Source organism: Shimia sp. W99, from assembly GCF_053851455.3.
Genome location: NZ_JBSQBU020000001.1, coordinates 3,227,501 through 3,284,405, shown reverse-complemented (window position 1 = coordinate 3,284,405; position 56,905 = coordinate 3,227,501). Strand labels below are relative to the sequence as shown.

The 56,905-nt window shown below is 59.5% G+C and carries 52 protein-coding genes, 2 tRNA genes and 2 rRNA genes (2 of these 56 cut by a window edge); 30 read left to right on the top strand and 26 right to left on the bottom strand.

The features are described from left to right. The 5 genes from ACS3QZ_RS15975 to ACS3QZ_RS15955 form a co-directional block, all read right to left on the bottom strand. Positions 1 to 295, bottom strand: partial view of an Hsp20 family protein gene (locus ACS3QZ_RS15975; RefSeq protein WP_456038731.1) — the 5' portion only. 179 nt of this gene lie to the left of the window's left edge; only the first 295 of its 474 coding nucleotides appear in the window; the start codon lies at positions 293 to 295; the stop codon falls past the left edge of the window. Between the two features lie 120 nt (positions 296 to 415). Next, on the bottom strand, positions 416 to 1,219 hold the full coding sequence (locus ACS3QZ_RS15970; RefSeq protein WP_456038730.1) for a trypsin-like serine peptidase: 804 nt from the start codon (positions 1,217 to 1,219) through the stop codon (positions 416 to 418). 93 nt (positions 1,220 to 1,312) lie between these two features. After that, positions 1,313 to 2,635, bottom strand: coding sequence for a glycolate oxidase subunit GlcF (gene glcF, locus ACS3QZ_RS15965; protein WP_456038729.1), 1,323 nt, complete (start codon positions 2,633 to 2,635; stop codon positions 1,313 to 1,315). 5 nt (positions 2,636 to 2,640) lie between these two features. Further along, positions 2,641 to 3,771, bottom strand: a complete 1,131-nt coding sequence (locus ACS3QZ_RS15960) for an FAD-binding protein (protein WP_456038728.1) — start codon at positions 3,769 to 3,771, stop codon at positions 2,641 to 2,643. Between the two features lie 63 nt (positions 3,772 to 3,834). Then, positions 3,835 to 5,274, bottom strand: coding sequence for an FAD-linked oxidase C-terminal domain-containing protein (locus ACS3QZ_RS15955; protein WP_456038727.1), 1,440 nt, complete (start codon positions 5,272 to 5,274; stop codon positions 3,835 to 3,837). Positions 5,275 to 5,358: 84 nt separating this feature from the next. Between ACS3QZ_RS15955 and ACS3QZ_RS15950 the strand changes: the two genes are divergently transcribed. After that, a complete protein-coding gene (locus tag ACS3QZ_RS15950) occupies positions 5,359 to 6,054 on the top strand; it encodes a DUF599 domain-containing protein (RefSeq protein WP_456038726.1) in 696 nt (231 codons plus the stop codon). A 152-nt stretch (positions 6,055 to 6,206) separates the two neighbouring features. Here ACS3QZ_RS15950 and rlmH read toward each other — a convergent pair whose 3' ends face one another. From rlmH to ACS3QZ_RS15935, 3 genes are all read right to left on the bottom strand, one after another. Continuing rightward, positions 6,207 to 6,677 (bottom strand): 23S rRNA (pseudouridine(1915)-N(3))-methyltransferase RlmH, encoded by a 471-nt coding sequence (rlmH, locus tag ACS3QZ_RS15945; protein WP_456039355.1) that lies wholly within the window; start codon positions 6,675 to 6,677, stop codon positions 6,207 to 6,209. Positions 6,678 to 6,722: 45 nt separating this feature from the next. Beyond that, the gene (gene rsfS, locus ACS3QZ_RS15940; protein ID WP_093093882.1) at positions 6,723 to 7,076 is read right to left on the bottom strand and encodes a ribosome silencing factor; all 354 of its coding nucleotides are present in this window, start codon (positions 7,074 to 7,076) and stop codon (positions 6,723 to 6,725) included. Positions 7,077 to 7,419: 343 nt separating this feature from the next. Beyond that, positions 7,420 to 8,853: a mechanosensitive ion channel family protein gene (locus tag ACS3QZ_RS15935; RefSeq protein ID WP_456038725.1), complete on the bottom strand. Its 1,434-nt coding sequence runs from the start codon at positions 8,851 to 8,853 to the stop codon at positions 7,420 to 7,422. On the opposite strand from ACS3QZ_RS15935, the gene ACS3QZ_RS15930 reads away from it, so the two are divergent. The 7 genes from ACS3QZ_RS15930 to ACS3QZ_RS15900 all read left to right on the top strand — a co-directional run bounded on the left by ACS3QZ_RS15930 (position 8,852) and on the right by ACS3QZ_RS15900 (position 14,678). Then, on the top strand, positions 8,852 to 9,028 hold the full coding sequence (locus ACS3QZ_RS15930) for a hypothetical protein (protein WP_165610040.1): 177 nt from the start codon (positions 8,852 to 8,854) through the stop codon (positions 9,026 to 9,028). The two genes, ACS3QZ_RS15935 and ACS3QZ_RS15930, sit on opposite strands and share 2 nt — an antisense overlap. Positions 9,029 to 9,102: 74 nt before the next feature. Continuing rightward, positions 9,103 to 10,509 carry a 3-isopropylmalate dehydratase large subunit gene (gene leuC / locus ACS3QZ_RS15925; protein WP_456038724.1) on the top strand — a complete coding sequence of 469 codons (1,407 nt, stop codon included), beginning with the start codon at positions 9,103 to 9,105 and terminating at the stop codon, positions 10,507 to 10,509. Beyond that, the gene (locus ACS3QZ_RS15920; protein ID WP_456038723.1) at positions 10,509 to 10,940 is read left to right on the top strand and encodes a hypothetical protein; all 432 of its coding nucleotides are present in this window, start codon (positions 10,509 to 10,511) and stop codon (positions 10,938 to 10,940) included. Before leuC ends, ACS3QZ_RS15920 begins: the two co-directional genes overlap by 1 nt. Before the next feature lie 4 nt (positions 10,941 to 10,944). Then, complete coding sequence (gene leuD / locus ACS3QZ_RS15915) at positions 10,945 to 11,550, top strand: 3-isopropylmalate dehydratase small subunit (RefSeq protein WP_456038722.1); 606 nt, start codon at positions 10,945 to 10,947, stop codon at positions 11,548 to 11,550. 34 nt (positions 11,551 to 11,584) lie between these two features. After that, the gene (locus ACS3QZ_RS15910; RefSeq protein ID WP_456038721.1) at positions 11,585 to 12,421 is read left to right on the top strand and encodes a hypothetical protein; all 837 of its coding nucleotides are present in this window, start codon (positions 11,585 to 11,587) and stop codon (positions 12,419 to 12,421) included. A 407-nt stretch (positions 12,422 to 12,828) separates the two neighbouring features. After that, entirely contained in the window at positions 12,829 to 13,662 is an 834-nt protein-coding gene (locus ACS3QZ_RS15905) for a hypothetical protein (protein WP_456038720.1), read from the top strand. 98 nt (positions 13,663 to 13,760) lie between these two features. Further along, entirely contained in the window at positions 13,761 to 14,678 is a 918-nt protein-coding gene (locus ACS3QZ_RS15900; RefSeq protein WP_456039354.1) for an endonuclease/exonuclease/phosphatase family protein, read from the top strand. Here ACS3QZ_RS15900 and ACS3QZ_RS15895 read toward each other — a convergent pair. Beyond that, complete coding sequence (locus tag ACS3QZ_RS15895; RefSeq protein WP_456038719.1) at positions 14,645 to 15,559, bottom strand: Rossmann-fold NAD(P)-binding domain-containing protein; 915 nt, start codon at positions 15,557 to 15,559, stop codon at positions 14,645 to 14,647. The genes ACS3QZ_RS15900 and ACS3QZ_RS15895 overlap by 34 nt on opposite strands. Positions 15,560 to 15,654: 95 nt before the next feature. Here ACS3QZ_RS15895 and ACS3QZ_RS15890 point away from each other — a divergent pair, with 95 nt between their 5' ends. From ACS3QZ_RS15890 to ACS3QZ_RS15875, 4 genes are all read left to right on the top strand, one after another. Beyond that, positions 15,655 to 16,551: a LysR family transcriptional regulator gene (locus tag ACS3QZ_RS15890; RefSeq protein WP_456038718.1), complete on the top strand. Its 897-nt coding sequence runs from the start codon at positions 15,655 to 15,657 to the stop codon at positions 16,549 to 16,551. Between the two features lie 60 nt (positions 16,552 to 16,611). After that, positions 16,612 to 17,715, top strand: coding sequence for a 3-isopropylmalate dehydrogenase (gene leuB / locus ACS3QZ_RS15885; protein WP_456038717.1), 1,104 nt, complete (start codon positions 16,612 to 16,614; stop codon positions 17,713 to 17,715). Between the two features lie 111 nt (positions 17,716 to 17,826). Next, positions 17,827 to 18,771, top strand: coding sequence for a DMT family transporter (locus ACS3QZ_RS15880; protein ID WP_456038716.1), 945 nt, complete (start codon positions 17,827 to 17,829; stop codon positions 18,769 to 18,771). 58 nt (positions 18,772 to 18,829) lie between these two features. Continuing rightward, positions 18,830 to 18,906 (top strand) — tRNA-Pro (locus ACS3QZ_RS15875). A 473-nt stretch (positions 18,907 to 19,379) separates the two neighbouring features. On the opposite strand, the gene ACS3QZ_RS15870 is transcribed toward ACS3QZ_RS15875, so the two are convergent. The 5 genes from ACS3QZ_RS15870 to ACS3QZ_RS15850 are packed head-to-tail and all read right to left on the bottom strand — an operon-like array spanning position 19,380 to position 24,081. Beyond that, positions 19,380 to 20,126 carry a TSUP family transporter gene (locus ACS3QZ_RS15870; RefSeq protein ID WP_456038715.1) on the bottom strand — a complete coding sequence of 249 codons (747 nt, stop codon included), beginning with the start codon at positions 20,124 to 20,126 and terminating at the stop codon, positions 19,380 to 19,382. 12 nt (positions 20,127 to 20,138) lie between these two features. Further along, positions 20,139 to 21,554 carry an aldehyde dehydrogenase family protein gene (locus ACS3QZ_RS15865; RefSeq protein ID WP_456038714.1) on the bottom strand — a complete coding sequence of 472 codons (1,416 nt, stop codon included), beginning with the start codon at positions 21,552 to 21,554 and terminating at the stop codon, positions 20,139 to 20,141. 1 nt (position 21,555) lies between these two features. After that, positions 21,556 to 22,896 carry a hypothetical protein gene (locus ACS3QZ_RS15860; RefSeq protein WP_456038713.1) on the bottom strand — a complete coding sequence of 447 codons (1,341 nt, stop codon included), beginning with the start codon at positions 22,894 to 22,896 and terminating at the stop codon, positions 21,556 to 21,558. Further along, positions 22,893 to 23,129: a hypothetical protein gene (locus ACS3QZ_RS15855; protein WP_093093424.1), complete on the bottom strand. Its 237-nt coding sequence runs from the start codon at positions 23,127 to 23,129 to the stop codon at positions 22,893 to 22,895. Before ACS3QZ_RS15855 ends, ACS3QZ_RS15860 begins: the two co-directional genes overlap by 4 nt. 19 nt (positions 23,130 to 23,148) lie before the next feature. Continuing rightward, entirely contained in the window at positions 23,149 to 24,081 is a 933-nt protein-coding gene (locus tag ACS3QZ_RS15850; RefSeq protein WP_456038712.1) for a nuclear transport factor 2 family protein, read from the bottom strand. Between the two features lie 50 nt (positions 24,082 to 24,131). Here ACS3QZ_RS15850 and ACS3QZ_RS15845 point away from each other — a divergent pair, with 50 nt between their 5' ends. The 4 genes from ACS3QZ_RS15845 to ACS3QZ_RS15830 all read left to right on the top strand — a co-directional run bounded on the left by ACS3QZ_RS15845 (position 24,132) and on the right by ACS3QZ_RS15830 (position 27,620). Next, complete coding sequence (locus ACS3QZ_RS15845; protein ID WP_456038711.1) at positions 24,132 to 25,115, top strand: TRAP transporter substrate-binding protein; 984 nt, start codon at positions 24,132 to 24,134, stop codon at positions 25,113 to 25,115. Positions 25,116 to 25,122: 7 nt separating this feature from the next. After that, complete coding sequence (locus ACS3QZ_RS15840; RefSeq protein ID WP_456038710.1) at positions 25,123 to 25,614, top strand: TRAP transporter small permease; 492 nt, start codon at positions 25,123 to 25,125, stop codon at positions 25,612 to 25,614. Positions 25,615 to 25,618: 4 nt separating this feature from the next. Continuing rightward, complete coding sequence (locus ACS3QZ_RS15835) at positions 25,619 to 26,878, top strand: TRAP transporter large permease (RefSeq protein WP_456038709.1); 1,260 nt, start codon at positions 25,619 to 25,621, stop codon at positions 26,876 to 26,878. A gap of 79 nt (positions 26,879 to 26,957) precedes the next feature. Then, positions 26,958 to 27,620, top strand: coding sequence for a TetR/AcrR family transcriptional regulator (locus tag ACS3QZ_RS15830; protein WP_093093414.1), 663 nt, complete (start codon positions 26,958 to 26,960; stop codon positions 27,618 to 27,620). 98 nt (positions 27,621 to 27,718) lie between these two features. Here the strand turns inward: ACS3QZ_RS15830 and ACS3QZ_RS15825 are convergent, their stop codons facing one another. Then, positions 27,719 to 29,428 carry a sulfatase-like hydrolase/transferase gene (locus ACS3QZ_RS15825; RefSeq protein ID WP_456038708.1) on the bottom strand — a complete coding sequence of 570 codons (1,710 nt, stop codon included), beginning with the start codon at positions 29,426 to 29,428 and terminating at the stop codon, positions 27,719 to 27,721. Next, complete coding sequence (locus ACS3QZ_RS15820) at positions 29,425 to 29,775, bottom strand: hypothetical protein (protein WP_456038707.1); 351 nt, start codon at positions 29,773 to 29,775, stop codon at positions 29,425 to 29,427. Before ACS3QZ_RS15820 ends, ACS3QZ_RS15825 begins: the two co-directional genes overlap by 4 nt. A gap of 131 nt (positions 29,776 to 29,906) precedes the next feature. On the opposite strand from ACS3QZ_RS15820, the gene ACS3QZ_RS15815 reads away from it, so the two are divergent. Next, positions 29,907 to 31,232 carry a tetratricopeptide repeat protein gene (locus ACS3QZ_RS15815; protein ID WP_456038706.1) on the top strand — a complete coding sequence of 442 codons (1,326 nt, stop codon included), beginning with the start codon at positions 29,907 to 29,909 and terminating at the stop codon, positions 31,230 to 31,232. A gap of 289 nt (positions 31,233 to 31,521) precedes the next feature. Here the strand turns inward: ACS3QZ_RS15815 and ACS3QZ_RS15810 are convergent, their stop codons facing one another. Continuing rightward, a complete protein-coding gene (locus tag ACS3QZ_RS15810) occupies positions 31,522 to 31,710 on the bottom strand; it encodes a hypothetical protein (RefSeq protein ID WP_456038705.1) in 189 nt (62 codons plus the stop codon). 414 nt (positions 31,711 to 32,124) lie between these two features. On the opposite strand from ACS3QZ_RS15810, the gene ACS3QZ_RS15805 reads away from it, so the two are divergent. After that, the gene (locus tag ACS3QZ_RS15805; RefSeq protein WP_456038704.1) at positions 32,125 to 32,958 is read left to right on the top strand and encodes a bifunctional allantoicase/(S)-ureidoglycine aminohydrolase; all 834 of its coding nucleotides are present in this window, start codon (positions 32,125 to 32,127) and stop codon (positions 32,956 to 32,958) included. On the opposite strand, the gene bhcR is transcribed toward ACS3QZ_RS15805, so the two are convergent. Next, positions 32,950 to 33,795 carry an HTH-type transcriptional regulator BhcR gene (bhcR, locus tag ACS3QZ_RS15800; protein WP_456038703.1) on the bottom strand — a complete coding sequence of 282 codons (846 nt, stop codon included), beginning with the start codon at positions 33,793 to 33,795 and terminating at the stop codon, positions 32,950 to 32,952. The genes ACS3QZ_RS15805 and bhcR overlap by 9 nt on opposite strands. Before the next feature lie 169 nt (positions 33,796 to 33,964). Between bhcR and bhcA the strand changes: the two genes are divergently transcribed. From bhcA to guaD, 9 genes are all read left to right on the top strand, one after another. Beyond that, entirely contained in the window at positions 33,965 to 35,155 is a 1,191-nt protein-coding gene (gene bhcA, locus ACS3QZ_RS15795; protein WP_456038702.1) for an L-aspartate--glyoxylate aminotransferase BhcA, read from the top strand. Beyond that, the gene (bhcB, locus tag ACS3QZ_RS15790) at positions 35,155 to 36,126 is read left to right on the top strand and encodes a beta-hydroxyaspartate dehydratase BhcB (RefSeq protein WP_456038701.1); all 972 of its coding nucleotides are present in this window, start codon (positions 35,155 to 35,157) and stop codon (positions 36,124 to 36,126) included. Before bhcA ends, bhcB begins: the two co-directional genes overlap by 1 nt. A 72-nt stretch (positions 36,127 to 36,198) precedes the next feature. Beyond that, the gene (bhcC, locus tag ACS3QZ_RS15785; RefSeq protein WP_456038700.1) at positions 36,199 to 37,362 is read left to right on the top strand and encodes a 3-hydroxy-D-aspartate aldolase BhcC; all 1,164 of its coding nucleotides are present in this window, start codon (positions 36,199 to 36,201) and stop codon (positions 37,360 to 37,362) included. A gap of 108 nt (positions 37,363 to 37,470) precedes the next feature. After that, a complete protein-coding gene (bhcD, locus tag ACS3QZ_RS15780) occupies positions 37,471 to 38,436 on the top strand; it encodes an iminosuccinate reductase BhcD (RefSeq protein WP_456038699.1) in 966 nt (321 codons plus the stop codon). Between the two features lie 237 nt (positions 38,437 to 38,673). Continuing rightward, entirely contained in the window at positions 38,674 to 40,137 is a 1,464-nt protein-coding gene (gene xdhA / locus ACS3QZ_RS15775) for a xanthine dehydrogenase small subunit (protein ID WP_456038698.1), read from the top strand. A gap of 11 nt (positions 40,138 to 40,148) precedes the next feature. Further along, a complete protein-coding gene (gene xdhB / locus ACS3QZ_RS15770; RefSeq protein ID WP_456038697.1) occupies positions 40,149 to 42,473 on the top strand; it encodes a xanthine dehydrogenase molybdopterin binding subunit in 2,325 nt (774 codons plus the stop codon). Between the two features lie 4 nt (positions 42,474 to 42,477). Next, on the top strand, positions 42,478 to 43,329 hold the full coding sequence (gene xdhC / locus ACS3QZ_RS15765) for a xanthine dehydrogenase accessory protein XdhC (RefSeq protein ID WP_456038696.1): 852 nt from the start codon (positions 42,478 to 42,480) through the stop codon (positions 43,327 to 43,329). 67 nt (positions 43,330 to 43,396) lie between these two features. After that, positions 43,397 to 44,980 (top strand): xanthine/uracil/vitamin C permease, encoded by a 1,584-nt coding sequence (locus ACS3QZ_RS15760; protein WP_456038695.1) that lies wholly within the window; start codon positions 43,397 to 43,399, stop codon positions 44,978 to 44,980. 101 nt (positions 44,981 to 45,081) lie between these two features. After that, positions 45,082 to 46,437, top strand: coding sequence for a guanine deaminase (gene guaD / locus ACS3QZ_RS15755; protein WP_456038694.1), 1,356 nt, complete (start codon positions 45,082 to 45,084; stop codon positions 46,435 to 46,437). A gap of 39 nt (positions 46,438 to 46,476) precedes the next feature. On the opposite strand, the gene ACS3QZ_RS15750 is transcribed toward guaD, so the two are convergent. The 4 genes from ACS3QZ_RS15750 to puuE form a co-directional block, all read right to left on the bottom strand. Next, positions 46,477 to 47,235, bottom strand: a complete 759-nt coding sequence (locus ACS3QZ_RS15750) for a sulfite exporter TauE/SafE family protein (protein WP_456038693.1) — start codon at positions 47,233 to 47,235, stop codon at positions 46,477 to 46,479. A gap of 93 nt (positions 47,236 to 47,328) precedes the next feature. After that, entirely contained in the window at positions 47,329 to 48,753 is a 1,425-nt protein-coding gene (locus ACS3QZ_RS15745; protein WP_456038692.1) for a uracil-xanthine permease family protein, read from the bottom strand. 60 nt (positions 48,754 to 48,813) lie between these two features. Continuing rightward, a complete protein-coding gene (locus ACS3QZ_RS15740) occupies positions 48,814 to 49,302 on the bottom strand; it encodes an ureidoglycolate lyase (protein ID WP_456038691.1) in 489 nt (162 codons plus the stop codon). Beyond that, positions 49,299 to 50,711 carry an allantoinase PuuE gene (gene puuE, locus ACS3QZ_RS15735; RefSeq protein WP_456038690.1) on the bottom strand — a complete coding sequence of 471 codons (1,413 nt, stop codon included), beginning with the start codon at positions 50,709 to 50,711 and terminating at the stop codon, positions 49,299 to 49,301. The genes ACS3QZ_RS15740 and puuE overlap by 4 nt, the downstream gene beginning before the upstream one ends. A 147-nt stretch (positions 50,712 to 50,858) precedes the next feature. Here puuE and uraH point away from each other — a divergent pair, with 147 nt between their 5' ends. Further along, entirely contained in the window at positions 50,859 to 51,212 is a 354-nt protein-coding gene (uraH, locus tag ACS3QZ_RS15730; protein WP_456038689.1) for a hydroxyisourate hydrolase, read from the top strand. Here uraH and ACS3QZ_RS15725 read toward each other — a convergent pair. Then, entirely contained in the window at positions 51,209 to 52,129 is a 921-nt protein-coding gene (locus ACS3QZ_RS15725; RefSeq protein ID WP_456038688.1) for a LysR family transcriptional regulator, read from the bottom strand. The two genes, uraH and ACS3QZ_RS15725, sit on opposite strands and share 4 nt — an antisense overlap. Before the next feature lie 100 nt (positions 52,130 to 52,229). Here ACS3QZ_RS15725 and ACS3QZ_RS15720 point away from each other — a divergent pair, with 100 nt between their 5' ends. Beyond that, positions 52,230 to 53,462 (top strand): urate hydroxylase PuuD, encoded by a 1,233-nt coding sequence (locus ACS3QZ_RS15720; RefSeq protein ID WP_456038687.1) that lies wholly within the window; start codon positions 52,230 to 52,232, stop codon positions 53,460 to 53,462. 613 nt (positions 53,463 to 54,075) lie between these two features. Beyond that, positions 54,076 to 55,235, top strand: a protein-coding gene (locus ACS3QZ_RS15715; protein WP_456038686.1) for an IS3 family transposase whose coding sequence is annotated in 2 segments (ribosomal slippage) — positions 54,076 to 54,325 and positions 54,325 to 55,235 — 1,161 coding nt in all. Because the reading frame shifts where the segments join, the coding sequence is not laid out codon by codon here. Positions 55,236 to 55,313: 78 nt separating this feature from the next. Here ACS3QZ_RS15715 and ACS3QZ_RS15710 read toward each other — a convergent pair. From ACS3QZ_RS15710 to ACS3QZ_RS15700, 3 genes are all read right to left on the bottom strand, one after another. Next, positions 55,314 to 55,390, bottom strand: a tRNA-Met gene (locus tag ACS3QZ_RS15710). A gap of 94 nt (positions 55,391 to 55,484) precedes the next feature. Beyond that, positions 55,485 to 55,599, bottom strand: a 5S ribosomal RNA gene (rrf, locus tag ACS3QZ_RS15705). A gap of 102 nt (positions 55,600 to 55,701) precedes the next feature. After that, positions 55,702 to 56,905: ribosomal RNA gene (locus ACS3QZ_RS15700) — 23S ribosomal RNA — on the bottom strand; it runs 1,625 nt beyond the window's last position.

Genomic DNA, 56,905 nt, shown 5'->3' with positions numbered 1-56,905 from the left:
GCTCGAATGCGCGGGTGGCGATGCCGCGATGCAGATATGTTTTTTCCTCGGCATCTTCCGATTTGCGCGCGGTCACGACAAGTGCGTTTTCCTTGACTTCGATGCCAAGGTCCTCGGCGGCAAAACCGGCTACCGCAATCGAGATGCGATAGGCATCTTCTGCGGTTTTTTCGATGTTATATGGGGGGTAGCTCGACTGTCCGACTTCGTTGGACAGAACACGGTCCATCATGTTGGCAAGTTGGTCAAAACCAACGGTCGAACGGTAAAGCGGTGCAAAATCAAAACTGCGCATGGGTTATCCTCCATCATGAGCGATACCAGTTGTCAGCCTTCCATTTCGGACAGGCCAGTTCAGCGGAACCCGGTCATCGGCGTTCCGATACCACATGATTTGGGATGCAAATTTTGGGTTTCAACCCCCGTTGGCACGCACGAATTTGGCACCGGTGCTCTGGCGCCCCTCTTGCACTGACATGCTGCGCACCTTGGGGCCAGAGGCATTGTTCAGCTCGGCCATCAACAGTTCAAGAGGACCGTCGAGTCCCATGCCCAGAGACACCTTGGCGCCATCCATCTCTGCCTTTGCCGAAACCACCGAGGCAATGCGGGTTTCACCGTTCTCAAAGGCAAAGACCGGCGCACCGCTACTGCCGAAATCGACATTGCAGGACATGACGTAGACCCCCTGCTGGTGGCCCAGCACGCGGCACATTTCCTGAAACGAAGGGGCCTCTTCGCGGCCCACCGCATAGGAGACCACACCGATCTTGGTGCCCTTTCGAATGCGTCCTGCCGTCTCAAAGGGCTTGATCGTCGTGTTGCGGATCGGGTGGTGGAGTTTCAACACAGCGAGGTCGTTGATGACTCTTTTGGCCCCACCTGCGCGGTCAAAGTTGTATTCCGGATGAACCACGGCCCGACGCACACTGCGATAGGCTTCGGCTCGCCCGTTGCGCCAGCCGGCCCGAAACTCGATCTGTTCTGTATCAATACGCTTGCCCGTAGAGCGATCATACAGGCAATGCGCAGCAGTCAACACAAGGTCCGGAGCAATCAGGGCGCCGGTGCAAAAACCCCGACCCCCAATTTCCAGCCGCCCGACCGCACCCCAGCCCTTGCTGTCCTCGCCCGTGTTCAGGCTGCGCAGGGAAGTGTCCTGTGCCCAGGCAATATTTGCCAGAAACAGCGTGACAATGAAGGTCAGAATGCGGGCCAAAGCGCGTCCTCCGGTAGGCTCTTCCCCAAGCACCTAGCACCCGGTCTGGGCGGAAATGGGGCAGCAGCGTGGCCTGCTTTGGCCCCAGTCCGGTTACCGCAAGATCGGTATCTCCGGCACCCGCTTGCCCTCGGCTGTCAGCGCCGGGGGTTGCGGGCCGCCTGTGGCCCAGTCCAGAAGTTCGACCGTATGCACGATCGGCACGTCTGTTCCCCCGCCGATCTGCATCATGCAACCAATGTTGCCCGCCGCGATGATATCGGGGTTCTTGGCCTCCAGCGTGCGCACCTTTCGGGCCTTGAGTTGTTTGGAAATTTCGGGCTGCATGAGGTTGTACGTCCCCGCCGACCCGCAGCAAAGATGGCTGTCGGCAGGCTCGACCACGGTGTACCCGGCGCGTTTGAGAAGATCCTTGGGAAAGGTCTTGATCTGCTGACCATGCTGCAGAGAACAGGCAGCGTGATAGGCCACCACGGTTTCCTTGTCCCCGCTTTCGGGCATATCCAGAGTCATCAGTAATTCCGAGACATCCATAGCGATATCGCTTACCCGTCTGGCATCCGTCGCCAGCGCCTCATTTCGGAACATGAAGCCGTAATCCTTGACCGTGGTGCCACAGCCGCTGGTGTTGATCACGATGGCATCAAGCCCCGCGCCATCCATCTCGCGACACCATGCACGGATGTTCCTGGCCGCGGTCGCATGGCTCTCTTCCGTCTTGCCCATGTGGTGCGTGAGGGCCCCACAGCACCCGGCCCCCTCGGCCACCACGACTTCACAGCCCAGCCGCGTCAGAAGCCGGATCGTGGCGTCGTTGATATCCGTATTGAGCGCCTTCTGCGCGCAGCCCGTCATCAGTGCAACGCGCTTTTTACGCGTCTGTTCGGGCGCAAAGCTTTGCGGATCGTCATTTCGGCTCACCGGCGGGATATGCTTCGGCGCCATTTCCAGCATTGCCTTGAGCCGAGCATCCGGCATCAGAAAGGCAAAGGGGCGCCCGATCTTGGCCCCCAGAAGGGCCAGACGGAACCGTGTCGGATAGGGCAGGATACGTGCGAGCGTCCAGCGCAGCATCCGGTCCATGAACGGGCGTTTGTACTTACCTTCGATATACTCGCGCGCATGGTCCACAAGATGCATGTAATGCACCCCCGAAGGGCAGGTCGTCATACAGGCCAGACAGGACAGGCAGCGGTCGATATGCATTACCGTCTTGGGGTCGGGATCACGCTCGTTTTCGAGCATATCCTTGATCTGGTAGATCCGCCCACGCGGGCTGTCCAACTCGTCGCCCAGCACCTGGTAGGTGGGGCAAGTGGCCGTGCAAAACCCACAATGCACGCAGGCGCGCAGAATTTCGTTGGCGCGCTGGATGCCGGGATCCTTGAGCTGGTCTTCGGTAAAGGTCGTCTGCATCTGGCTTACCCCATGAGTCCCGGATTGAGGATGCCGCGCGGATCGAACCGGGCGCGCAACCCTTTGGAAAGTGCGGCGACCGGCGAGGATTCCGGGTGGAAGACCGGCACATCCGCCCGAACTGTGTCTGAAGCTCGGACGAGGGTCGCGTGTCCCCCCAGCCCTTCCAATTTCAACCGAAAATCAATGTCCTCCGGAACAAGAGACCACACCAAACCTCCGCCCCAATCAACGACGTGCTGAAAATCCCACTTCCCGGTCACTTTGATCATGTCACTTGGTTTGACCGACCAGCGCCAGACGTTGCCCGGTTTACCGGCAAAGGGTTCAACGTCGCGTACTGCCTGCCAAAGCTTTGCGTTCTCATCGGAGTCCACTACTATTTTTTCAGGTTCCACCGATACTAACTCTTGCAACCTGCCAAGCCGATAATTGACGGATTCCTCCAAGCCCTCCACACGGACAAACGTCCAGGATTTCTCGTCCGGGCTGCCCCAACCCTCTGGCAATCTCGCGGCGCCTGTCACGTCAAACGGTGAGCCCAAAGCGTCTGCAAAAACTTTTTGCGCAGCAATCCACCCCAAACCCCGCCAGGCCAATGTGCCAACGCATTCCGGGATCGCCTGCACTTTCAACGACACCTCGCTCAGCACACCCAGCGTGCCCCACGACCCGGCCATCAACTTCACGAGGTCATAGCCGGTCACGTTTTTCATCACCCGTCCGCCATTCTTGAGGATTTGCCCAGTGCCGTCGATGAACCTAACTCCCAGCGCTGAATCCCTGCAGGCCCCCGCCTGGATACGGCGCGGCCCAGAGACATTGGCTGCCACGACACCGCCGATCGTTGGTGTGCCTTGTGTACCCAGCAGAACGCGGTGGTCCATCGGCTCGAACCCCAGCCGCTGACCTTCCGCCGCCAACGCCGCTTCGATCTCCTCAAGGGGCGTACCGGCCCTGGCCACCAACGTCAGAGCGCCCGGCTCGTAAAGCGTTATCCCGGACAGGCCCGCCGCACTCAGCACATCGCCATCAACCGGTGCACCAATGTCGCGCGTGCCGCCACCCACAATCCGCAAAGGCCCTTTGGCCGCTGCTACCATCTCGGCCAGCTCGGCCTCACTCTCAGGTTTCATCATCTTCTCAATGGTCCAAAATACCTTGGGGGAGTCGCGTTTACGCGACGGGGGCAAAGCCCCCTATTCCGCTGCAATCCGGCGTGTGTTGCTTGCGGCCAAGGGGAACACCTTGGCCGGGTTCAGCAACCATTTGGGATCAAATACATCCTTGACCGCCATCTGGATTTCCAGATCGCCCGGTTCATATTGCGTCACCATCAAGTCGCGCTTTTCGATCCCCACACCATGCTCACCTGTCAGGCAACCGCCGACCTCAACACAAAGCTTCAGGATCTCGGCGCCGAAAGCCTCGCATTTCTCAAGGTCGCCCGGCTTGTTGGCGTCAAACAGGATCAGCGGGTGCATGTTGCCGTCTCCGGCGTGGAAGACGTTGCCGACGTCGAGACCAAACTCCTTGGACATCTCGCCAATCCGGCGCAGCACCAGGGGAAGTTGGCTCACCGGGATGGTGCCGTCCAAACACATGTAATCATTGATTTGTCCCATCGCGCCAAAGGCGGATTTACGGCCCAGCCAGATCTTGGCACTTTCCTCTGCCGACCCACTTTCGCGAAGCTCAACCGGATTGTGGGTGCGGGCAATCGCGATGATGCGCTCAAGCTGCGCTTCGATTTCTTCTTCGCTGCCCTCAACCTCGACAATCAGAAGTGCTTCGCAATCAGGATAGCCCGCCCCGGCAAAGGCCTCGGTGGCGCGAATACAGGGGCGGTCCATGAATTCGATGGCGACAGGCAGGATACCAGCCTTGATGATGTCGCTGACGCAGTGACCTGCGACCTCATTGCTATCAAACCCCATGAGCACTGGGCGCGCACCTTCTGGCTTGCGCAGAATTCGCAGGGTGGCTTCGGTCACGACGCCCAACTGGCCTTCGGAGCCGCAGATGAGGCCCAGAAGATCAAGTCCGGCCGCGTCCAGATGTGCGCCGCCGATCTCGACAACTTCGCCATCCATCATGACCATTTTCACGCCCAGAAGGTTGTTCGTGGTGACACCGTATTTGAGGCAATGCGCGCCGCCAGAATTCATAGCAATATTGCCCGCGATGGCGCAGGCGAGCTGGCTCGAAGGGTCGGGGGCGTAGAAGAAATCTTCCTCCTCGACCGCGCCGGATACGCTCAGGTTCGTGCGCCCTGTCTGCACCCGAATGAAGCGATTTTCATAATCCGTTTCAAGGACTTCGTTCATTCTGGCCACCCCGAGGATAATCGCGTCCTCGGTCGGCATGGCGCCTCCGGCAAGCGATGTTCCTGCGCCGCGGGGCACCACGGGAACACCTTCCTCGTGGCAGATCTTCAGAACCGCCGACACCTCTTCGGTGCTCGCGGGCAGAACGGCGGCCAGCGGTGGGCAGCGGTAGGCGGTGAGCGCATCACACTCATAGGCACGCGTTTCGACCGGGTCGTCGATCACCGCGTCGGCCGGAAGAACGCTGCGCAGGCGGGCCACGATCTGGGCCTTGCGCGACAGGATGGCCGGGTTGGGGGCTGGCATGTCCATAAACTTACCTCGCTTTAATTGGTAAGTTTTTATAACCAATTTTAGACGCTGGCAAGTCCCAATATGTCGCGCTAGGGTTCGGGTATGACTTGGACCGAACGTTTTGCGCTTTTTTCCACGCTGGATATCGTTGCTTTTGCTGCGCTGTTCGTGGCTTGGACCAGTATAGGGTATTTCATTGAAAATTCCCCAACGCGCCGCCCCTCGGTCTCGCGGTTGATGGAGCATTACAGGCGCGAGTGGATGGCGGCGTTTCTGGATCGGAACCCGAGGGTTTTTGATGCACAGATTCTTGGTAACTTGCGGCAGGGTACGGCTTTTTTTGCCTCGGCAACGATGATTGCCATCGGCGGCGGGCTGGCATTGATCGGCAATGCCGATCAGCTTGCCGGCGTGGCGCGGGATTTCACGCTTCAGGCGCAGCCGATCCTGCTGGAATTCAAGATCGTCGTCATGCTGATCTTCGTCGCCAACGCTTTTCTCAAGTTCGTCTGGGCGCACCGGCTTTTTGGATACTGCTCGGTCGTTATGTCATCCGTCCCGAATAATGCAAGCGATCCCAAGGCGTTACCACGCGCCAACATTGCCGCCGAGATCAACATCACCGCCTCGCGCAGCTTCAACCGGGCAATGCGGTCTGTCTATTTCGGACTGGCGGCTTCGGCGTGGTTGTTTGGCGCGGCGGCCCTGATGACCGGGACGGCGATCACGGTATTCGTGCTCTGGCGACGGGAGTTTGCGTCGCAATCACGCGAAGCCCTGCTGCGGGAAGTCGACTGAGGCACGCAATGGTTAACAACGGCTGACCCCATCGAATCGCGTGTCGGTATTACGTCGGTATTTCATCGGTATCGCGTCGGTATGGAAAACGTCCCGCCCAAATAACGCCCCGGTGACAGGAACGCACTTAACCTTTTGATAAGGGAAATTGGTCAGGTGCGATGATAGGGGGCGCCGGCAAGGATTGAGGCCGCGCGGTAGAGCTGCTCGCCCAGCATCACGCGGGCGAGCATATGTGGCCAAACCATCTTACCAAAACTGAGCTTGGCATCGGCCTGAGCCCGCAAGGCGGGATCAATGCCATCCGCGCCCCCGATGACAAAGGCCAGATCCCCGCGCCCCTCGTCACGCCAGCCTGCCAGCATGTTGGCAAAATCGGGCGAGGACATCAGCTTGCCGCGCTCATCCAGCGCGCAGATCACCGCGCCGCGCGGGATCACCCCCGAGAGGAGACCTGCCTCGGCAGACATCCCGCCGCCCTTGCGGTCTTCGACCTCGTGCACGGCAACGGGGCCAAGGCCCAGCGCCCGGCCGGTCCGGTCAAATCGTGTCAGGTAATCGTCAAGCAACTCGCGCTCGGGGCCGGACCGCAGCCGACCAACGGCGCAGATATGCACCTTCAGTGCCATACTCTCTCCCGCGCGCGGTTGCGCCTTGATGTCAGCCGATCAGGCGGTGCCTGCCGGAAGCCACATCTTTTCGAGCTGGTAAAACTCGCGCACTTCGGGACGGAAGACATGCACGATCACGTCGCCGGTGTCGATCAACACCCAGTCGCCGGTCTCTTTGCCTTCGACCTTGGCCCCACGGCCAAACTCGGCCTTGAGCCGTTCCACCAGCTTTTCAGAGATAGCGGCCACCTGGCGGGACGAACGTCCGGAACAGACCACCATGTAATCCCCGATCGACGACTTGCCGCGCAGATCAATCTGCACGATGTCTTCGGCCTTGTCTTCTTCGAGAGAGGTAAGGATACGCGCAAGCAGTTGCTCGCTTGTCGTATCGGACTGGGCGGTCGTCATGGCCGCGCCTTCTTCAGCAGCATTTGCCACATCCGTATTCAGAGACAGATTCCTGCCCTCCTTGCAACGCACCGCAATGCCCCGGTGCCGGGCGTATTTTCAAGATAGCACCGTCAATAGCACTTCTCAATGAAAGGCAAGAGGCTGCGAGCCGATTGTTGCCAAAAGACGCAGGGTTTGCGGCGCGATGGATCACCAGACGGGCCAGCGGCGGACCGGGGCGCGCCGCTGCACCGCAAGATCGGTAGCGTTTTATCTCGAGGAATACATGCGTGATTTGAGCGGCATGCCCCCCTTGAGAAAACGGCGGCCCATGGGGCCGGTCCGCCGTTGGCCCGGTGCCCTACGGGCTTGTTTCCGGGCCAGTGGCGTTTTCCTCCCCCAGCATCCGCACTTCGCGCTGCGGGAAGGGAATGGAAATGCCGTTTTCCTGAAACGCATCCCACAGGGCCAGGTACACGTTACCGCGGATATTGGTCAGCCCGCCGGTCGGGTCCTCGATCCAGAAACGCAGGATGTAATCCACGCTGCTGTCGCCAAAGCCGACAATGTGGCAAACCGGCGTCTTGGGAAAGCTCAGAACCCGGTCGACCCCTTTGGCAGCTTCGATGGCAATCTTGCGCACCGCGTGAGGGTCATCGTCATAGGCGGTCCCGAAATAAATATCGAGCCGCACATAGGTGTCGGAATGGGACCAGTTCACCACCTGCCCGGTGATCAGGTCTTCGTTCGGGATCAGGTATTCCTTGCCGTCGCGCGTTACCACGCTGACGTAGCGGGCCGAGAGCGAATTGATCCAGCCGAAGGTTTCCCCCAGAGAGATCACGTCGCCGGGTTTGATCGACTTGTCCAAAAGGATGATGACGCCCGAGACAAGGTTGGACACCACCTTTTGCAGGCCGAAACCGATGCCGACACCAATCGCACCCGAGAGAAACGCCAGCCCGCGCAGGTCAAAGCCGATAGTGCGCAGGCCGATGAAGAAGGCCGCGCCGTAGAGTAGCACCTGCAGGAACTTGACAAAAAGCACCTGCATCGAGGGCGAGATATCTTCGTTGGAGCGGATGCGGTTGGCGGTCTGGCGCGACAGGAACCGCACCAGTGCAAAGGTCAGCCCGAGGATCAGCGCCGCCTGAATCACCATCCAGAGCGTGAGGCGGGAATCACCTATCTCAATGGCGATGCTGTCCATGAGCTGCATCGCCTCTTGCGAGAGGCCAAGGATGACAATCGTGATCCACGCCCAGGCGCCGTAGCGCAAGAAGCTGCGCAAGGCGGAGTTTTGAACGAGACGCACGACCAGCACCACGACAAGCCAGGCCGTCCCGAGATTGGCCAGCACCGCCAACAGGTAAGATCGGCTTGGCCATGTCAGTTCGCGCATGACCAGCACCGTGAGCCAGGTGATCGCAACGAACACCACCAGCGGCAGGCGCCGATAGATCATCATCGCGTATCGGTAGCGCCACTTGGCCCAGCCTTCGCGGGTCTTGAGCCAGTCATAGAGCCGGGGCTGCAGGGTGCGGGCAATCAGGAAGGAAAGCGCGACGAGACCGAGCGCGATGGCCACCTGATAGGCATTCCATGGGCGTAGCAGGTCTTCGAGAAAACCTCTCACCTGGTCCCAGATACCCAGCACGATCTGCGTGGTTTCAGTGTCAGGGGCCGGCGTATCAACCTCGCGCGCGGCCCCGGCGGTGCGGTTGAGCGCATCCGCCTGTGCGTCGGCTGTGGTGGTTTCGGTGCCGGTTGCGATTTCTTCTTCCATTGAACCCATGTTGCACGGCTTGGGCGGGCTGGGCAATGATCTTGCAACGCTGCAAGCCGCGCTTGAAGGAATCTCGCAGGCGGTGTATGGCGGGGCCATGAAACGCATCTATGACATTGACGACCGCGCCTTTTTGCCCTGGCGCTTTTTTGGTCAGTCGAAATCCGTCATCGCCGCTCTATGAGCGCGCGGCGCGCCTTTTCGCGTGCCATACCTGCGAAGCCATATCAGCCAATGTAAAAGAAATGGAGAGGACCGATGTCCCCCAAAACACTCTATGACAAGATCTGGGATGCCCATGTTGCCCACGAGGCCGAGGACGGCACCTGCCTGCTTTATATCGACCGTCACCTTGTTCACGAAGTGACCAGCCCGCAGGCCTTTGAAGGGCTGCGCATGGCGGGCCGCAAGGTGCGCGCCCCGGAAAAGACCATTGCCGTGCCGGACCATAACGTGCCGACCACCGCGGGCCGTGAAGACCCCAGCCAGATGACCGAGGAAAGCCGCATTCAGGTTGAGGCGCTGGACAAGAACGCCAAGGAGTTCGGAGTGCATTATTACCCCGTTTCGGACGTGCGTCAGGGCATCGTGCACATCGTTGGTCCGGAACAGGGCTGGACCCTGCCCGGTATGACCGTGGTGTGCGGCGACTCGCATACGGCCACCCACGGCGCATTTGGCGCGCTGGCCCACGGGATCGGCACGTCGGAAGTGGAGCACGTGCTGGCCACCCAGACTCTGATCCAGAAGAAATCGAAGAACATGAAGGTCGAGATCACCGGCAAGCTGAAGCCGGGCGTGACCGCCAAGGACATCACGCTGGCCGTGATTGGCGAGACCGGGACCGCCGGCGGCACCGGTTATGTGATCGAGTATTGCGGTGAAGCGATCCGCGATCTCAGCATGGAAGGCCGCATGACCGTCTGTAACATGGCCATTGAAGGCGGCGCCCGCGCCGGTCTGATCGCACCGGACGAGACCACGTTCGAATACGTCAAGGGCCGTCCGCACAGCCCAAAGGGCGCGGCGTTCGAACAGGCTCTGGAATACTGGAAAACGCTCTACACGGATGAAGGCGCGCATTTTGACAAGGTCGTGACCATCGCCGCCGAAGACATCGAGCCGGTCGTCACATGGGGTACCAGCCCCGAGGACGTTCTGCCGATCACCGGCGTGGTACCGAACCCCGAGGACTTTACCGGCGGCAAGATCGAAGCGGCGCGCCGCTCGATCGAGTACATGGGCCTGACTCCGGGTCAGAAGCTCAACGAGATCGAGATCGACACAGTGTTCATCGGGTCCTGCACCAACGGCCGGATCGAGGACATGCGTGCCGTGGCCGAAGTGGTCAAAGGCAAGAAGATTAAGGACGGCATGCGCGCCATGATCGTGCCCGGTTCGGGCCTTGTCCGCGCACAGGCCGAGGAAGAAGGTCTGGCTGACATCTTCAAGGCGGCCGGTTTCGAATGGCGCCTTGCGGGATGCTCGATGTGTCTGGCGATGAACCCCGATCAGCTCAGCGAGAACGAGCGCTGCGCCTCGACCTCGAACCGGAACTTCGAAGGGCGTCAGGGCTACAAGGGCCGCACGCACCTCGTGTCCCCGGCAATGGCCGCAGCGGCTGCGCTGACCGGCAAGCTGACGGATGTGCGTGAGTTGATCTGATGAGACTTTTCTCTTTCGCACTTGCTCCTTTGCTGTGCGGGCTGGCGACCACCAGCTTTGCACAGCAAGAGACCGTTGAAGACGCGAGGCTTACCTATGCGTATTTCACATGTTCGGTGTTCGCGGGCATGGCGGCAAAAAAAGAGAAGGAACAACACTATCTAGAATTAGGCATGGCAGCCGGCAGACGGTTTTTTAAAGCCAAAGAAAACGGATTGGTATCTGAAAGTATCGCGAAACGGCTTCCAGTAGCGGTTTCCTGGAACATGGATGAAGGCTCGACCGATTTTTCTCTAGGAAAGATCTACTCAACTGCCAATCAGTCTGTGAGAGATGACTTTGGTCCTTTTCCTACAGACGCCGCCGGAAGAATGCTTGCCTACACAGAAATGGTTGCAAGAAACTGCGACCTACTCAGAGGAGACGAATAGTCCCATGGAAAAGTTTGAAAAACTCCACGGTATCGCGGCGCCTATGCCGCTTGTGAATATCGACACCGACATGATCATCCCCAAGGTGTTCCTGAAGTCGATCCAGCGTACAGGGTTCGGCAAGAACCTGTTTGACGAGATGCGCTTTAACCGTGACGGCACAGAGATCCCTGATTTCGTGCTCAACAAGCCGCAGTATCGCAATGCCGAGATCCTGATCGCGGGCGACAATTTTGGCTGTGGGTCGAGCCGCGAGCACGCGCCATGGGCGATTGCCGATTTTGGCATCAAGTGCATCGTGTCGACCTCATTTGCGGATATCTTCTTCAACAACTCGTTCAAGAACGGCATCCTGCCGATCGTGCTGCCGCAAGAGCAGGTCGATATCCTGATGAAAGACGCGGAAAAGGGCGAAAACGCCCGCATGACCGTCGATCTGGAAGCACAGGAAATCACCACCTCGGACGGCGAGGTGATCCCGTTCGACGTGGACCCGTTCAAGAAGCATTGCCTGCTCAACGGACTGGACGATATCGGCCTGACCATGGAGAAGGCCGCATCCATCGACGCCTTTGAAGCCAAGGCCCAGATCGAGCGCCCCTGGGCCTGATCCTTAAAAAGACATGACCGGGAGCAAAGCTGATATGCAAAGCAATGATTTGCTCCCGGTCGGCACGGTCTGGGTGGGGCCGGAGCTGAACTGGATTGCCAGGATGTCCCTGCAGTCATTGCTGCATGCGGGCCACCCGGTGACACTTTTTCATACCGACACGATTCAGGACCCCAAACTCCCCGGACTTTCGCTCGTTCCGGCACGGGAGCTTTGGGACTATCCGGAGACGTTGCTGACTCATGTCAGCCCGGCGGTGTTTTCGGATTTCTTTCGTCTGCACATGATCCGCAAGGCCCGGATGATCTGGGCCGACACGGACATCCTGTGTGTGCGGCCTTTTGTGCCGCGGGACGGCTATCTTGTGGGGTATGAACATGGTGGCTGGATCAATGGCGCGGTTCTGATGCTGCCGGACAGCTCGCCCACGCTCAACGAACTGATCAGCAGTTTTGACGATCCGTCCTTTGTGCCAGACTGGTTGTTTCATCGGTTCAAGGGCAAGGCGCGCAAGGCTGGGCCAGAGCTGGCGCTGTACGAAGCCTGCCGTCTTGCACCCAATGTCGTCGGGCCAAAAGCCCTGACCCATATGTTGCCCAAACACGGCGAAGACGGGCATGTGCTGCCTTACCAGATCCTGAACCCGCTGCCGTGGTCATTGGCAGATGTCTATTTCAATCCGCATGGTGGGGTGGAACCCTGGCTGAACGATCAAACCATGGCCGTTCATATCTACACCTCGCGAATTCGCAGGCATCACAAGCAGGTCCGACCAATGGCCGGGTCATTCATGGCCCGGTTTGCAGAGACAATCGGGTTTGACATGGACGCGCATGGGCCCGCGACCGAACATGGCGCCGAAACAGCGTAGCGACAGGGGCCGTCGCGCGGTGCAAACCGGCGTCCTCAAATGTGGCGGATCGCGGCGTCGGGTCCAAAATGTGGCAGAAATAGGGCGCATCCTTTTGCACTGCCTCAATTGAGTGTAAGCGCACGCAAAAGCCTGTCGGCAATGGTGTCCCGCCCCATGTAGGACACCACATCTTGTAGCGCATTGGCTTTGCTGCATTTTTTCGTTCCGAATTGATGCATTCGCGCACCAGTCACCAAGACAGGCGACGACTTCTTAACCCTGATCCAAAGTAAACCTTGAGCGCGACAGCGAAAGGCGGCAAGATTAAGGCAAGAATGAGGCGCCCCCGTCTGAGCAGGCGGGATCAAGTTGGAAAAAGATCGCGGCAACGTATCGCGAGCGTCCAGTTTGAAGGGAAAAGGGCAGTGTTGGGAAAAATCGTAAGCGCCTTGACGCGGGCATTGTTGGTGGCGTTGCTGTTTGCAACCCCGGCGTTGATCCTCCCCAATGTAAGCCCCGACGCGATTGAAATCGTGCTGCTGTTCGCTCTGTTTTCCGGCTGTCTCGTCTTTATCGAGTATTATTCGACCTATCCGTCGATCATCGAATTCCGCTACGCGTCGCCATTCAACCGTCTGCGGTTTCTGGCGATCTTTTTCGCGGTGTTCTGCCTGTCGGTGATCGCGCGCGGGCAATATGCGCCCAATGCGTTTACGTCGTTCCTGCATACGCTGGGGATCGTGGTCGGCAACGCGATTGATTTCCCGTATTCACCGGTGCGCCTGATGGTGATCATGCTGCCCGACAATGCGTCACCGCAATTGATCGAAGCCGTGCGCACCTCGTCCGGTCTTTCCTACCTGATCTCGATGATCGCGCTGATGGTGTTCTATTTCTATGTGCGCATCCTTGGATGGCCGGCGCGCAACGGGGCGTTCAATGTCTGGGTCAACCTGCCGCTGTTCGATCCTACGGCAGGGGGCGATGTGCTGCCCCGGTTGCAGCGCGATGGCCGTCTTAACATTGCGTTAGGGTTTCTGATGCCATTCTTGATCCCGGCGGTGGTTCAGATGATGTCCGATCTGGTGGATCCGATTTATCTCGACGATCCGATGACCTTGATCTGGACGATAAGCGCATGGGCCTTCATTCCGGCAAGTCTGATCATGCGGGGCATGGCGATGACCCGCGTGGCCGAGATGATCCGCGACAACCGGCGTCGCGCCTATGCCGCAGCAAGGGCCTTGCAAACCGCCTGATCCTTTTCCTGTGCTTGTTTTGGGGCGCACCCGCCGGGGCCGAGGGGCTGCGGCTGGCAACATATGACGTGGAACTGGCCCGCAAGGGGCCGGGGCTGATGCTGCGCGACATCCTGCGGGGCGATCCGCAAGTGGACGCAATCGCCGAGGTGGTCGCATCGGTGGCGCCGGACGTGTTGTTCCTTCAAGGGGTGGATATCGACTATCGGCTGCACGGGGCACGAGCGCTGCGGGATGTGTTGGCGCAGGCTGGTGTGACGTACCCACATGTCTTTGCTTTGTCGCAGAATGCGGGCGTGCCGAGCGGTGTGGATCTTGATGGCGACGGGCGGGCGCATGGGCCACGCGATGCGCAGGGTTTCGGACGGTTTCGAGGGGAAGGCGGTATGGTGCTGCTGTCGCGCTGGCCCGTGGCGCCGGACGGCGTGCAGGATTTCAGCGGCGTGTTGTGGCGTGATCTGCCGGGCGCGGTTTTGCCAGAGATAAATGGCGCGCCCTTCCCGTCCGAAACGGCGCAGGCGGTGCAGCTTTTGTCCGCGCACGGGGCCTGGGTGGTGCCGATTGTCGGGCCAGAGGGGCAGCGGGTGACGCTGATGCTTTTCGCTGCCGGGCCGCCGGTGTTTGACGGTCCCGAGGATCGCAACGGATTGCGCAACGCAGACGAGATCCGGCTTTGGCAGGTGGTACTGGATGGCGGGCTTGGCACGCCCCCGGACGGGGCGTTCGTGATCATGGGCAATGCCAATCTCGACCCGGAACACGGAGAGGGGCGGCGCGAGGTGATGCAGAGACTGCTAAGCGATCCACGCCTTCAGGACCCGCATGCCGACATGGGGCCAACGGTCGACTGGCCCGAGCCGGAGCCGGGTGACTTGCGGGTGGATTACGTTCTGCCATCGTCCGACCTGAAAGTGCGGGACGCCGGGGTGGTCTGGCCCAGCGCCGAGGAGACGCTGGGCAAGGAGGTGGCCACGGCCAGCCGTCACAGGATGGTTTGGGTCGACCTTGCATTCTGAGAGGACAGCATTGGGCGCAGCGTGTCCTGCGGCAGCGCCGAAGCAAGGGCGGTGGTCACGGGCGTGTGCGTGAATCCCGGCAGGAGCGCATCGAAACGCGTACCATCCAGACTGTGTCGCGTGTTCCAGAGATAGCGCATCTCGAGCAGGTGTCGCGCCAGTTTCCAGAAAGGACGCGCGAGATGCAGCGGTAACCAGTTCATGCGCTTGAGGCGCACCGGCCGACCAGTGACCCGCGACAGGTGATCCGAAATCTCCTCTCCGCTCAACGTGTATCCGGGAAAGGGGATGTCCTCGAACCGGTCGAGATGCTGGCGCATCTCGGCAAGCGACACGGCGGCACGACACAGATCGGGCAGGTAGGCCCAGGCGTGGGCGATCTTCGGGTTTCCGGGATAGGTAAACACGCCTTTGCCCACTTTCGGGATCATGATCTGGTCGAACCAGTTACCAGACGCCTCGGTATCGAGGAAATCCCCGGCCCGCAGAAGGATCGTGCGCACGCCGCTGTCGCGATAGGCGCGCTCCATGTCACGGCGGATCTTGCCCAAGGGGTTGGTCGCCACATGCGGCGAGTTCTGTGACCACGGCGCCGGGGTGCCGGCACCGAAGACATAGACATTGCCCGGCACGATTACGGTCGCATCCACGGATTTGGCGGCGGCGATGACTTCGCCGTGCAGGCGCGGCACCTGCGTGGCCCAGTCGGGATAAGCCGGGTTCCAGGCATTGACGATCACGTCCACGCCCTGCACGGCGGTTGCGAGCGTGTCGGTCTTGCGATCAAAGCGGCGCACTTGCCAGCCTGCGGCGGCGAAGGCGTCAGCCGCGTTGCGGCCAAAACGGCCCGAGGCCCCGAGGATGAGAACGGTCTGGGTCATGAAAGAAGCTCCTTTTGGAAGGTGTACCACAAAGATGCCCCCTTCATCTGTAAATATGAATTGGTGAAAATCAAAAGTGTGATATTCAAAAATGAATGGATGCGCGACTGACAAATCTCGACTGGTCTCTGATTCAGTCTTTCCTTGCCGTGGCTGAAACGGGTTCCCTGTCAGGGGCGGCGCGCAGGCTGAACGCCTCGCAGCCCACGCTCGGGCGCCACATCAGGACGCTGGAAGAGACTTTGGGGATCGAGCTGTTCCATCGCCACGCGCGGGGATTCGAACTCACCCGGCTGGGGCATGATATCCAGAACCACGCAAGGCGGATGGAAGAGGCCATGGCGGCGCTGGCGCTGACGGCGGCAGGAGGCGAGACGCGGCTGGCCGGGGATGTGCGCATCGCCACAAGCGTGTTCATGGCCCACCACGCCATGCCGGGCATCATCGCGGATATCCGTGCGCAAGAACCGGACATCCATATCGACCTTGTCCCCTCGGACGCGTCTGAAAACCTGCTGTTTCGCGAGGCGGATATTGCCGTGCGCATGTACCGCCCCGAACAGCTGGATATGGTGACGAAACATCTGGGCGACATCACGCTCGGCATGTTCGCCACCACCGGATATCTTGACCGCAAGGGGCGCCCCCGCACCGCAGAAGACCTGCGCCGTCACGATATGGTCGGGTATGACGCCAATGATGACATCCTGCGCGAGATGCGCGCCATGGGGATTCCGGCCTCGCGAGATTGGTTCGCGGTGCGCTGCGACAATCAGAGCGCCTATTGGGAGTTGATCCGGGCGGGCTGTGGGCTTGGCTTCTGTCAGCGCAACATCGCCCTTGCCACGCCGGGCCTTGAGGAGGTTCGGGTCGACTTTCCCCTGCCCGTTTTGCCCGTGTGGCTGACGGCGCATGAGAGCCTGCGCCACACACCAAGGATTTCCCGTGTCTGGACCCTGTTGGACGCGGGGCTGCAGCCCTTCGTTTCTTGATCTTTCCGCCGCGTCCAGCTAGGGCAGTGCGGACGATTTTTACCAAGGACGGACAGCCCCATGAGCAACCCTTCGCTTCTTATTCTTGCCGGTGACGGCATTGGCCCCGAAGTCATGGCCCAGGTACGCCGCATCATCGACTGGATGGGTGACAAACGCGGCCTGAAATTCGACGTGAGCGAAGACCTCGTGGGCGGGTCGGCCTATGACAAACACGGCGTCCCGCTGCATGACGACACGATGGCCAAGGCCCAGGAAGTGGACGCGGTTCTTTTGGGGGCCGTGGGTGGTCCGAAATACGACGACCTGGATTTCAGCGTAAAGCCGGAACGCGGTCTTCTGCGCCTGCGCAAGGAAATGGACCTTTATGCCAACCTGCGCCCGGCACAGTGCTTTGACGCGCTGGCGGATTTCTCGTCGCTCAAGACCGACATCGTTTCCGGGCTTGATATCATGATCGTGCGCGAGCTGACCGGCGGCGTCTACTTTGGCGAGCCACGCGGCATCTTTGAAGAAGGCAACGAGCGTGTGGGCATCAACACCCAGCGTTACACCGAGAGCGAGATCGAACGCGGTGCACGCTCGGCCTTTGAGCTGGCCATGCGCCGGAACAAGAAGTTGTGCTCGATGGAAAAGGCCAACGTGATGGAATCGGGCATCCTGTGGCGCGAAGTCGTGACCGAGGTGGCCAAGGATTACCCCGAGGTCGAGCTTTCGCACATGTATGCCGACAACGGCGCAATGCAGCTGGTGCGCGCTCCGAAACAGTTCGACGTGATCTATACCGACAACCTGTTTGGCGACATCCTGTCGGATTGTGCCGCGATGCTCACAGGCTCGCTGGGCATGCTGCCATCTGCCAGCCTTGGTGCACCGATGGAAAACGGCCGCCCCAAGGCGCTTTACGAACCCGTACACGGCTCGGCCCCGGACATCGCTGGCAAGGGCATCGCCAACCCGAGCGCCTGTATCCTGAGCTTTGCCATGGCGCTGCGTTATTCGTTTGACCAAGGCGCGGAAGCCGACCGTCTGGAAGCTGCGGTCGAAAAGGTTCTGGCCGATGGCGTGCGCACTGCGGACCTGATGCAGGCCGAAGGCGGTACCCCCGCATCGACCAGCGAAATGGGCGACGCGATCCTCGCCGCGCTGGACGCCAGCCTGTAATTTGACGCGTCTGACTATTGAAAGGACCCCGGTACATGATGCCGGGGTCTTTTTCATTCTGGCAAAGGGCATATAACCGAACAGGTGCAATGACCGACCCGGAGCCGCCCGATGAACCTCAAGGCCACGATACTGGCGCTGCTGGCGTATGCGCTGTTTTCCACGCATGACGTGGTGGTGAAATACCTGGGCGCGATCTATTCACCGCTTCAGATCGTGTTCTTTGCCAGCCTGTTCAGCTTTCCCCTGATCACGGTGATGATGGTGCGCGACCCAAGCCCAGGCAACCTGCGCCCGGTGCATCCATGGTGGGTGGCGCTGCGTTCGGTCTGTTTGGTCGCGGCCCCGACCGCGGCTTTCTTCGCCTTTACCATGCTGCCTCTGGCACAGGTTTACGCGGTGATCTTCTCTACTCCATTGCTCATCACGATCCTGTCTATCCCGATTCTGGGGGAACGGGTCGGGGTGTGGCGGTTGTCAGCCGTTCTGGTCGGGCTGGTGGGGGTGCTGATCGTTGTGCGCCCCGGTGTAAACGGCGTGAGCTGGGGTCATGCGGCGGCCTTTGTGACAGCCGCGGGGGGTGCATTGCAATCGGTGATCGTGCGCAAGATCGGGCGGGATGAGCGGCGGGTGGTACTGATGCTGTTCCCGTTGCTGGCAAGCGTCGTGGTGATGGGGACCGGGATGGCCTTTGTCTATCAACCGGTCAGCCTGCCGGACCTTGGCGCGATGGCTTTCGTGGCGCTGTTCGGATTCACGGCGACCCTTCTGTTGGTGCAGGCCTATACGCTGGGCGAGGCCGCCATGGTCGCACCGATGCAGTATTCCCAGATCATCTGGGCGATCATTTTTGGGGCTCTCCTGTTTGGCGAGCTCCCGGACAGTGTAACGCTCGCGGGGGTGGCACTCATCGTGGCCAGCGGGTTGTTCATCATCCTGCGCGAGGCAACGGGGGGCACATCGAGACAGACTCCGGTCCTGCGCACCCGCACCCGCGGATTGTCACCGGGCAGCTTCCGGGTCTCGCAAATACTGCGGCGCCCCGGAGACGAATAAATTCGCGCGATATGGGCTTGCCAAAGCCCCACGAACCGACTATCCCGCGCGTCACGGTCGGAGTGTAGCTCAGCCTGGTAGAGCACTGTCTTCGGGAGGCAGGGGTCGGAGGTTCGAATCCTCTCACTCCGACCAATAAAACAAGGCGCCCTCGGGCGCCTTTGTTGGTTCTTGCGAAGCAAGTTTAAGAGGTCGGCCCCAAAATCTCTGTGTCCAATGCCTCCGAACCGATGAAGCCTGAACATCAGTTGGGCGAGGCAACGAGATCGCCGGACTTCAGGCATCCGTGAGATCTTCGATGTGTCGCAGAAACTGATCGCGTTTCGCTTTCATCTCATCTGACATCTTAGTGCGGAACCCATTACCTGCATCATCCAAACGGCACAGGATATCCTCTGCATTTTGGCGGGGCACATGCGGAAGGACTATGATCGTATCTTCGATCTCCGAGTTTTCGTACTGGATGGAGTCGCCACCGTTGCTCACTTCGCCCGGGAATTGCAACCAGAACCGCGTGCGTCAGTTCGCACCTCGAGCTTTGCGCCGAGACGGCAAGAACTGTAAATGCGGGCCCGTGTGGGCGAACAGTCGGGCAACGAGCCTTGGCGCTACCCAAAGATCAACATGAGCGTGCTTGTCATCAAAAATAGGACGGTGAGCCACATCAGATGCTGCGCTTTTAGTTTTCGCGACAAGAATACCCCGAATACTGTTCCGGCAATTGTCGGCAATACCAAAGCAGACGCGGTTGGCAAAAGCGTATCAGAAATGCCGACGAACATTGCCTGAAATCCAAGTGCGATGGGGTATGACAGTAAGAACGTCACCAGTGTCGTGGACCGCACAACGATGGGGTCGCTCTTGATGGCTGTCACATAGGCTGCAACCGGCGGCCCGGGCATGGCGAGCGCTGAGTTGAGAATGCCGCAGACAACGCCAATCGCACCGCGCCGCGCCCGCGTGTCGGTCTGAAAAAAGGGGAACCGGGCCAAGACTCCCGCAGCAATCAAAGTCATCACTCCAACAACAACCGCCGCGAAAAGCTTCAGGTGCTCCAGCGACAGGTTGAGGTAGGCCAACGCCCCCAGCGGCGTCCCGATGCAGACCCCGGCGAAGAGAGGGCGCAACAGTCGCCAGTTCACGTACGGCACAGTGATCGGTGTTAGCATTAGCGCGATCAGGAAGCTCAGAACAATTGAGACCTGTATAGCCCCGGCGCTGGCCATGGTGACAAGCAGGACCGGCCCGGCAATGACGCCAAAGCCGATGCCCGTCACGGCCTGCAAGAGCGATGCGAAAAACACCGCGCCAACCAACAAAAGCGGCACGGTGCCAGGGTCAAGAAAGCTCAGCATTTCAAGAGCGGGTCATGAAAACACGACCTGGATGTCAGTGTATTCTTCCAGCCCTTCCTGCCCGAACTCTACACCTACTCCAGATTGTTTGACCCCGCCAAAAGGCGCGTTTGGCTGGATCGCACCGTGCTTGTTGATCCAGACCGATCCGCATTCCATCCGGCTGGCCACTTGCCGCGCTGCGGTGATGTCGCGACTCCAGACCGATCCGCCCAGCCCATTGGGGTTGTCGTTGGCCTTTTCGATCACCTCGTCGATATCGCGGTAGCGGATGATCGGCAGGGCCGGACCAAACTGTTCTTCGTCCACCAACCGGTCGCCATTGTCGAGATCGGCGATGATGGTCAGCGGAAAGAAATAGCCCGTCTTCTTGCCGTTTCGCACCGGAGCGTCACCACCCAGCAATACCCGGCCCTTGCCGCGTGCGTCTGCCACAAGATCGCTGACGATCTCGTATTGCCGCAGGTTCTGCACCGGGCCGAGCATCGCGGCTTCGTCCGTGCCGATCCCCATGGGCATCTTGCGCGCGAATTTGACCAATTCCTCGCAGACGTCTTCATAGACATCGTCGTGCACATACAACCGTTTGAGCGCGGCGCAGGTCTGACCACCATTGATGAAAGCGCCCCAGAACAGGCCCTCGGCGATCTGTTTCGGGTCGACATCCGGCAGCACGATCCCGGCATCGTTACCGCCCAGTTCCAGCGTCATCCGTTTCATGGTGTCGGCAGCGCTGGCGTAGATCTTCTTGCCGGTGGCGCAGGAGCCGGTGAAGACAATCTTGCCGATGTCGGGATGGCTCGTCATCATCGGACCCAAGTCATCGTCGCCGGTAACGCAGTTCACCACGCCACGCGGCAGAACCTCGTTCATCAACTCGACCAGCCGCAGTGTGGTCAGCGGCGTGTAGGGCGACGGCTTGCACACCACCGCGTTGCCTGCCAGCACGGCCGGAACGATGTGCCATATGGCGATCATGACGGGGAAGTTCCACGGCAGGATCGATCCCACCACGCCAATCGGCTTACGGAACAGTTCGACCCGGCCCTCGTTGTTGTCTTGCAAAACCTTGGGCGGCATCGACAGGCTGGCAGTGTATTGCGTCCACGCAATCGCCCCACCGATTTCCCAGCGCGACCCAAGGCCGCCCAGAGGCTTGCCCTGTTCAGCGGTCAAAAGCTGAGCCAGTTCCTCGGCATGGGCCTCGATGCGCTCGGCGATGCGACGGCAGGCGGTCTGGCGTTTGCGTTCGGTTTGTTTTTCCCAGCTTTTCTGGGCAACACGGGCCGCGCGCACGGCGTCTTCGAGCTGTTCCTTGGTTGCCAGCGGGGCCAGCCCGGCGACCTTCTCGGTGCCCGGGTTGATCACCTCGAAACACTGCTTGGTCGGCACTTTCTTGCCGTCGATAATCAGGCGGAACGGGTCCATATCAGGTCTCCTTGCTGCGCTTCTTGGGGCCGTCGTTGCCGTGCCAATCGCGGAAATGATTCTTGTGAGTATCGAGATAGGATCCCGGCTTCATATGCTTGTCGTAGAAGTCGAGGTCCAAGTGGTGCGCCTGGATGAACAGAGTCATCTGGATCGGGTCCACCGTCGCAGGGAATTTTCCATACGTATCAAAGATATACTGACACATGTCCTTGACGCACTGGATGCCCTCGGGGCTCGCCGGGATGGTCGCGGCATCGAACTCTGCATTCGGGGCGGTGTGGGGTTTGACCATGCCCTTGGCCTCCCACTCGTCCATGGTCTGAAGCGCACCCTCAAGTGCTGCGTCCACCGCATCAGACATGTTGGCATAATAGGGTGGGCAATAGGCCTCGAAAACACCGTCGCGCCCGACCGGGATCGGGAATGGGTCCGACTTGGACTGGATGAAGCGGAAACCAAGGCCGCGGCAGGCGGGTGTGCCGCCCAGAACCACGGTCGATGAGAACCCGCCATAGACCCAGCCGCCCAAGCCTGTTGCCTGAAGCGTCAGCGCCATAAGCTGCCCCATGAAGGCGCCTTCGGCCAGCATCCCATCCGACAGCAGCTTTTCCAAACGGCTGAGCGTCATCACCTTGCGCTTGTTCAGCAGGCCGTTGTCGACCCATTTCTGGTTGCCGCACGGTCGCATGCCGTTGCGGTCATCGACGATGTAATATCCGCCCGTGTTCTGCGCATAACGCCCGGCCTTGCCGTCACACAGGTTGATCATCAGCTTGATGATATCCTTGGTCACGTCGATCACCGGCATGAAGATCGTCGTGCCCGGCATATTCGTGACCCATTGATTGTGCGGCCAGATACCAGGTTCCGAAGGCGGCAGGTCCATGCGCCCATCGTCGATCTTCTCGACGAACTCGTCATAGAACCCCAAGAGCTTGTCGCGATCATCGGCGTTTTCGTATTCGCGCATCTTGCCCATTTTGGCCTGATCCGCCTTTACCACGAACACACCATCGTCATTGGTAAAGAACAGCCGCGAGCGGTGCGATCCCATCGCAGAGGGGTATGGCTTGCCAATGGTTTTCACCATGGCGCCGGGCAGATTGGTTTCGGCCAGGATCGGCCCTGTTGTGGCCGTGGCTGCGCCCACCAGCATCGCCGTTTCCAAGTCGCTGAGGGGATACGGGTCGTATTCGGATTTGTGTTGGAACGGGCCGGAAGCCATCTCCATGCCAAGGCCGAACCGGCGCGAACGGCGCCCCATGATTGCATCGAACAGTGGGTAGTCCCATGCCGCCTGCGCCTGTGGTGGCAGGCCTTCGGGTTTGCGAGTGCTCATTGCCGGGCCTCCTTCGCGACTTCGCGGCGGACACCCAAAAGCAGGCGAACCAGATAGCCCCATGCACCCGGCTTACGCAGCACCATTCCCACGATCCTGCGCAGGTCGGCGTCGGTCATGGTGGTCTCTGCCTCCCAGACGCCCATCTTCCCGGTCAGCACGATGCCGTCTTCAAGCAGGTCCAGCTTTTCAAGGTCGAACGAAAATTCGCCCGCTGCTGAATCAATCTTCATGTCATCCTCCCATCCCCGCTCAGGGGATCATTTTCCAATATGCGTCCTTGAGAACGATCAGCCCGCCGCCGATCTCGTAGAGGTCAAAGCCCTGCGACTGGCGCCAGACGCCATCGGGGCCGAAATATTCCACGTCGTAGGTTTGCAGCACCGTGTTGCCGCGGAAGCGCCACACCGAAGCCGAAAACCTTGGTCCATTGGGCATGGCAAAGCGGCGCTCCATTTCATCCAGAGCGGCATCACGGCCATAGACCACCTGCCCGTTTGGCAGTTTCCACGTGAAGGCCGGGGACAGGCATTCTCGCAATGCCGCGATATCGCGCGTCGTGAACGCCTCTTCGAACTTGGTGAAGAGCTTCTTGTGGCCCATCTCGTCATCGGCGGGAACCGTGAGCGGTGCGCGCGCGATCTTCTGTTTGCGCTGGTAGGCGCGGTTCTCGACAACCTTGAAGCCATTGGCCAGCCTCGGGGCGTTTGACGCACTGCGCGCGGCACGAATCTCTTCTTCCGCCTGCGGTGCCGGGTTGTCGACGACCTGAGAAGGCACCGCGCGTGGTGGCATTGGGGCTGGAATGGACGCAATGGCATCGGTGCTCTGATCACACTCATTGTTCAACACGCGCAAACCCGTGGGCGTTTCGCCCGCACGAGTCCTGCGCGAAGTGGTCGTTTTACCCTTGGCCGGCTTGCGCGAACCCGGTCTCGATCCTGTCTCTGACATCAGCGCATAGCCCCCTGATTCTCTCCCAAAATGCCGCCGATTGGTTGGCGACTCGGCAACACTCAATTTTGGAAAACCTAGCAACGAGTAAGGTGGTTCGTCAACTAAAATGAATTCCGATTCATTTTTTATGCCGTTCGATCTGCTCCTTATTATTTGTTTTAAATAGATTTTGTCATGATTAAGTGAATTTAAATTCATTTTATTTGACAGAATCATCCATTCCCACATAGCCTGTGCTCAGTTCTTAGCAAACGCGAGATGACAGGGAGGAACTCGTCATGAAACTCATAGCTATTGCCGCTGCACTGGTCGTTGCAGGCGGCATTGCCGCCGAAGCCAAGGAACTTCGGCTCAGCGCTGCCCCGCCCCCGAACTCACCCTGGGGCAAGATCACCATGAAATTTGTCGACAAGCTCGCCGAGGTCTCTGGAGGAGAGCTGACAGCCAAGCCCTATCTCGGCTCGAAGCTGGGCGGCGAACAGGACGTCGTAAAACAGATCGCGCGGGGTCGGATCGACATGGGCGTCATGTCAAACACCGCCGTGTCGCTTCTGGTGCCGGAATTCGGCCTGTTGGCGTCTCCTTACGCCTTTGACACCGCCGAACAGTTTGATTGCGTAGCGGACAATCACCTGCTCGACACCTATGCCGCCGAATTTGACGCCGCCAAGGTGCACGCGCTGAGCTGGATGGAGGTAGGCTATCAGGTCATCTTCTCGAAAGAGGCGATCCGAACACCAGCTGACCTCTCTGGCGTCAAGATCCGCACCGCACCTTCTGCAACGGATACCCTGTTCATCCAGACTGCCGGAGGCACACCGGTGCCCCTGGCGCCCAGCGAAGCCGTGCCCGCACTCAAGACCGGACAGGTCAGCGCCGCGACACAACTTTCAGTGTTCGGAGTTGCCACCGGATATGACAAGGTCGCACCGCAAATTACCGTAACCCGCCACCAGCACCAGGTTGGCGCCGTGATCATCTCGCAAAGAACGTGGAACGAACTGTCGGACCAGGAGAAGGCCTGGATCAACGAAGCTGCGCCTACCTTCCTTGAATTGCGCGCCGCCATTCGGGGTGCCGAAGGCGCGTTGCTGGGCAAGGCGGCGTCCGAAGGGGCAACCGTCATTGAACTCAATGACGACGAGCTCAAGGCGTGGAAGGCTCTGGCCCCTGCAGCGCAAGAGGCCATCCTGAACGAGCTGGGTGATGATGCCAAGGCCAAGTGGGATGCGATCCTTGCGGCCAAAGCATCCTGTTCGTGAGGCCGAGATGTTAAAGTCCGTTCTCAAAGGACTGACGCTAACCGAATCCATTGTGGCGACGGTGGCCTATGCCCTCGTTGCCACTCTCCTGATGGTGGATGTGATTGGGCGCGAAGTCTTCTCTTCGGCATTCCTTGGCCTTCAGCAACTCGCCGTCTATGGCGCGATCGTGGCCGGGTTTCTTGGGCTAACGCTGGCCACGTCGGACAATTCGCACCTGCGTCCCGAATTTTTGGACGGACTGGCAGGTCGGCACGGCGCAGCAGTTGCACGTTTCGGCGATATGCTGTCAGCCAGCTTCTTTTTTGCCGGCGCGTATGTGTCATGGACGTTCGTTCAGATTTCGATGGAAAGCGGAGACAAGGCCCCCGTGCTGTATTTTCTGCTCTGGCCACTACAGCTGGTCATCCCCTACGCATTTGTCTCTGCGGGCCTCAAGCACCTGATCTTTGCGTTAAGCCCCACGCTCAAACCTCACTCCGACATCCTGACAGGTTGATCTCATGTATGCTGTTCTTCTTCTCGCGATGGTTCTGACGCTTTTGGCGTTCAGACAGAACATCATCGTCATCCTGCTTGCTTCGGCTGCCTATGTGCACCTTGTCTGGGGCGACGGACACCTCGAATACCTCGCCGAAGATATCTGGATCAGCCTCGACAACGCACTTTTGCTGGCGATCCCGATGTTCCTTCTGGCGGGTTCGATCATGACCCGCGGATCCATTGCGCGCCGCCTGATCGACCTGGCAATCAGCGTTACGCGCCCCATTCCCGGGGGCCTCGCCGTGGCCACGATCCTGAGTTGCGCCATTTTCGCCGCCATTTCCGGTTCCTCGCCGGTCACATTGCTGGCAGTGGGCACGATCCTTTATCCAGCGCTCCTCGAAAACGGCTATTCCAAGCGCTTCTCGCTCGGCGCGCTGACTTCGGGTGGCACACTGGGCATCATCATTCCGCCGTCCATCCCCCTCATCCTATACGGCATCGTGAACGAACAAAGCATCGCTGACCTGTTCCTCGCCGGGATCATTCCCGGGCTGATGATCGCTGGAGTGCTGGCGGGGTATTCCTACTGGGTCAACCGCAAGATGCCGTCCGAGCCGTTCGACCTGCGCGAGTTTGCCACCGCCCTGCGGCGCGGCGGCTGGTCAGCGCTGTTGCCGGTAATCCTGCTGGGCGGGATCTATTCAGGCTATTTCTCGGCCACCGAGGCGGCGGCGGTGGCACTGGTCTATGCCCTCTTTGTCGAGATCTTCATTCACCGCGAGCTGAAGCCAATCGACTTTTACCATACCTGCGTGGACACAGCGAAACTGCTGGGGATGCTGTTCCCGATCGTAGCCGTCGCGCTGAGTCTCAAAACCATCCTGACAATCGAAGAAATCCCCGACCAACTGGCGATGTGGATCACGTCGATCACCGACAACAAAATCGCCTTCCTGCTAGCCGTCAACGTGCTCTTGTTGATCGTGGGCTGCCTGTTCGACGTGATTTCGGCAATCCTGATCTTGGGTCCCCTCCTGATGGTGCCGGCTGTGGCCTATGGTATCAACCCGGTGCATTTCGGCGTCATCATGGTGATCAACCTCGAGATTGGTTTCCTGACGCCACCTCTTGGGCTGAACCTTATCGTGGCGATGACTGCCTTCCGAGAAAGCTTCATCGAGATCTGCCGCGCGGTATTGCCATTCATCGCGCTCATCCTTGCGGTGCTTATGGTCGTTACCTTTGTGCCCCAGACAGCACTGTTCTTTGTGCGATAACGAACCTTCGCGTCGCTTTGACAGGGCGGCGCGACACGCTTAAATCAAGGAGGGAGCGGCCTCAACTACAGGGAATGGCATGGATATCGGCGCGTTACTGATGGATGATGACATCCCCGGCGTTCTCCCGGCCAAACAGGCGCGTAGCCGCCGAATCCGCGATGCCTATATCGAGGCGGGCATAAAGCTGTTGAACAGCAATAGGTTTAACGACCTCAAGATCTCGGATCTTGCGGAAGAGTGCGGCCAGTCCGTCGGCAGCTTCTACACCCGCTTCGAGGACAAGGAAGCCTACTTTCGCGCCTTGCGTGCAACTGCAATCCAGCTCTGCAACTCGGAAATCCATGCTCGCGTCAACGTGGATAAACTCTACGAAATGGAACCCGGCGAAGCGCTCGATGCCTTGGTCGACCTGATGGCCGATCTCTTCACCGGACCGGTCCGTGGTGTGCTTCGCGAATCCTTGCTGCGCATTCTCGAACCCGATGACCCGTGGGCCCCGATGCGCGACAGCGCACGCGAGATCATGCGCAATTATCGCCGCGCCTGTGCGACACTGTTTCCTGCCTTCTCCCCGGAAGAGACCAAGGAAAGACTAAGCTTTTGTTTTCAGCTCATCGTCGGCGCGCTTCAGAATGACCTTGTCAACGACTACCACGTTTTCTCGACACGAGACCATTCGCTCAGGGCTGCGCTAAAAGAGGCGACACATCGATACATGCGCTTGACCGACTTGTATTGAAGCAGTCGCTCACATTCCATCCTTCAGACGAGTGATTTGAGAATTGCCTTGGCAAGAAGGCGGGCACTGGAACCCGTAGGCTCCAGTGCCCGCCTGCCTTACATATCGCTACCGGCGAAAGGCAGCGGGTAGTTGCCGATCTGCTGCGGTGTGAACGGCAGCTTTTCGGTCTCGACCGGCGACGTGTAGAGCTTGCGGGTTTCGGGGCGTTCGTTTGAAATGCCCGTCAATGCCGGCCCAGGGGTTGCATCCGGACGGTTCGGGTATTCCTGCATCCACATCTCGTGCCGCGCACGCTGGCGGTTGAACATCGATTTGACGTGGAACATCTCGATCATCTCCCCGTTCTTTTCGCGCGGGTCTGTGTAGAGATCATAGAACTCGTTCTTGGAAAGACCGGGAGTCGCATTTTTCCAGTCACGCTTGAACCGCCCTTTGACGCCTGCAGCCAGGTTCGGCCCCTGGTAGATCATCACATAGTCCCGGCGGCTGAAGCCGTCTCCGTTCAGGAACAGCGATGTCTGGTCGACACCGTCGATCACACGGTCGGTGGGGATCTGGTCCATCGCGCCACCGAGGCGGGCAAACGTGGTGAAAAGGTCGCTGACATGCAGGATGTCGCCCACGATCTGATCGGGTTCGATCACGCCCTTCCACTTGGCAATCGCAGGAACGCGCACGCCACCTTCGGTAAAGTCACCCTTGCCGCCGGTGTACAGGGTCTCGACCATGCCTCGGGGACCGTAGTGAATGAAGGGGCCATTGTCCGCCATCACGATAACCAGCGTGTTCTCGGCAATGCCCTTGCCTTCCAGATAATCGAAAAGTTCTCCGACAAACACGTCCATCTTGACCAGGGCCTCCTGGAGGATGTTCTTGTTTGCGGACACTTTCTGAGGGTTGCGTGGATCCGGGAAAAAGGCCGTGGCAATCGGGTGGTAGGCGATAAAAAACGGTTTCTTCTCTTCTACGCTCTTGTCGATAAAGGCCAGTGTCCGTCGCTGGGATTCAATCTCGATGTCCCAGTAGTTTTCAATATTCGGCGGCGGGCCCCATTCGAACGTTTCGCCACCCTTGGTGCCTTCCAATGTCCAAACCTGTCCCAGCGGCTGCCAGGAATTGTCCATGTCGTATTTGTCCTCGGCATAGAGATCGGGATACATGCCGGTAATGATGTTCCCTGCCTCGGCCTGCGGGATCCACATCGAAGGCACCTGGTTGTAGGGGGTGAAGAACGCCTCGTCGTAGCCTTGGTTGTGGGCATAGGAGAACTCTGTGTCGCCGAGGTGCCACTTGCCATAGAAGGCCGTCTTGTAGCCAACATTCGACAGCACTTCTGCGATGGTCACTTCCTCGGCATCCATGCCGGAATACTCAACCGGGAAGGAAACGGTGTGCATGCCGCTTCGTACAGCGTACCGGCCGGTCTGAAACGCCGCGCGCGTAGGCGTACAGGCGGGTTCCGTGTACATGCGCATGAAGTTGATGCCTTCATCCGCCATCTGATTCATGTGTGGCGTCTCGAACCCGCGCACCGCCTGAATTTCCGGAATGCCGACCTCGCCCACCGCAGTGTCATCCCACATGATGTGGATGATATTAGGCTTGGTGCCGAACTTGGCCTCCAGCGCGTCCAATTTCTCCTGAAGTGACGCGTCCTCGGCGGCCCAGCGTTCGCCATGCTGTGCTTCGAGAACATAGTGTTCGGCATCATGAATGATCTTGCCGCTTTCGGCATGTGCGCCGGTCAGCGACAGCATCACAAGTGCCAACGCACTGCATGATGCCATGCCTGATTTCAGTTTCATGTGTCTTCTCCCGATTGTGAAGATTGATATGGACTCGAATTGGTACTGTCGAACGGGCAGGGCTCTCCGGTCCTGCACGAAGCTTTCTGGAGCGCGGCGCGGATTTCGTCTGTGAGGCCACTCAAACTCTCCAGCAAAAGCTCGCGTGCCTTCTGCAAATCCTCTTCCGAGGCACCATCACACTGCGACAGGCTGTGCAGATCCCGCACGAGCAACTCGTAATCGTCGCAGATCTCTGCAAAGATGGCGTCCGTTGCACGCAACCTTTTGATCGAGTCGCGCGCTTTTGGCAGGCATTCTTCTGCCTGAGCGGAGTAGGCGGCTGGGTTTTCGTCATTAGAGCCCATGTCACCAATCCTCCTTGCGGTTGAAAGGTCGGAACAAGGGTTATACGGTGAAAGATGACGTGAAACGCACCGGAGAAATTCTCTTAGGCATTTGTTTTGGTTTATTTTTCTTAGCGCATGACTGAGTAGGGGTGCAGATTCAATTCATGAGGCCGGAAAACGAAAAATCCATTCGAATTGCGCTGGAGGACGTTCTGCAAAGTCCGCAGTTGTCCGGCTCTGCCCGCCTGCAGGGTTTTCTGACTTACGTGGTCGAACAAAGCCTGCGGGGCCACCCTGAAGAGATCGTCGGGAAGATCATCGCCCAAGACGTTTACGGGCGCCAGCCCGCCGATGGCAGCGATAATATCGTGCGGGTCGACGCGCGCCGGTTGCGCCGCGCCCTGTCAGATTACTATGCCACGCATGGCAGTGATGACGCCGTCGTGATCCACATCGATAGCGGCGGCTATGTTCCCAGGTTCGAGTTTCGTGAAGTAGGCACAGAAACACAGAAGCTCACCAAATCGCGCCTCGCGCAATTTCGAATTCCGATAGCGGCAATATCGCTGTTCGCTGTGGCTCTGCTCGTCTGGTCGATTGGGAGAAGTATCGATTTTCCCCCGAGCCCGGACAGCGCGGAAAACAACGTGCAGGAGCGCGCGGAGCAGGAACGCAAGGCGCTGGCAGAGAAATCCATGGCGACGTTGCAGGCCTCGAACATGACAGCAAAAGCCAGCGAAATGCTGTTCCCGATCGCGGATGCCGAACTTCAAACCGCAGCTCTCAAGTTGTTTGAAGAGGCCATTCGCATCGATCCTGCGTATGCAGGTGGGTATGCGGGAGCAGCTCACAGCTTGTCCACTCTGGCCATTTTGGCACCGGATCTCGCGCAACGTCAGGAAATGCTTAAGGCGGCGTCGCTCATGTCCGGCACTGCCGTCGATCTTGACCCCACCAACGGCTGGGGCATTTCGTCCCAAGCCTGGCTGGCCTTTGCCAGTGGGGATTTTGAAAACGCAAAAACGCTCGCTGACCGGGCCTATCTGCTGAGCGATATGGATGGCAGGGTTTTGAACTTCCATGCTCTCATTCTTTTGCTGACAGGGAGCTTTGCGGAAGCGCAAAAGATTTCAGCGCCTGACGCGCCGCGCAGAGATGCGGGTTCGCACAAGGCAAACCTGAATATTCATGGGGTCGCCAGTTTTCACCTTGGTGATTACGAGACTGCTGTTTCTTCCTTCGATTCCGCGATTGCGTCTGGCGCCCCCGTAAGTGAACTGACGCTGCTCTACAAGGCTGCATCATACCAGGCAAATGCACAGACTGGCGAGGCTCAGAAACTTCTCGCGGAGTTGTCACGCACCTGGCCTATGTTTCAGCCAGAGGTCGCATTGAACAAGTTCTATGCGAGTCACGAACACGTGGATGCTGTACTCGTCCAGTTAATGGCGGCAGGTTGGCCAAAGGATCCGTAACTTGTCCAGAATTTGTGTCGTCCAACCCTTTTTTGTGCTCCGGAAATTGTATCTGTCACGGAATCCGAGATGCCCAATTCCACCAGTTCCGACACAGCCCATTCGCGAAGTTGACAAGCTATTAAGCGGCCGCTGTGATTTCGACCTTGCGCGGTTTTCCGGCTGTGCGGAGATGGTCTAAGGTGCCCCTAAATTTGTGGACGCCTTGCCCCCTAACCTTGAAACAAGGAGGCCGATATGGGGACAAGCAATTACAGTGACGAGTTCAAGCGGCACGCGGTGCATCTGATCACGGAGCGGGGTTATCCCACGCTTCGCGCGTTGCGCAGGCTTCTTCCAAGATTTGGAGAGCGAGTTGATCGGCATAATCGAGTGAAATTTCATAAGCGATTTCATCGACCTCATAGACATCAGGTGCTGCGATGCACTTCAGAACGAATTTGACCGCCCTCGCCGGCTCGGGGATGATATTCGACACGGGGGAAGATTTCCGTGCCGTGTCATCGGGAGTGTTTTGGCCGGTTCGACGCTCCAAGCTATTGGAGTGAATGGGACTACTTGGTCGTCCCCAGCGACATTTCCAAAATTTCGCGCGCGGTATGTCCTCAGTCCGTTTTTAACTGGTGGCACCCTAACGCCCAAGAAGCGCCTCCCGTCTTCCGGAACATACCCCCCCTGCGTTCTTTTGCCGTCTTCGTCACACCTAGAAAGTCGACTTCGACAATGATACCACTCGACTTGGAAGGTACCCTCGATTTATTCCGAATTTCGAGACAGATGCGCCCAATTTTCAAATAGTCCGGAAAAGAGTTGTCGCATCTTTGTGGCTGGCAGCTCGGGTTGGCAGGACGCATAGTTGGGCGAATATTCAAGTCGGCCTTCAGGAGCGTCCATGAGCACCACCTATTATGCACCGCACGGGGGGCACCCCGGCCAGGAACAACTGCTGACGGATCGTGCGATTTTCACCGAAGCCTATGCCGTCATTCCCAAGGGCACGATGCGCGACATCGTGACGAGTTTTCTGCCATTCTGGGACGATACGCGGCTCTGGGTAATTGCACGGCCCATGACCGGATTTGCCGAGACGTTTTCGCAATACATCATGGAAGTGCAGCCCGGTGGTGGCTCGGATCGGCCCGAAACCGATCCCGAGGCCGAAGGAGTACTGTTTGTGGTTGAAGGCACGGCCACGCTATCTGTAGGCGGAAAGACCTTCGAGATGACGCCGGGCGGCTATGCCTATCTGCCCCCTGCGTCGGGGTGGACCCTGCGCAACCGTGGCGATGAGACGCTGCGGTTCCATTGGATTCGCAAGGCTTATGAAGCGGTTGACGGGTTGGACACACCGGATGTGCTTGTGCTCAATGAGCAGGATATCGCGCCCAACGTGATGCCGGGCACCGAGGGCAAGTGGGCGACGACGCGCTTTGTCGACCCGGCAGACCTGCGCCATGACATGCATGTGACCATCGTCACGTTTGAACCGGGCGCCGTGATTCCGTTTCTGGAAACCCATGTGATGGAGCACGGGCTTTACGTGCTTGAAGGCAAGGCGGCCTATCGGTTGAACAATGACTGGGTTGAGGTCGAGGCCGGGGATTACATGTGGCTGCGCGCGTTTTGCCCGCAGGCCTGTTATGCCGGTGGACCAGGCAAGTTCCGCTACCTGCTTTACAAGGACGTCAACCGGCACATGTCGCTGCGCCCGCGACTCTCACGATAAATCGGGCGCCACGCCCCCGATCGCCTGCGTCAGCGCCTTGGCTGCTTCGGTGACCGGGGCGCCCAGGCGCGCAATCTCCTCCGGGCTGACCCGGCTGGTGGGCCCCGAGACCGAAATTCCGGCCACGGCCTCTCCGTTCATGTCAAAAACCGGCGCCGCGATGCACCGCATACCTGCGGTGCGTTCCTCGTTGTCGATGGAAAACCCTCGGGCGCGGATTTGAGCGAGGTCTTGCATGAGCGCGTCACGGTCCGTGATGGTGTAATCGGTGAAGGCTTGCAACGAGCTTTTGGCAAGAACCCTTTGCAGGCGATCCGCCTCCATATGCGCCATGAGCGCCTTGCCGATTCCGGACGAGTGCATGTCAGAGAGCGTGCCGGGCGGGAAAAAGGCGCGGATGGTTTCATGGGTTTCCACCTGGCTCAGGAACAGAACGCTGCCTTCCTTTTCGACCCCGAGGTTGGCGGTTTCGCCGGTGTCTTCCATCAGCTTGCGCATGATCGGGCGGGCACGGTCGACAAGGCTGGTGCGGCGTAGGAAACGGGCGCCAATCACGAAAGCGCCGGGGCCGATATTCCAGACCTGCTCATCCCCGTCGAATTCCACAAGGCCGCGCCCTTCGAGCGTGACGAGAACGCGGTATACGGTAGCCGGAGACTGGCCCATATCCTCGGCAATGCGGGTCAGCGGGAGGCCTTTTGACCGGCTCAGATACTCCAGCACCGCCATTGCGCGATCCAGCGATTTGATGGTGTTCTGTTCGGTCTTGTCATGCCAGTCGCGCGGGCGACCACGGGCCCGGCGGCCCTCGTTGGGACCATTTTCCTGAGAATCCATAAAATGTCTCTCCATCTAAATGAAAGCATTTTTCATAATATGAAAAATTCAAGCCGCTGACAAGGCTTGACTTTTTCTCTCTCCTCCACTTTTGAAAAATTATTTCAAAAAAATTTCACCAGCAGGGCAGTGTGTCTATGGTCAGGGCAACGATGCAAGGAGACTTTCCATGAGCTTTCAGAACCCGGTCTTTATTCCCGGCCCGACCAATATCCCCGAGAGCCTGCGCAAGGCCTGTGACATGCCCACCATCGACCATCGGTCGCCGCTGTTTGGCCAGATCCTGCACCCGGCCCGCGCGGGGGTACGCAAGATCCTCAAGAGCGAGACGGCGGAAGTGTTCATCTTCCCCTCGACCGGCACGGGTGGCTGGGAAACCGCGCTGACCAACTGTCTTTCGGCGGGGGACAAGGTTCTGGCGGCACGCAACGGCATGTTCAGCCATCGCTGGATCGACATGTGCCAGCGACACGGGCTTGATGTTCAGGTTGTGGAAACCCCGTGGGGCGAAGGGCTTCCGTCGGACCGCTACGAAGAAATTCTGACCGCCGACACCGCCCATAAGATCAAGGTGGTTCTGGCCACGCATAACGAGACCGCCACAGGCGTGAAGTCGGACATTGCTGCTGTGCGCCGCGCGCTGGACGCGGCGGGGCACCCCGCCCTGTTGTTCGTGGACGGCGTGTCCTCGATTGCGTCGATGGATTTTCGCATGGACGAATGGGGCGTGGACGTTGCCGTGACCGGATCGCAAAAGGGGTTCATGCTGACCGCCGGGCTGGCCATCGTTGGCTTTAGCCCCAAGGCGATCACGGCCACCAAGTCCGCCACCCTGCCCCGCACCTTTTTTGACATCAACGACATGGCCGCAGGCTATGCTAACAATGCCTATCCCTACACACCCGCCGTTGGCTTGTTGAACGGGCTGAACGAAGCCTGCGCGATGCTGCTGAACGAAGGGTTGGAGAACGTATTTGCCCGCCATCACCGCATCGCCGAAGGCGTGCGAGCCGCTGTAGGCGCTTGGGGGCTGGAGCTGTGCGCGGCCAATCCGTCGGTCTATTCCGACACGGTCAGCGCCATCCGCACACCTGACGGGTTCAACGCGACCGACATCGTCACCCATGCCGCCAGCAAATACGGCGTCGCCTTTGGCGTGGGGCTTGGCGAAGTGGCGGGCAAGGTGTTCCGCATTGGCCATCTGGGAAGTCTGACCGATGTCATGGCGCTTTCGGGGATTGCAACGGCCGAGATGTGCATGGTCGATCTGGGGCTGGATATCCGGCTGGGTTCGGGGGTTGCTGCCGCGCAGGAGTATTACCGTGGACACGGGATCGAAGCCCAGAAAGATGCCGCGTGATGAAGGATACCGCGATGTATATTCCAACCTATCAGGACATGCTGGACGCGCATGAGCGCATCAAACCGTATATCCGGCGCACCCCGGTGCGGACCTCGGATTACCTCAATGAACTGACCGGCGCCGAGCTGTTCTTCAAGTGCGAGAACTTCCAGGAACCTGGCGCGTTCAAGGTTCGCGGTGCCTCGAACGCCGTGTTCGGCCTGGATGATGCACAAGCCGCCAGGGGCGTGGCCACGCATTCCTCGGGCAATCATGCGTCCTGTCTGAGCTATGCCGCCATGAAGCGCGGCATCCCCTGTAACGTGGTGATGCCGCGCACGGCCCCGCAGGCCAAGAAGGACACGGTCCGTCGCTATGGCGGGCAGATCACGGAATGTGAGCCGTCCACCTCGTCGCGCGAAGAAACCTTTGCACGGGTTCAGGCGGAATCGGGCGGTGATTTCGTGCACCCCTATAACGATCCGCGCGTCATCGCCGGTCAGGGCACCTGTTCGCGCGAGTTCATGGAACAAACCGATGGGCTCGACATGGTGGTCGCGCCGATTGGCGGGGGGGGCATGATCTCGGGCACCTGCCTGACGCTGGCGACGCTGGCGCCTGAGACGCAGGTGATCGCCGCCGAGCCGGAACAGGCCGATGACGCCTATCGCAGCTTCAAGGCGGGGCACATCATTGCCGATGATGCGCCCAAGACCATCGCGGACGGGCTGTTGGTGCCGCTCAAGGACCTGACATGGCATTTCGTGTCGAACCACGTGAGCGAGATTTACACCGCGTCGGAACAAGAGATCATCGATGCGATGAAGCTGATCTGGAAACATCTGCGCATCGTCATGGAGCCGTCAAGCGCGGTGCCCATGGCGACCGTTCTCAAGAACCCGGACGCGTTCAGGGGCAAACGCGTGGGGCTGATCATCACTGGCGGCAACGTCGATCTGGATCGACTGCCGTGGACCAATGGTGTGTGAGATCACGCACCCAACCAACGAAACTGTAGGGTATGTGCTTGTACGCACCGCCCCGTACCGAAAGATCGAAAGATGAGAGACATGACAAACCTGGACCTTTTTGAAGTGGGCTATGACATCCCGGCCAAGCCCGGCATGAACGAGGCCGACATCCAGACACCGGCGCTGGTGCTAGATTTGGACGCGCTGGAGCGCAACATCAAGAAGATGGGCGACTATGCCAAGGCGCACGGCATGCGCCACCGTGTGCATGGCAAGATGCACAAGTCGGTCGACGTCGCCAAACTTCAGGAAGAGCTTGGCGGGGCCGTTGGGGTGTGCTGTCAGAAAGTTTCTGAAGCCGAGGTTTTTGCCCGCGGCGGAATCAAGGACATCCTTGTCTCGAACCAGGTGCGCGACCCTGCCAAGATCGACCGGCTGGCCCGCCTGCCCAAGTTTGGCAGCCGCACGATTGTCTGCGTGGATGATATCGACAATGTGGCCGAGCTTTCGGCGGCAGCGGCCAAACATGGAACCGAAATTGAGGTGTTCATCGAGATCGATTGCGGCGCAGGGCGCTGCGGCGTCACCACCACGCCCGAAGTTGCCGCGATTGCAAAGGCCGTCGAGGCAGCGGACAATCTGAAATTCTCGGGCATTCAGGCCTATCAGGGCGCGATGCAGCATCTGGACAGCTATGAAGAGCGCAAGGAAAAGCTCGACGTGGCGATTGCCATGGTGCAGGACGCCGTGGATGGGCTCAAGACCGAGGGGATCACCTGTGAGCTGGTTTCGGGCGGTGGCACCGGGTCGTATTACTTTGAGTCCAACTCGGGCGTTTATAACGAGCTGCAATGTGGATCGTATGCCTTCATGGACGCCGACTATGGGCGCATTCTGGACAAGGACGGCAACCGCATCGACCAGGGCGAATGGGAAAACGCGTTTTTCATCCTGACCTCGGTCATGTCGCACGCCAAGGCGGACAAAGCCATCGTGGATGCGGGCCTTAAGGCGCAGTCGGTCGACTCGGGTCTTCCGGTCGTCTTTGGCCGGGATGATATCGAATACATCAAATGCTCGGACGAACATGGCGTGGTCATGGACCCCAATGGCGTGCTCAAGGTCAACGACAAGCTGCGACTCGTGCCCGGCCACTGTGACCCAACCGCGAACGTCCATGATTGGTATGTCGGCGTGCGGAATGGCAAGGTGGAAACCGTCTGGCCCGTCTCGGCGCGCGGCCGCGCCTATTGATCCAAGAATGACCCTTCCGGGCGGCGTCCCCGCCCGGAGACCGCCCATGCGCCAGTTTCTCATCCTGCTGAGCACATGGGCGGACCTGACTAGATTTGGAGATTTCCCATGCTGATCGTACCCGAACGCGATATCGCGGACCTGATGACGCGCGCCGCGGCCTTTGAGGCCGTGGAACAGGTTTTTGCCGCCATGGCATCCAAGGATGCCTATAATTTTCCGGTCGTGCGCGAAGCAATCGGCCATGAAGACGCGCTTTACGGCTTCAAGGGCGGGTTTGACCGCGCGGGCCTGACGCTTGGTCTCAAGGCCGGGGGCTATTGGCCCAACAACCTTGAAAAGCGCGGGCTGATCAATCACCAGTCGACGGTGTTCCTGTTTGATCCTGACACGGGCATGGTGCGGGCGATGGTCGGGGGCAACCTGCTCACCGCGCTGCGCACGGCGGCGGCGTCTTCGGTGTCGATCAAGCATCTGGCGCGGGACGACGCCAAGGTGCTGGGCATGATCGGCGCGGGCCATCAGGCGACCTTCCAACTGCGTGCCGCCTTGGAACAGCGGGGCTTTGAAAAGGTCATCGGCTGGAACTATCACCCCGAGATGCTGCCCAATATTGCCAAGGTCGCAGAAGAGGCGGGCGTGCCGTTTGAAGCGGTTGAACTGGAACGCATGCGGGAGGCGGACGTGATCGTGTCGATCACCTCAGCCTTTGCCCCGTCGCTTTTGGCCGATCACGTCTCAGAAGGCACGCATATCGCCTGTATGGGGACGGATACCAAGGGAAAACAAGAGGTTGAGGCGCAGCTCTTGGCCAGGGCAACGGTGTTCACCGACGAGGTCGCGCAGTCGATTTCCATCGGAGAGGCCCAGCACGCGGTTGCCGAAGGGCTGATCCGGGCCGAGGATGTGGTCGAGCTTGGCGCTGTGATCAACGGCACCCATCCGGGCCGCAGTTCAGATGAACAGATCACGCTCTTTGACGGCACTGGTGTGGGTTTGCAGGACCTCGCGGTGGCGGCTTCGGTGGTCGATCTTGCCGTGGAAAAAGGCGTGGCGATCGAGGTGGATTTCTGACGCTCGGATGATTTTTTAGGTCTATCCAACGAAACGCCCCGCCAATGCGCGGGGCGTTTTTTTGCGCGGTGTGCTCCGGTGTGGCGCTTTTCCGGGCAGCCCTGCCGAGGCCATGGCCCTGAAGTCTTTTTCAATGCAGTGTTGAAAGTATTTCGTGATACCACTGATTTTTCGTGGCAGTCACACGCGCTACACTGTCTGATATCCCCCAGAATCCGGGGCGACACGGGAGTTCCAATGGCACATCAAAAAGAAATTCGGTTTCTGCTGAACGGCAAGGAAACTACGGTTGCCGATGCGAAGGCAACCCTGACACTGCTTGATTATCTACGTATCGAGCAGCGCCTGACGGGCTCCAAGGAAGGCTGTGCCGAAGGCGATTGCGGTGCCTGCACGGTGCTGGTCGGGCGGCTGCGCAATGGTATGCTGCATTATGAGACCATCAATGCCTGCATCCGCTTCCTTGCGTCGCTGAATGGTTGTCACATTGTCACGATTGAACACCTGTCCGGCCCCGATGGCCGGTTGCACCCGGTGCAGGAAGCCATGGTCGAGCATCACGGCAGCCAGTGCGGATTCTGCACGCCGGGCTTCGTGATGTCGCTCTATGCGCTGTGGATGGAAAACGAGACGCCCAGCGCGCAAGAGGTGGAAACCGCGCTGCAGGGCAACCTGTGCCGGTGCACCGGGTATGAGCCGATTGTACAGGCCGCGTTGGCCGTGAACCAGTATGGCAGCCCGTCGCATGATTACCTGAACCGCGAACGCGCGGATGTGGCCGCACGGCTTGCCGCGTTGCAGCCCGAAGGGCGGATCGAGACAGGACCGGAAGATGACCGGGCCATTCTGCCGCGTGACGTGGCCGATCTGGCCGAGGTACTGGCGAAAAATCCCCAGGCGACCATCGTTGCCGGATCGACCGATGTGGGCCTTTGGGTGACGAAATTCATGCGGCCGATTTCTCCGGTCGTGTTCATCAACCACCTGGAAGAGCTGAAAGACATCACGCTTGACGACGACGCGCTGACCATCGGTGCGGGCGTGACCTATAGCGAGAGCGAAGCCGCCATTCGCGAGGCATTCCCGCATCTTGGGGAGTATTGGGATCGCATTGCCGGCTGGCAGGTGCGCAACATGGGCACGATCGGGGGCAATGTCGCCAATGGATCGCCGATCGGGGACACGCCACCGGTTCTGATCTCGCTTGGCGCCGAAGTGACGTTGCAAAAGGCGGAGAGCACCCGCACCCTGCCGCTCGAAGCGTTTTTCATCGACTACGGCAAGCAGGATCGCGAAGCCGGAGATTTCGTCGCCAGCATCCGCATTCCGCGCGCCAAGCCGGGGCAGATCGACGCCGCCTACAAGATTTCCAAGCGGCGGGACGAGGATATTTCTTCGGTTGCCGTGGGGATCAGTGTTGTTCTGGAAAGCGGCACGATCACCGAGGCCCGGATTGCTTTTGGTGGCATGGCCGCGACGCCCAAACGCGCCGTGTCTGCCGAGACCGCGTTGGTCGGGCAAAGCTGGACTGCAGACGCGTTCGACGCCGCCGCCAAGGCGCTGGGGCAGGATTTCACCCCGCTTTCAGACTGGCGGGCCTCTGCCGAATACCGGCTGCTGGTGGCGGGCAACTTGCTGCGGCGTTTCCATCTTGAACATGACACCGCCCAGGATGCCCCCGTGCGCCTGGCCATCGCGTGAGGAGTAGGGCGATGAAGGATCAAACGACCATTCGCGGTGCCGTTCACCAGAACCAGAAACACGACAGCGCCGTCAAACAGGTGCAGGGGCGTGCGGATTACACCGACGATATCGCCGAACCTGTTGGCACGTTGCATGCCTATCTGGGTGTTTCCAGCGTGGCCCATGGCCGGATCAAAGGCATGGACCTGTCGCGCGTGCGCGCTGCCCCCGGCGTGGTAGATGTGCTGACCGCCGAGGACATCCCCGGCGTCAATGATGTCAGCCCCACGGGAAAACATGACGAGCCGGTCTTTCCCACCGACAAGGTCGAATTTCATGGCCAGCCAATCTTTGCCGTGATCGCGGACACCCGCGACGCGGCGCGGCGCGCGGCGGAACTGGCGGATGTAGAGTACGAGGTGCTGCCCCACGCGATTGACGCGGTGTCCGCCCATGAGGCGGGTATGCCGCTGGTGACGGACCCGCTCAAGCTGGAACGGGGCGATGTGGACGCTGCTTTTGAGAGCGTCGCAAACCGCATTACCGCACGCATGGTCGTGGGCGGGCAGGATCACATGTATCTGGAAGGGCATATCGCCTTTGCCATTCCCGGCGAGGACGACGATGTGATCGTACATTGTTCGACTCAGCACCCGAGCGAAGCGCAGCATATGGTTGCCCATGTTCTGGGCGTGCCATCCAATGCCGTGGTGGTCAATGTGCGCCGGATGGGCGGCGGGTTCGGCGGCAAGGAAAGCCAGATGAACCTGTTCTGTGCCGTCGCAGCTATCGGCGCCAAAAAGCTCAACCGACCGGTGAAAATCCGCCCCGACCGGGATCAGGACATGACCGCAACGGGCAAACGCCATGATTTCGTGATCGACTATGACCTTGGCTTTGACGACGACGGCCGGATCGAAGTGGTCGAAGGCCAATTTGCCGCGCGCTGCGGCTATTCCTCGGACCTTTCGGGGCCGGTGACGGATCGCGCCCTGTTTCATGCGGACAATGCCTATTTCTATCCCCATGTGCGCCTGACCTCGCGTCCTCAAAAGACCAACACGGTCTCCAACACCGCCTTTCGCGGCTTTGGCGGACCGCAGGGCGTCGTGGCTGCAGAGCGCATGATCGAGGAAATCGCCTATGCGCTTGGCAAGGACCCGCTTGAGGTGCGCAAGGCCAATTTCTATGGCGATGCCAGCGATGGACGGAACCTGACGCCCTATCATCAGGAAGTCGAGGACAACGTCATTGGCCGCGTGGTGGAAGAGCTGGAACGCAGCGCCGACTACCAGGCACGTCGCAAGGCCATTCTGGACGAGAACGCCAAGGGCGGGATCATTCGCCGTGGTATCGCGCTGACCCCCGTCAAGTTCGGGATTTCCTTTACCGCGACATGGTACAACCAGGCCGGATGCCTGCTGCATGTCTACAATGACGGGTCGATCATGCTGAACCATGGCGGCACCGAGATGGGACAGGGGTTGAACACCAAGGTGGCGCAGGTCGTCGCCGATGCGTTTCAGGTGGATTTCGACCGGATCAAGATCACCAAGACCACCACGGAAAAGGTTCCCAACACCTCGGCCACCGCGGCCTCTTCGGGGTCCGACCTCAACGGCATGGCCGCGCTTGACGCGGCGGAGCAGATCAAGGCGCGGCTGGTGAAATTCGCCGCCGAAAGCCGGGGCGTGCCGGAAGAGGCGGTCAGCTTCGCGCCCAACCGGATTGTCATCGGGGACGAGTCCGTCGCCTTTGATAGCTTCATCAAAGAAGCCTACATGGCCCGCGTCCATCTCTCGGCGGCTGGGTTCTACAAGACGCCAAAAATCCATTGGGACCGTGAGGCCGGCAAGGGGCGTCCGTTCTATTACTACGCCTACGGGGCGGCCTGTTCGGAAGTGGCGATTGATACGTTGACCGGCGAATACCGGGTCGAGCGCACCGATATCCTGCATGATGTCGGACGGTCACTGAACCCGATCCTCGACAAGGGACAGGTCGAAGGCGCATTCATTCAGGGGATGGGGTGGCTCACCACCGAGGAGCTTTGGTGGGATGATGCGGGGCGGCTGCGCACGCATGCGCCCTCGACTTACAAGATCCCGCTGGCCAGCGACCGCCCGCGCATTTTCAACACGAATCTCGCCGATTGGTCGGAGAACCGCGAAATGACGATCAAGCGGTCCAAGGCCGTGGGGGAGCCGCCCTTCATGCTGGGTATCTCGGTTTTCGAGGCGCTTTCGATGGCCGTGGCCAGCGTTGCCGATTACCGCGTATGCCCGCGTCTGGACGCGCCAGCCACGCCGGAACGGGTGTTGATGACCATCGAACGGCTGAAAGCAGAGGTGTGATCCCATGACCACCGCACGTGCACTCTCGGACTTCATGAACGGCCCCGGCGCCGTTGCCTCTGTGCGGTTGACCCGCGTGCGCGGGTCTTCTCCGCGCACTGCGGGGACGGAGATGTTCGTGCGCGCGGATGCACTGTGGGGCACGATTGGCGGCGGTCAGCTGGAACATCTGGCTATCGAGGCGGCGCGCAAACTTTTGTCCGAAGGCAACTTGTCACAACATATGGACGTGCCTTTGGGGCCAGAGATTGGCCAGTGCTGCGGCGGTCGGGTCGAACTGGTGATCTCGCGCCTTGGCAACACCGACAAGGAAGACGCAATTGTTGCAGTAAAACAGGACGAAGCCGCACGACCGACCGTATTCGTTCTGGGCGCGGGCCATGTTGGGCGCGCGCTGGCCGATCTGCTGCAGCATATGCCCGTGCGCACCGTGCTGGTGGACCAGCGTGAAGGTGAACTGGCCCAGTCCAACGCGCAGGTGGAAAAACGCCTGAGCGTGATCCCCGAGGTGGATGTGCAAAACGCGCCCGCAGGTAGCGCCTTTGTCGTGCTGACCCATGACCACGGGCTTGATTTTCTGCTGGCCTCGGCGGCGCTGCAACGCGGGGATGCAACCTATGTCGGGCTGATCGGCTCGGACACGAAACGCGCCAAGTTTGCCAGCTGGTGCAAAGACCACTGCGATGGATTGTCCATCGCACCCTTGATCTGCCCCATCGGGGCAGGCGGTAGCCGCGACAAGCGGCCGCCCGTGATCGCCGCGCAGGTCGCGGCCGAAGTGATCACGGCACTGACCTCTGAAACTACCGCAACTCCCCACTTCGGGGGCACTGTTTCGCAGATCGCGGCTCAGTGAGAAAACGCCGGGTTTTGTCGCGTCGAGGAGGAGGCGGCAGGGCATCGGTTTGCTTATGGAGGTCCCAATGAGGGATGGTAGCTATACCTACAAGCTGTTTCATCGCAGCGACTTCAGCGCATTCTGGGCGCTGTTTACAGACAACCTGATCAACCTGATGGTGCTGGCCGGCGTGTGTCAGTTCGTCTTTCAGATGCCAGCCGAGATCGTCTATGGCCGGATCGTGCCGGGCGCGGCGGTTGCCATTCTGGCAGGCATCGCCGTTTATGTCGGGCTGGCCAAACGGGCCGCAGCCCAGCATGGGCGGGACGTGACCGCCCTGCCCTATGGCATCTCGACCCCGGTCATGTTCGTCTATCTTTTTGGCGTGATCGGGCCGATCTATTGGTCGACCAATGATCCGGTTCTGGCCTGGCAAGTCGGCATTGGTGCGGGGTTCATGGGCGGCATCGTCGCCGCACTCGGCGCGGTGATCGGGCCGTGGCTCAAACGGGTGACACCGCGTGCTGGCATGTTGGGGACGCTGTGTGGCATCGCGCTGGTGTTCATCGGGACCGTGCCTCTGGCCACCGTGTTCGAAAACCCGTTCATCGGCTTTGCCTCGATGATCATCATCCTTTGGGGCCTCGTGGGCCGGTTCCGCCTGCCCTACAACATCCCCGCCGGTCTTTTGGCGCTCATCGTCGGGACCGTTGTCGCCTTTGCCATTGGCGAAGCAAAACTCAGCATCGAAGGGGTCGGGTTCTATCCACCGCTGCCGTATCTCGGCGACCTGATGGCGGGTATTCAGTACCTCTTTGCCAACCCGGAACTGTTCCTCGTTCTGGTGCCGGTGCAGATCTACAACTTCATCGAAACCATGAACAACGTCGAAAGCGCCGAGGCGGCGGGCGACCATTACCCGGTCGCGACCTGCCAGATCACGGACGGGCTTGGAACCATGGTGGGTGCGGTCTTTGGCTCGCCCTTCCCGACCACCGCCTATATCGGGCATCCGGCCTATAAACGCATGGGCGCGCATGCGGGCTATGTCATCGGCGTTGGAGTTGTGATCCCGGCGGCGGCCTTCCTTGGTCTGTTGGCGTTCCTCAACAATCTGATCCCCGTGGCAGCTGCTGCGCCGGTTCTGGTGTTCGTGGCCCTGAGCCTGATCACCAACACGGCCCACTCGGTTAAGACCGACCACATGGCCGCAGTTACCATCGCGATGATGCCGCATGTATCGTCCTTCCTGATGGTCAAGTGGGGATCGCTCATGGGGGCGCTTGGTGCCGTCGGGGTTGCGGGTCTGCCGCAACTGGGGGATCCGGCCCTCACCGCCGCACTGTTGCAGCAGGGCGCGCATTTCGAAGGGCACCTGGCCTTGTCTCAGGGCGCGATCCTCACCGGGTTGATCTGGGGCGCCATCGTGGCCAGCGTGATCGACGGACGGTTCCGCAATGCGGGTGGCTTTGCCCTTGCCGCGGCTGTCATGTCGGCCTTAGGCATCATCCACGGCGCGAGCCTGCACTGGCCCGAGCTGAGCGGCGTATCAGCAGGCTACCTGATCGCGGCGGCGTTCCTCTACATCTACCCGCTCTTCCACAAGGAAGATGATCTGGTGAATGAAAACGCCGTGGTGGAAGAGGTGCCGACGCTGCCCGCAGAATAACTGTTCGTCTCCCCGAACAGACAAGGCGCGGGCCGGACCGTCTCCCCGGTTCCGGCCCGCGCTTCCCTTTCAATGACACAGCTTTCAGACTGGACCCGCTCATGACACAGACGGATCAATACACGCTTTTGCGTGGCCGCATTCTGGATTTCCACGCCGCGCCGCAGGATGAGACAGACACCGAGGCCTATCGCTATATCGAGGATGGCGCGATCCTGTTGTCGGGTGGCAAGATCAAGGCCGCCGGAGCGTTCGCGGCGATTGCCGCCCTTGCCCCCGACGCTCCGATCACTGACCACCGCCCCAACCTTTTGATGGCGGGCTTTATCGACACCCATGTGCATTTTCCGCAGGTGCAGGTCATCGCCTCGTGGGGCGCGCAGCTTCTCGACTGGCTCAACAGTTACACTTTGCCCGAAGAGACCCGTTTTGCGGACCCGGCCCATGGCGCCGCCATGGCGGGGCAGTTTCTTGACCTTCTGACCAGCCACGGCACCACCACCGCAGTGGCCTATTGCTCGGTGCATCCCGCATCGGTGGATGCCTATTTCACCGAGGCCGCCCAGCGCAACATGTGCATGATCGGCGGCAAGGTGATGATGGACCGCAATGCACCCGAGGCGCTGACCGACACGCCGCAATCAAGCTATGACGACAGCAAGGCGCTGATTGCGAAATGGCATGGAAAGGGGCGCGCGCAGTATGCGATCACGCCGCGTTTCGCCATCACCTCGACGCCGGAACAGCTTAAGATGGCGGGTGCGTTGGTCGCAGAGCATCCCGACTGTTTTGTGCAAACGCATCTCAGTGAAAACCATGACGAGATCGCCTATACCGCAGAGCTTTATCCGGGTGCGCCGGATTATCTGGGCGTTTACGAAAACTACGGGCTGCTGACACCCAAGATGCTTTTGGGCCATTCGATCCACCTTACTCCGCGCGAGATCGACGTACTGGCCGAGACGCAGGCCAAGCCGGTGTTTTGCCCGACCTCGAACCTGTTTCTGGGCAGTGGTCTGTTTGATGATGCGGGCTTGCGCGGGCGCGGCATTCAGAACGCGATTGCCACCGACATCGGTGCGGGCACCAGCTATTCGATGCTGCAAACGCTGAACGAAGGCTACAAGGTGCTACAGCTACAGAACCAGAAACTGCACCCCCTGCGCGCATTTCACTGGATCACGCGGGGCAATGCCGAGGTCCTGGGTCTTGCGGACCGGATCGGGACACTGGCCGACGGATCAGACGCCGATATCGTGGTCTTGAATGCGCGCGCTACGCCCGCCATGGCGCTTCGGATGCAGCGGGCAAAAACCCTGTCGGAAGAATTGTTCATCCTTCAGATGCTGGGCGATGATCGCGCGATTGAAGAGACCTATGTGGCGGGCGTGCCGCAAAAACAGACAGGCGTCGGCGCCGTTCTGGACGCGGTTCAGGCGGCCCTGGAAATGGCCTGAGGCTGTGCGACCTTGGTCGGCTGGTGCCAATCTCAGGCGTCAGCCGACAAACAAACGGCCAAGGAAGATGGCGCTCATGCCATAGCCGATGATGATCACGATGATGCGGACCACCGAGGCAGGCACGGCCTTGGCAATCCAAGCGCCGCCATAGCCACCTAGCACTGCGAACACCATCATCAGCACCGCCATCGGCCACACGACCAGCCCGGCAACGGCAAAGGTGGCAACCGAAATGGCCGAGAGGGCAAAAGACAAGCCGTTCTTGACACCGTTCATCAGGTGAATGTCGCGCCAGCCCCACATGGCGAACAGCGCCAGCAAAACGATGCCAAGCCCGCCGTTGAAATAGCCGCCATAGACGCTGACCAGAAAAAGTCCGAGCGCGCCTTCGGGTTTCAGAGCACGCGATCTGCGTTCCGCCCAAGCGCGTAGTTTGCCGCCCAATAGGAAAGCCGTGGTGGCAAAGAACAACAGGAACGGGACGATGAGCGAAAACGCCTCGTTCGAAGACACCAGTAGAAGCAAGGATCCGGTCAGACCGCCAGCAAGGGTGATCGCCGTCAGGCGGATCATTTGCGCGCGTGAGAGGGTTTTGAGTTCCGAAAGGAACCCGATGGCGCCGCCGAGATAGCCAGGAAACACCGATACGGCGCTGGTGGCATTGGCCGCGACGGGCGGCACCCCGGCCCAGACAAGCGCCGGAAAGGTCAGGAATGTGCCTCCGCCTGCGATGGTGTTGACGGCACCGGCCCCAAACCCTGCCAACGCCAGCACAACAATTTCCAGAACGCTCATCTTCATCCCCTTTGAAGAGAAAAGCGGCGTGGGGACCACGCCGCTTTCCATTCTTTTCAGACCGCGTCAGGCGGTTGTCAATGCATCCGCCCCTCAGACGTGATCGTCATGGGGCAGTGAACCTTTGGAATGGCCCGACATTCCGCCCGACACTTCCTCGGTTGCTTCGTCGGAGAGTTCTTCGGGCAGGATCAGGTTCAAGACGATGGCAATCAGTGCCGCTGGCAGGATGCCCGAGGTGGCCAGCACCTTGATCGTGCTTGGCAGGTGCTGCAACGCGCCCGGCTCGAGCTGAAGACCCAGCCCCAGTGAAAGGGAGATCGCGAAGATCACCATGTTGCGGCGGTTCCAGTGCACGTCCGAGAGCATCGAGATACCTGCGGCCGCGACCATACCGAACATTACGATCACACCGCCACCCAGAACCTCGATCGGAATTGACGAGATCACCGCGCCGATCTTGGGGACAAGCCCGGCAAGGATCAGAAAGAGTGCGCCGATGGTCACGACCCCCCGGCTCATCACGCCGGTCATGGCGATCAGGCCGACATTCTGGCTGAACGAGGTGTTGGGCAGCGCACCGAAGAGGCCCGAGATCGCGGTGCCGAACCCGTCGGCAAAGGTTGCGCCCTGAATTTCGGTGTCGGTGGCTTCGCGACCCGCGCCGCCCTTGGTAATCCCCGACACGTCGCCCACGGTTTCCACCGCCGAGACAAAGGACATCAGGCAGAATCCGATGATGGCGGCCACCGAAAACTCAAGGCCGAAGTGCAGCGGGTTGGGCAGCGCAAAAGACGCCGCGCGGCCCACATTGGCAAGGCTGACCTCACCCATGACAAAGGCAAAGATATAGCCCACGATCAGCCCGATCAGCACCGCCGAGACCGACAGCATGCCCTTGGCAAAGAACTTGAGGCCCAGTGTCACGAATATCACGATCAGCGCCATGGTCCAGTTGATGAGCGAGCCGTATTCGGGTTTGCCGATGGCAGGCACACCGCCCGCGGCATATTGGATACCGACCTTGACCAGCGCCAGACCGATCATCGTCACCACAAGGCCCGTCACCAGCGGCGGCAGCGCAAAGCGGATTTTGCCGATGAAGATGCCGAGGAAGGCGTGGAACAGGCCGCCGACCAGGATGCCGCCCATCAGAACCGCAATCGCGTCCACCCCTTTGCCCGCAACCAGCGGGATCATGATCGGGATAAAGGCAAAGGATGTGCCCTGAACGATGGGTAGGCGCGCGCCAACCGGGCCGATCCCCACTGTCTGAAACAGGGTGGCGATGCCCGCAAAAAACATCGACATCTGGATCATGTAGATCATCTGCGGAAAATCCGGGCTGTTCGAGCCGAACCCGAACCCGGCAGCGCCACACACGATAATGGCGGGCGTCACGTTCGAAACGAACATGGCCAGCACGTGTTGGATTCCAAGCGGAATCGCCTTGGCAATGGGTGGTGTATAATTCGGATCGCGCAGCTGTTCCGGCGTCCCGATTGATGCATCAGCCATAATGTGTCTCCCCACTAGCTGTTGTTGGGGCCACCTCTCCTCCCTGGTGGCCCTTGGCTTCTAATCCGCCACCACCGTGAAGGGGGTGTCGAACCAGAATTCTTCCAAGTTGGCCCCAACGCCGATCCGATCGACCACGGCAAACAGCCCCGATCCCTTGATCGGTGCCAGGACTCCGTGCCACGTGTTGCGGGCAAAGTTGATGGCCTGACCGGGGGACGTGATGAACGCGCGGGGTGTTCCTGGGCCGTTGCCTGTATCTTCGGCAACAATGACCAGAAATGCCTCCATGCTCATCGGAATGAATGCCTGTGATCCGTCCGGGTGCCGCTCCATCATATCGAGTTGATAGGGCAGGCCGCGCAGTTCGGCCTGAAACAGGCTGATGCCCGCGCGCCCCTCGACGAAATCCAGTGTGGCGCGGTCGTGATAGCGCCCGCAAAGCCCTTGGTTGATGAGTTTGTCGGGGGCGCCCGACGTGTCGAGCACCTCGCCAAAAGGTGCAAACGCCTCTTGGGTCAGCGGCTCGATGCGGATGTGCCGTGTCATGCGCCTAGCTTGTCCTGAAGGCGCAACTCGGCGATGCGTTCGACCTGACGGCAGGCTTCGGCGAATTCGGTGGCGCGGTCATTGTTGATCCGGCGCTTGAAAGCCTCGGTGATGGTTGCCTTGGTGTTGTCGCGCACGGCGATGATGAAGGGAAAGCCGAACTTCGCGACATAGGCACTGTTCAATTCGGTGAACATGGCACGTTCTTCGTCAGTTAGCGCATCCAAGCCCACGGACGCCTGCTCAGCGGTCGAATCGGCCGTCAAACGCTTGGCCTCGGCCAGCTTTCCGGCAAGGTCCGGGTGGGCCACCAGTACGCCAAGGCGTTGCTCTTCGCTGGCCGACCGGAACACGCGGGCCAAGGCGTTGTGCACACCGGCAGCCGTGTCATGGGTCGGCCCCAGTTCAAGCTCAAAGGCCCCTTCGGCAATCCACGGGCTGTGTTCAAAGATACCGCCAAACTCGGACACAAAAGTCTGTTTGTCCATTTCGGAGGGGCGCGTTGTCTGCATGGGGGGATGTTCCTTGGCCCAATGATCGGCGATCTCTTCACGGGTCGCGAACCAGACACCTTCATGTTTGTTGAAATGATCGAGCACACGCTTGAGCGCAGCGGCCCGGCCCGGACGCCCGATCAGGCGGCAGTGCAACCCGATCGAGAGCATCTTGGGCGCACCCGCCTGCCCTTCGGCATAGAGCATGTCAAAGCTGTCCTTGAGATAGCTTTCGAACTGATCGCCGTTGGTATAGCCCGCCTGAATGGCAAAGCGCATGTCGTTGCAATCCATCGCATACGGCACGATCAACTGGTCCTTGCCCCCGGCCTTGACCCAATAGGGCAGATCGTCGGCATAGCTGTCGGCGATATAGGCAAAAGCGCCCTCTTCGGCGGCCAGATCGACCGTGTTCATGGAACAGCGCCCGGTGTACCAGCCGCGTGGCGCCGCACCTGTGACTTCGGTATGCAGCCGGATGGCCTCGCGGATCTGTGCACGTTCCTCGTCGGGCGTCATGTCCTTGTGTTCGATCCACTTCAGGCCATGACTGGCGATTTCCCAGCCTGCGGCCTTCATCGCGGCGACCTGTTCGGGCGCGCGGGCCAGCGCTGTGGCGACACCGTAAACCGTGAGTGGTGTGTCTTTAAGCAAACGGTGCACCCGCCAGAACCCGGCCCGCGCGCCGTATTCATAGATGGACTCCATGTTCCAATGCCGCTGCCCCGGCCAAGGCTGCGCACCGGTGATCTCGGACAGGAACGCCTCGGACGCGGGATCGCCGTGCAATACGTTGTTCTCGCCGCCCTCTTCGTAGTTCAGAACAATCTGAACGGCGATCCGGGCGCCACCCGGCCAGTTTGCCGCCGGAATGTTGGCCCCATACCCGGTCAGATCTCGTGGATATCTATTCAACGCGTGTTCCTCTGATTTTGATGCTTGATATACCAAACAATGTCGGTAGTTTTTCAAAAAAAATAATAAAGAGCCTTTGGGCAGTCCGACTTTGCCTCGATGCGGGCAACCGGACTAGAAGGTGCCAAACAATCAGGAGATAGTGCCATGTCCGGTTATCTGACCACCCATGTTCTCGATACCGCGCGCGGATGCCCGGCGGAAGGTCTCAAGATCGAGCTCTACCGGATCAACGGCGACACGCGCAGCCACCTCAAGACGCTTGTGACCAATGACGACGGGCGTACCGATGAACAGATCCTTCCGGCGTCCGAGTTCGAGTTGGGCGAATATGAGCTGATCTTCTACGCAGGCGCCTATCTTGACGCCTCGGATACGCCGCCCGAAGATCCGCGGTTCCTCGACATAATCCCGATCCGGTTCGGCATGTCCGAGGCCTCGCATTACCATGTGCCGCTGTTGCTCTCGCCCTTCGGATATTCGACCTACCGGGGCAGCTAAGAAGGCTTTGGCGTGACGCGCACAGCCTTCGCGATGCGCTCGATCATGAATTCCATGAACAGCCGGGTTTTCGGGTCCTGCATCCTGCGATGCGTAAACAGGCACGCCATCTGGATCGGTTCAGGTGGCGTTTCGACCGCGACGGGCACCAGTGTCCCGGCATTGAGGTGTTCGATCACTTCAAAAACCGGCTTCATCGCAACCCCGTGACCCGCCAGGGCCCAGTCCGTCAACACATCCCCATCATCTGATTCATAGCGCCCCGACACCCGAAAACGGCGCGGGCCACCAGGCGTCGAGAGGCGCCACTGGAACTCGGTCGCGCCCGGAAAGCGCAGGCTCAGGCATTCGTGATTGTCCGCGACAAGCGCGTCGCCGTTGGCAGGCATACCACGCGCGGCGATATAGGCGGGCGAAGCGCAGAGTACCCGCTCAACGTCGGCAATCTTTCGGATTCTGAGGTTGCTGTCCTCGGGCTGACCCAGAAAAAAGGACAGATCGAGCCCCTCGGTGGTGAGGTCAACATTCCGGTCGGTCAAGCGCAGGCGCATGTTGACTTCGGGATATTGTTTCAGGAAATCAGGAACTTGCGGAGCGATAAGCCGCCTCCCCACCCCCAAGGGCGCGGCCACATAGAGCGCCCCCTTGAGATTTTCGGTGATGTTGACGATCTGCGCCTCGGCCCGCTCGACCGATTCTAGGATTTCGGTTGCGCCGCGATAAAACGACTTGCCCTGTTCAGTCGGGGCAAGGCTGCGGGTGGTGCGTTGGAACAAGCGCACCCCAAGATGTTCTTCAAGCTGTGAAATTCTGGACGAAGTGACCGCAGGAGAGACACGCAGGTCCCGCCCGGCGGCAGACATGCTGCCAAGCTCGTAGACACGGACAAAGGTGCGGATATTATCGAAATAGGACATTGTTTCGCTTTTTTTGATACTGCTTGGCTTTTGACGGCAATACCAGAATAAAGGCCGCTCGAATAGTGTGTTCGAAAGTTCGAATCTTGGGAGACCCGCCATGTATGATCTGGCAATTCTATGGGACTGGATCGCGTTTTCGGTCCGCTGGCTGCATGTCATCACCGCGATGGCATGGATTGGCGCGTCCTTCTATTTCATCGCGCTCGACCTGATGCTGAAGCCCGCAGCGCATCTGCCCAAAGGGGCCTATGGCGAAGAGTGGGAAGTGCATGGTGGCGGATTTTATCACACGGTGAAATACCTTGTTGCGCCAGCCGAGATGCCCGAGCACCTGACCTGGCACAAATGGCAGAGCTATACGACATGGCTCTCTGGTGCGGCGCTTCTCATGATCGTCTACTGGGTCGGCGGCGAACTGTTCCTGCTTGATCCGACCAAGGCGGACCTGTCGCTCTGGCAGGGTATCCTGATCTCGGGCGGTTCTCTGACAATCGGCTGGCTGGCCTATGATTTCATGTGCAAATCCAAGCTGAGTGAGCAACCTACCCTGTTGATGCTGCTGCTTTTTGTGATCCTCGTGATCATGTCATGGGGCTATAACCAGATCTTTACGGGCCGCGCGGCGCTGCTGCATCTCGGAGCTTTCACGGCGACGATCATGACCGCCAATGTGTTCTTCCAGATCATGCCGAACCAGCGCATCGTCGTGGATGATCTCAAGAACGGGCGCACGCCGGATGCCAAGTACGGCAAGATCGCCAAGGTTCGCTCAACGCACAACAACTACCTCACGCTGCCGGTCGTATTCCTGATGTTGTCCAACCATTACCCGCTTGCGTTTGCGACCGAGTACGCCTGGATCATTGCCAGCCTGATTTTCCTTACCGGTGTCACGATCCGTCACTACTTCAACACCATGCACAAGACCGGCAAGGGGCCGAACTGGACCTGGGCGGTAACGGTTTTGCTGATGGTTGTGATTGCCTGGCTGTCCACAGTGTCCAGCATGGAAACCTACGAAGAATCCGAGGCCCGCGCCCTGACGCCCTATGAGCAGAAATACGCGTCGGCAGAGAGTTTTGAAGACGCGTATTATGCCGTGACCGGCAATTGTTCGATGTGTCATGCGCGCGAACCGTCCTGGGAGGGTCTGCATTGGCCTCCCAAGGGCGTGGTGCTGGAAACAGAGGCCGATGTCGCACGCCACGCAGAGCAGATATATCTGCAAGCCGGGCGCACCCACGCCATGCCCCCGCCGAACGCGTTCGAGATGGACCTCGAGGCCCGCCAGTTGATCGTCGCGTGGGTACAGGAAGTTCGCGGCAAGTAACTTGCCACGTGCTTCTCTGTAGTGCCAGTCGACTGACTTCCAGCGTTTCCACGAGGCGTTCCTTTTTCGATTCTGGCTTTTCCAATGTCTCGATGTCTGACGTCAGCGCTTATGGGACCCAGTAGGGCTGTTTGCTAAGAGAGGGATTGTTGCTCATCTTAGCCACCGAAGAGTGGACGATGAGAAATACAACAAACAGCCTTCTGACCTGCCACGCGGCAAGCCTGATCCGCTTCCATACAGAGAGACACTGCGAAAGCTTGGTGTCTCGGCTCAGTACGCATGCGCCTTCGAAGATTCCGCTTCGAGTAGGCACGAACGTCGGCTTTGCGCCTGCCGCACCGCGGCGTTGCAATAGCCTCAGAAGGTCAGCTAAGGGCCGCGAGTCACTTCTTAAAAGGTAAGTCTCTCCAACTGACGGACAGAGCTCTCCGTTTCGGACTCGGATGTTCCTTTACGGTCGGCGACCTGTCGCGCTTTTGCCACGGTTCGATTTGCATTTACTTGCTTCCAGAGTGCTTCCAGTGCGCTGCCTGCAAAGGAAATGACCTGCCCCCCGAAACTTCCCTCGTTGTGATGTAGAGTTTGCTCAACCTTTCGAAGGAGCAAACGCATGCGAAAGAGCCGTTTCACGGAAGCCCAGATCATCGGGATGATCAAAGAACAGGAAGCCGGAATGCCGACAGCGGAGGTGTGCCGCAAGCACGGTCTCAGCCAGGGCACGTTCTACAAATACAAGTCGAAGTACGGCGGCATGGAGGTGTCGGACGTCGCGAAGCTGAAGGCGATGGAAGATGAGAATGCCAGGCTCAAACGCCTGCTGGCTGATACGATGCTGGACAATGCTGTACTGAAGGATCTTCTGGGAAAGAACTGACGACGCCGAATGAGCGGCGAGAGGCAGCGCTGAAGGCGATGCGGGATCACGACATCTCGCAACGCCGGGCCTGCCGACTTGTCGGTGTCGATCCGAAGACAGTCCGGCGTGAACGCCCGCCGGATAATCCTGAGATACGCAAGGAGATGAAAGCGGTTGCAGCCAAGCGCCGCCGGTTTGGCTACCGGCGGATCGGGGTGATGCTGGAACGCAAAGGGATGATCATGAACCACAAGAAGCTGTATCGGCTGTACACGGAGGAGAAGCTGGGCGTCAGGCGGCGACGGGGCCGCAAACGGGCCCGTGGCTCCCGGACACCGATGCCAGAAGCTCTGAGGCCTGGTGAACGCTGGTCACTGGACTTCCTGTCCGACACGTTCGGGGCCTCGCGCCGGTTCCGAATTCTGGCGGTGAACGATGATTGTTGCCGTGAGAACCTGTGCCTGATGGCTGATACAAGCATCTCGGGCGCCCGCGTGGCGCGGGAACTGGATGCGCTGGTCAGGCTCTATGGCAAACCGGTTAGCATTGTCTCTGACAACGGCACCGAGTTCACCAGCCGGGTGATCCTGAAATGGGCGAACGAGAACGATGTCGACTGGCACTACATCGCCCCGGGCAAGCCGCAGCAGAACGCCTTCATCGAAAGCTTCAACGGTAGCCTGCGCGACGAGCTACTGAACGAAGAGATGTTCGATAATCTGGACGATGCTCGCCGAAAGCTGGCGCTCTGGCGATACGACTACAACAACGTAAGGCCGCACTCGTCGCTCGGCAACAAAACACCCGCAGAAGCGCGTCGAGCGCTTGAGCAATTTGAGGGCTCCGCGCCCGACGCGCTTGCCCAAACCGAAACCGAGGAATATGAAAACCAGACCCGCAAACTCTCGTTATGAATGAGGGAGCCTCGGGGGGCAGGTCAGAAACCGCCCCGCGATCGCGAGGGGTAGGATATTGTTTTGTATTGGTAATTTTGGTTGCGGGGGTAGGATTTGAACCTACGACCTTCAGGTTATGAGCCTGACGAGCTACCGGGCTGCTCCACCCCGCGACAGGCGGCTATTGGGGCCGCATGGCCTCATGCAAGAACGGTAGAGGCCTGGTATCATCGTTTGAGAGATACGTTAAGGGAAGTCGTTTACTAGGTTTGGCGATGACCTACTCTCCCACACCTTAAGATGCAGTACCATCGGCGCTACGGTGCTTAACGGCCGGGTTCGGGATGGGACCGGGTGTTTCACTCGCGCTATGATCACCAAACCGAGTAAACGGCTTCGCTTAATTTCGCCTTTCGGCGTGTCCAAGTCACGTACGTCAGTGTTTTGTGTATGCTTTTGATTTCCAGTCTGTCTTTTACTGGATCAAATCAAGCCTATCGGGCAATTAGTACCGGTCAACTGAATGCATTGCTGCACTTACATCTCCGGCCTATCGACGAGGTGGTCTACCTCGGCCCTCAGGGATACCTTGTTTTGAGGGGGGCTTCCCGCTTAGATGCCTTCAGCGGTTATCCTGTCCGATCATAGCTACCCTGCACTGCTGCTGGCGCAACAACAGGTCCACCAGTGGATCGTTCACCCCGGTCCTCTCGTACTAGGGGCAACTCCTCTCAAGTATCCTACACCCACGGCAGATAGGGACCGAACTGTCTCACGACGTTCTAAACCCAGCTCACGTACCTCTTTAAACGGCGAACAGCCGTACCCTTGGGACCTGCTCCAGCCCCAGGATGAGATGAGCCGACATCGAGGTGCCAAACACTGCCGTCGATATGGACTCTTGGGCAGTATCAGCCTGTTATCCCCGGCGTACCTTTTATCCGTTGAGCGATGGCCCTCCCACTTGGGACCACCGGATCACTATGGCCGTCTTTCGACTCTGCTCGACTTGTCAGTCTCGCAGTCAGGCTGGCTTCTGCCATTGCACTCAACGAGCGATTTCCGACCGCTCTGAGCCAACCTTCGCGCGCCTCCGTTACGCTTTAGGAGGCGACCGCCCCAGTCAAACTACCCGCCACGCAGGGTCCCGGATCCGGATAACGGACCGCGGTTAGACATCAAGCAGAATAAGGGTGGTATCTCAAGGGAGGCTCCACCGGAACTGGCGTCCCGGTTTCAAAGCCCACCACCTATCCTGCACATATTGTGCCTGATGCCAGTGCGAAGCTGTAGTAAAGGTGCACGGGGTCTTTCCGTCTAACCGCGGGAAGCCTGCATCTTGACAGGCAATTCAATTTCGCTGAGTCGATGTTGGAGACAGCGGGGAAGTCGTTACGCCATTCGTGCAGGTCGGAACTTACCCGACAAGGAATTTCGCTACCTTAGGACCGTTATAGTTACGGCCGCCGTTTACCTGGGCTTCAATTCAGAGCTCTCACCCCTCCTTTTAACCTTCAGGCACCGGGCAGGCGTCAGACCCTATACGTCGTCTTGCGACTTCGCAGAGCCCTGTGTTTTTAGTAAACAGTCGCCACCCCCTGGTTTGTGCCCCCAGCCAATACTTGCGTAGAAACTGGGCCTCCTTCTCGCGAACTTACGGAGGTATTTTGCCGAGTTCCTTCAACATC

Bases quoted from the DNA above. Each gene is read 5' to 3' on its own strand.
- glcF (WP_456038729.1), bottom strand. From the start codon at position 2,635: ATGCAGACGACCTTTACCGAAGACCAGCTCAAGGATCCCGGCATCCAG.
- ACS3QZ_RS15960 (WP_456038728.1), bottom strand. From the start codon at position 3,771: ATGAAACCTGAGAGTGAGGCCGAGCTGGCCGAGATGGTAGCAGCGGCC.
- ACS3QZ_RS15955 (WP_456038727.1), bottom strand. From the start codon at position 5,274: ATGGACATGCCAGCCCCCAACCCGGCCATCCTGTCGCGCAAGGCCCAG.
- ACS3QZ_RS15950 (WP_456038726.1), top strand. From the start codon at position 5,359: ATGACTTGGACCGAACGTTTTGCGCTTTTTTCCACGCTGGATATCGTT.
- rsfS (WP_093093882.1), bottom strand. From the start codon at position 7,076: ATGACGACCGCCCAGTCCGATACGACAAGCGAGCAACTGCTTGCGCGT.
- ACS3QZ_RS15930 (WP_165610040.1), top strand. From the start codon at position 8,852: ATGTTGCACGGCTTGGGCGGGCTGGGCAATGATCTTGCAACGCTGCAA.
- ACS3QZ_RS15935 (WP_456038725.1), bottom strand. From the start codon at position 8,853: ATGGGTTCAATGGAAGAAGAAATCGCAACCGGCACCGAAACCACCACA.
- leuC (WP_456038724.1), top strand. From the start codon at position 9,103: ATGTCCCCCAAAACACTCTATGACAAGATCTGGGATGCCCATGTTGCC.
- ACS3QZ_RS15920 (WP_456038723.1), top strand. From the start codon at position 10,509: ATGAGACTTTTCTCTTTCGCACTTGCTCCTTTGCTGTGCGGGCTGGCG.
- leuD (WP_456038722.1), top strand. From the start codon at position 10,945: ATGGAAAAGTTTGAAAAACTCCACGGTATCGCGGCGCCTATGCCGCTT.
- ACS3QZ_RS15910 (WP_456038721.1), top strand. From the start codon at position 11,585: ATGCAAAGCAATGATTTGCTCCCGGTCGGCACGGTCTGGGTGGGGCCG.
- ACS3QZ_RS15900 (WP_456039354.1), top strand. From the start codon at position 13,761: ATGCTGCGCGACATCCTGCGGGGCGATCCGCAAGTGGACGCAATCGCC.
- ACS3QZ_RS15895 (WP_456038719.1), bottom strand. From the start codon at position 15,559: ATGACCCAGACCGTTCTCATCCTCGGGGCCTCGGGCCGTTTTGGCCGC.
- ACS3QZ_RS15890 (WP_456038718.1), top strand. From the start codon at position 15,655: ATGGATGCGCGACTGACAAATCTCGACTGGTCTCTGATTCAGTCTTTC.
- leuB (WP_456038717.1), top strand. From the start codon at position 16,612: ATGAGCAACCCTTCGCTTCTTATTCTTGCCGGTGACGGCATTGGCCCC.
- ACS3QZ_RS15880 (WP_456038716.1), top strand. From the start codon at position 17,827: ATGAACCTCAAGGCCACGATACTGGCGCTGCTGGCGTATGCGCTGTTT.
- ACS3QZ_RS15870 (WP_456038715.1), bottom strand. From the start codon at position 20,126: ATGCTGAGCTTTCTTGACCCTGGCACCGTGCCGCTTTTGTTGGTTGGC.
- ACS3QZ_RS15865 (WP_456038714.1), bottom strand. From the start codon at position 21,554: ATGGACCCGTTCCGCCTGATTATCGACGGCAAGAAAGTGCCGACCAAG.
- ACS3QZ_RS15860 (WP_456038713.1), bottom strand. From the start codon at position 22,896: ATGAGCACTCGCAAACCCGAAGGCCTGCCACCACAGGCGCAGGCGGCA.
- ACS3QZ_RS15855 (WP_093093424.1), bottom strand. From the start codon at position 23,129: ATGAAGATTGATTCAGCAGCGGGCGAATTTTCGTTCGACCTTGAAAAG.
- ACS3QZ_RS15850 (WP_456038712.1), bottom strand. From the start codon at position 24,081: ATGTGGGAATGGATGATTCTGTCAAATAAAATGAATTTAAATTCACTT.
- ACS3QZ_RS15845 (WP_456038711.1), top strand. From the start codon at position 24,132: ATGAAACTCATAGCTATTGCCGCTGCACTGGTCGTTGCAGGCGGCATT.
- ACS3QZ_RS15840 (WP_456038710.1), top strand. From the start codon at position 25,123: ATGTTAAAGTCCGTTCTCAAAGGACTGACGCTAACCGAATCCATTGTG.
- ACS3QZ_RS15835 (WP_456038709.1), top strand. From the start codon at position 25,619: ATGTATGCTGTTCTTCTTCTCGCGATGGTTCTGACGCTTTTGGCGTTC.
- ACS3QZ_RS15830 (WP_093093414.1), top strand. From the start codon at position 26,958: ATGGATATCGGCGCGTTACTGATGGATGATGACATCCCCGGCGTTCTC.
- ACS3QZ_RS15825 (WP_456038708.1), bottom strand. From the start codon at position 29,428: ATGAAACTGAAATCAGGCATGGCATCATGCAGTGCGTTGGCACTTGTG.
- ACS3QZ_RS15820 (WP_456038707.1), bottom strand. From the start codon at position 29,775: ATGGGCTCTAATGACGAAAACCCAGCCGCCTACTCCGCTCAGGCAGAA.
- ACS3QZ_RS15805 (WP_456038704.1), top strand. From the start codon at position 32,125: ATGAGCACCACCTATTATGCACCGCACGGGGGGCACCCCGGCCAGGAA.
- bhcR (WP_456038703.1), bottom strand. From the start codon at position 33,795: ATGGATTCTCAGGAAAATGGTCCCAACGAGGGCCGCCGGGCCCGTGGT.
- bhcA (WP_456038702.1), top strand. From the start codon at position 33,965: ATGAGCTTTCAGAACCCGGTCTTTATTCCCGGCCCGACCAATATCCCC.
- bhcB (WP_456038701.1), top strand. From the start codon at position 35,155: ATGAAGGATACCGCGATGTATATTCCAACCTATCAGGACATGCTGGAC.
- bhcC (WP_456038700.1), top strand. From the start codon at position 36,199: ATGAGAGACATGACAAACCTGGACCTTTTTGAAGTGGGCTATGACATC.
- bhcD (WP_456038699.1), top strand. From the start codon at position 37,471: ATGCTGATCGTACCCGAACGCGATATCGCGGACCTGATGACGCGCGCC.
- xdhA (WP_456038698.1), top strand. From the start codon at position 38,674: ATGGCACATCAAAAAGAAATTCGGTTTCTGCTGAACGGCAAGGAAACT.
- xdhB (WP_456038697.1), top strand. From the start codon at position 40,149: ATGAAGGATCAAACGACCATTCGCGGTGCCGTTCACCAGAACCAGAAA.
- xdhC (WP_456038696.1), top strand. From the start codon at position 42,478: ATGACCACCGCACGTGCACTCTCGGACTTCATGAACGGCCCCGGCGCC.
- ACS3QZ_RS15760 (WP_456038695.1), top strand. From the start codon at position 43,397: ATGAGGGATGGTAGCTATACCTACAAGCTGTTTCATCGCAGCGACTTC.
- guaD (WP_456038694.1), top strand. From the start codon at position 45,082: ATGACACAGACGGATCAATACACGCTTTTGCGTGGCCGCATTCTGGAT.
- ACS3QZ_RS15750 (WP_456038693.1), bottom strand. From the start codon at position 47,235: ATGAGCGTTCTGGAAATTGTTGTGCTGGCGTTGGCAGGGTTTGGGGCC.
- ACS3QZ_RS15745 (WP_456038692.1), bottom strand. From the start codon at position 48,753: ATGGCTGATGCATCAATCGGGACGCCGGAACAGCTGCGCGATCCGAAT.
- ACS3QZ_RS15740 (WP_456038691.1), bottom strand. From the start codon at position 49,302: ATGACACGGCACATCCGCATCGAGCCGCTGACCCAAGAGGCGTTTGCA.
- uraH (WP_456038689.1), top strand. From the start codon at position 50,859: ATGTCCGGTTATCTGACCACCCATGTTCTCGATACCGCGCGCGGATGC.
- ACS3QZ_RS15725 (WP_456038688.1), bottom strand. From the start codon at position 52,129: ATGTCCTATTTCGATAATATCCGCACCTTTGTCCGTGTCTACGAGCTT.
- ACS3QZ_RS15720 (WP_456038687.1), top strand. From the start codon at position 52,230: ATGTATGATCTGGCAATTCTATGGGACTGGATCGCGTTTTCGGTCCGC.